The following is a 56243-nucleotide window of genomic DNA, read 5'->3' as shown; positions in this document are numbered from 1 at the left end:
CTTCACGTCGATGTTCGCTGCCATCCTGTCCTGGGTCTTCCTCAAGGAACGCCCCTCCAACGCCACGCTGGTGACCATGGCCGTCATGGTCCTGGGCGTCGGACTGATCGTCCATGACGGTTTGAAAAGCGGCAATTTCTTCGGCGATGCGATGGCGGTCTGTTCCGCCTTGATGCTCGCCTCCGCCATCACCGTCAGCCGCGCCAGCGGCAAGGACATGGGGTTGGTGCCATTGGCAACCGCGATCTTCCCCGCCATCATCGGCTACCTGCTGTCGCCCGCCGAGGGCCTTGCGATCGCCAATCCCGGCTGGATCATCTTCGACGGCCTGATCATGATCCCACTCGCCTTCTTCTGCCTTGCCACCGGCCCGCGTTACCTGTCGGCTCCGGAAGTCGGCATGTTCTACCTGCTCGAAACCATCCTCGCGCCCCTATGGATCTGGATCGTCTTCATGGAAGTCCCGACCTCGCAGACGCTGGTCGGCGGCGCGGTGCTGATCCTAGCGCTGGTCGGGCATTCGGTCTGGCAGATGCGGAAAAAATCGGCCGTAGATGCGTCAAACGAGTTTCCGTTTACGGGGTAAGGCAAGAAAGTGACATTCAACTCAGTACACGAACATATGGAAAGATTTCTTGGAACAATTTCCGAGGGATGGTCCGATGATGTGACTGGGAAATTCACAAAAGTTCTGCGTTTTGACGATCAGCCCGAAAACGGCATATCGACCTACGCAACCCTCGGCTTGAGCGAAGACGAACTCGATCTTAGAAACGGGAGGACAGTCAGGCAGGAGCTGCTTCTCTCAGTCCATGCGTCTTTGCCAAACAACGAGATTGCCAGCTTTCTGCATTGTTGTGCGGAACGACTAAAAGAACGAGGGCGGGCAGCCTTGCGCGGCGAGGTTATAGATTTCCGATGTCCGCTGGTAGACGGCGCGACGGTCAGCGCTGTCTATGCAACAAATCCTACGCCGTTTGATGACGGCCTTGCGGAATTTTCAAATGTCAGCCCACCGGTCATTTTTGCATTGCTCGTTCCGATCACAGCAAAAGAGGTTTCGTTGATCGGCATCCACGGTTGGAACTGGTTTGAGAATAGTCTCGAAGCTCAGAATCCCGACATCTGGGATTTCAAACGAGATCAGGAAATCACCGAATAACCATTCATCAGTCACTGCCATCTTGGGCATGATGATCAAAGCCGCGCGTTATCGCCGGTTGTTGGCAACCGGGGCAAGTGCCATACTTCATGTATCGACATCGGAGCTTCGACATGAAAGTCAAAGTGCGGAAACTTGGGAATGCGGAAGGCGTCGTCATTCCAAAGAAAATACTGGCGCGACGTGGTTTGAAAGCGGACAACAAAATTGCTTTCTCCGTTACGGACGACAGGCTAAATTTTCATCCAGCCGGGACCGACATCGAAGACCAAATGGAAGTTGCCTGCCAAGGGATGGACAAGTACAAAGTGGCGCTCAGCAAACTTGCTGCCTCATAGCGCGATCACCCCGTAAACTTGCCGGTCCTCGGGAAGCCCTTCGGCACGGCCCTGCCCGCTGTTGCGCGGTCGCCCATCCATTCGAGCAATTCGTCCTTGCTCTTGGTAAAGCTGCGGCCGGCGCTATCGGCCCAGTTGAGGCCGTCGGCGATGGCAAAGCAGCGCATGTCGGAGACACCGCCATCCTTGTAGCGTTGCATGCGGACGCCCTTGCCACGGCCCATTTCCGGGATCTGCACCAATGGGAAGACCAGCATCTTGCGGTTTTCGCCAACGATGGCGACGTGGTCGCCCTTGACCGGGATGATCAGCTTGGCTTCGTCCGGCATGGCAACATTCATGATCTGCTTGCCCTTGCGGGTATTGGCAGCCATGTCGCCTTCCAGCACCACAAAACCGTTGCCGGCAGCCGACGAGATCAGCAGTTTTCGGGCGGGATCGTGGACGAAGGCGGTCAGCACATCCTGGTCGTTTTCCATGTCGACGATGATGCGCAGCGGCTCACCATGGCCGCGTCCGCCCGGCAGCTTGTCGCCACCCAGCGTATAGGCCTTGCCGCCGGTAGTCACGACGAGGATGCGATCGGTGGTCGAGGCCGGGAACGACAGTTTGAGGCCGTCGCCCTCCTTGAACTGAAGCGTCGAGACATCAGAGATGTGGCCCTTCAGCGCGCGGATCCAGCCTTTTTCAGAGATGACGACCGTGATCGGTTCCTTCTCGATCATCGCCTGCTGGATCGCTTCCAGATCGGCTTCCGGTGCATTGGAGAACAACGTGCGGCGGCGGCCGATCTCGGTGGCCTTGGCGAATTTCTTCTTCACCTCGCCAATTTCCCAGGCAACGGTCTGCCACTGCTTTTCGTCGGACGCGAGCAGTGTCTCGATTTCCGCCTTCTCCTTCGAAAGACCTTCGAATTCGGTGCGGATTTCGAACTCTTCCAGCTTGCGCAAAGAGCGCAGCCGCATGTTGAGGATCGATTCGGCTTGCAGGTCGGTGAGCGTGAAACGCTCCATCAAGGCAGGCTTGGGCTCATCCTCCTCGCGGATGATGCGGATCACCTCGTCGAGATTGAGATAGGCAATAAGATAACCGCCCAGAATTTCCAGGCGGCGGTCGATGGCGGCCAGCCGGAAGCGCGAGCGGCGCTGCAGCACGTCGCGGCGATGGTCGAGCCATTCCAGCAGGACCTCGTTCAGCGCCATCACCTTGGGAACGCGGCCCATGGAGAGCACGTTCATGTTGAGCGGAATACGGTTTTCCAGTTCCGACAGCTTGAACAGCGATTCCATCAAAATGGTCGGGTCGACCGAGCGGCTCTTCGGCACCAGCACAAGCCGGACATCCTCGGCCGACTCATCGCGCACGTCTTCGAGCAGTGGCAGCTTGCGGGCAAGCAGAAGCTCGGCGATCTTTTCGATCAGCCGGGATTTCTGCACCTGGAACGGAATTTCGGTGACGATGATCTGGTAGCCGCCACGGCCGGTATCTTCGACTTCCCACTTGGCGCGGACGCGAAAGCCGCCACGGCCGGTCTTGTAGGCCTCGATGATGCTCTCGCGGCTATCGATGATGATGCCGCCGGTCGGAAGGTCAGGACCTTCGATGCCACCGCGCTCCGGATTGTTCGGATCGAGCATCAGGTCTTCTACGGTCGCACCCGGATTCTTGATCAGGTGCAGTGCCGCATCGCAGAGTTCGTGGGCATTGTGCGGCGGGATCGACGTCGCCATGCCGACGGCAATGCCGGAGGCGCCGTTTGCCAGAAGATTCGGGAAGGCGCCAGGCATGACGACCGGTTCCTGATCTTCCTCGTTATAGGTCGGGCGAAAATCCACCGCGTCCTGGTCGATGCCCTCAAGCAGAAGGCTCGCCACATCGGTCATGCGGGCTTCGGTGTAGCGGTAGGCGGCCGCACTATCGCCGTCGATATTGCCAAAGTTGCCCTGGCCGTCGACGATCGGGTAACGCTGCGAGAAATCCTGCGCCAGCCGCACCAGCGCATCATAGACCGACTGGTCGCCATGCGGGTGGAACTTACCGATGACGTCACCGACGATACGGGCGCATTTCTTGAACGACGAATTGGAGCGCAGCCCCATTTCGCTCATGGCGTGGATGATGCGGCGATGGACCGGCTTCAGGCCGTCGCGCACGTCAGGCAAAGCCCGGTGCATGATGGTCGACAGCGCATAGGCAAGGTATCGCTCTTCCAGCGCCGCCTTGAGGTCAACCGGCACAATGTGATCGTCTCCGCCCGACGGCGGCAAAAGGCTCTGTCCCATGATTTCTTGCTACCGCAACAAACCCTGAACGGCAAGGATTGCAGGGCATTGCGCTGTGGAGAACCCCGCGTGGCGCCGCCGATGAACAACGTCAGTGCACATTGTCGGAACCCTTCATCCGACCTCAGGCACAGTGACAGCTGCCGCAATCATCGACAAAGGCTTTCAAAACGATTCCTCAACCACGCCAAATTTTGGGGGCATTTGAAAATTTGAGGGCCCGTTTGGGGCTTACCCCCCCTAAGCAAGGGCCTCTCGTTACGGGAAACGGCGGTCCTATGGACAATTTTCATCTTAAAATTGAATAGCCGCGCGAAACATCGCCTGCCAGATCAATTCGAATATATTTCCGCCTTAATCCGTATTAGAAATGCCTTCGAAATTAGAGCTTTACAACGAGGAACCACTCCATGATGCCTACCCGCAACCTTCGTCTGATGCTGGCGAGCGCCGCTTTTATTGGCCTTTCCGGTCCGGCTTTCGCGCTCGACGGCGCGGATCTCGTCACCAAGCTGAACGCCGCCTATGCCCTCAACGGCGCAACCGTTGCCTATGAGAAGGTCGCTGTCGACGGCACGACCGTGACGCTCACCGGCGTCAGCGTCAAATCAACGGCTGCCCCCGGCAAAGACTTCAAAATCGGCGACGTAACGCTTGAGGGCGTCGAGGAAACCGACGGCGGCGGCTACTATGCCGAAACCGTCACACTGCCGGATGTCGACGTCAAGCAAGACGAAACCGCGATTACCGCCAAGGACATCTCGATCGGCGGCCTGAGCATCCCCGGCAACCCGGCAGGCGGCACGATCAACGATATCGTCCTTTATGAAACTGCCGCGTCTGGCCCGGTGACCGTCACCGACAAGGGCAAGCAGGTGTTTTCGATGGACGAATCGGAAGCCAACCTGACGAAGCAGGAAAGCGACGCCGGTTTCGATTTTGATATGACCTTCTCGGGCATCAAGGCTGATCTCTCCGGCGTCGAGGACGCCAAGTCGAAGGATGCGATCGAAAAGCTCGGCCTGACAAACCTTGCCGGCGAGATGACGATGAAGGGCAGCTGGGAAGTGGCCACTGGCAATGTCTCCCTGGAAGAATATGCCTTCGACTTCGCCAATGTCGGCCGCCTTGCGGTCGCCTTCGACCTTTCCGGCTACACGCTGGACTTCATGAAGTCCGTGCAGGAAGCCATGAAGGCAGTGGAAACCAACCCGAACAAGGAAGAAGCCAATCAGGCCATGGGCCTGTCGATGATGGGCCTGATCCAGCAGCTGACGTTCAACAGCGCCTCGATCCGCTTCGACGACGCAACGATCACCAAGCGCGTTCTCGACTATATCGGCTCGCAGCAGGGCACCACGGGCGATCAGCTGGCGCAGTCGCTGAAGGGCATGGTCCCGTTGATGATGGCACAGCTGAACGTGCCGGAACTGCAGAACCAGGTCTCAAGCGCCGTCAACACCTATCTTGATGCACCGAAGAGCCTGACGATCTCGGCCGAACCGGCTAACCCGGTTCCGTTCCCGATGATCATCGGCGCCGCCATGGGCGCTCCGAACACGGTACCGGGCGTGCTTGGCGTCAAGGTCACCGCGAACGACTGATCCGGCAACAGCGGATATCTAACCATACGAAAGCCCCGGCTGTTTTAAAAACAGCCGGGGCATTTCTTTTATATTCCGATTGTTCGGGTCTTCATGCGGCCTTGGCTGTGCCGGACCAATCGACCTTGCGGGTCGAAAACATCGTCGTGGCAATGGTGACGAAGGAGATCAGGGCTCCGGCCAACAGCGCATATTCGTCCTCCCGCAGGATCAGGTACATCACGGTATAGGAAGCAACCAGCACGAAGGCGAGCACGGCACCTCGGCGCATGCTGCCTGTGACGGAGCCGACATAGGCGGAAATCAATCCAGCCGTGGCAAGCGACGCCATCACGTAGGCGATTTCGAAGCCAGTGTGCTCAGCGAGCGCCAGAAGCAGGATGTAGAAGACCACCAGCGCAAGTCCGGTGAGCACATACTGGATCCAATGGACCTTGCGGGCGCTTTTCAGCTCGATGATGAAGACCGCGAGAAACACCACCGAGAAAAAGCCGATCGAATATTTCAGCGTCCGGGCGACGACCTGGTAGAACTTCACCGGCTCCACCATGTTGACCGTCATCAGGCTGTTCGACAGCGGCAGCACCGAACCGGAGACGACGCGATCGACGCCGCGGGCGAGATAAGGGATCGTCCATTTGGCAGTAAATCCCTTGGCGTCAATCGATTTCTCCTCCGGCAAAAACAGACCTTCGAAGCCCGGATGCGGCCAGTTCGCCTCAGCGGAAAACCGCGTCGTCTGCCCCGCCGGTGCAATGGCGAAGCTGCCGGAACCATTGAGCGAGAGATCGACCGCAAACCTGAAGCCATTTTCGACAAGCGAACGTCCTACAGGCCGATTGACCCCGGACCCGAGCCTGACGGGTGGACGATAGGATTCCAGCGACCCCGCCGTGACGGATGAAATGGACTTCATGCCGGGATCGAACGGCAAAAGCGGTCCGCCATCGATGCGTACGCCGGCGTCGGAGCGGATGCCGGTGATATCGGCGATGCTCATCACGAGTATCGCCCTATCGAGGTCCGGCTTGCCCTCTCTCTGTTTGAAATCGTCAATCATGCCCGGGGCGAACCGTCCGGCTATGGCGATCTTGGCATTGTAGACGGGCAGCGTATAAATCGACAGCTTGCGTTCTTCCGTCGCCAGTTTTGAATCCACGGCCAGCGTCTCGGGCATCAGCAGCGCCCATTCCGTGACGGTCTGCCAGACGATGCGGCCATCGACGGTTTGGTTGCGGTTGACCTCAAAGGGAACAGCCACATAGGGGCCGTTGAGGACCTGCGGCCCGCCCCATCCGTTGGCGATGCGTGCAGAGACCTCCTCGGCGCGTTTGCCCCGCTCTTCGACAAGCCCCCAGACCAGTAGCGTCGGGATCAGAAGCGCCATCGAGATGAAGCCGATCATGATGAATTTGACACCCGGCGACGACAGCACGGTTCGCACCGTCCCTGCCCCTCCAGATGTCCCGGAGAATAAAGCCTGCTGTGCGTCGCCGGAATTGCCTTCAGAACGTGCATCGGTCATGTCCAAACCCCCAGACGATGAAACCGGCTGGATATGTGCCGGCCCGCTATCGTTAAGAGTGCATTAAGGCCGATTACGCGCGGAATATCGCCGCTTTGGGGGCTCTTTTCAGGCAAATTGCGGATACGAAAAACCCGGCGATTTGCATCGCCGGGTTGATCAAATCCAGTATTGAAAGGGCTTGCCTTTAGTCTTTCTTCAGCGGCGGGATGACCCGCAGCGACAGCTCAAGCAACTGCTTCGGCATGGCCGGGGCCGGTGCGTTCATCAGGAGGTCCTGTGCCTGCTGGTTCATCGGGAACAGCGTGATCTCGCGCAGGTTCTTGGCGCCGAGCAACAGCATGACGACGCGGTCGATACCGAAGGCGCAGCCGCCATGCGGAGGCGCACCGTACTGGAAGGCGCGGTACATGCCGCCAAAACGCTCTTCAACGTCGGTCTGGCTGAGGCCGACCAGTTCAAACGCCTTGACCATCAATTCCGGCGACTGGTTACGGATCGAACCCGAAGCAATCTCAAAGCCGTTGCACACTGCGTCATACTGATAGGCCTTGATCGTCAACGGGTCCTGCGTCTGCAGCGCCTCTAGACCACCCTGCGGCATCGAGAACGGGTTGTGGGCGAAATCGACCTTCTTGTCTTCCTCGCTCCATTCGTAGAACGGGAAATCGATGATCCAGCACAGTTCGAACCGGTCACGGTCGATGAGGTTCAGGTCTTCGCCGGCCTTGGTGCGGGCTTCGCCTGCGAACTTGTAGAATTTGGCCGGATCGCCGGCGACGAAGAAGCAAGCATCGCCTGCGTCAAGACCAAGCTGGGTGCGCAGCGCTTCGGTGCGTTCCTCGCCGATGTTCTTGGCCAGCGGACCGGAGCCGGCAGTCGTGCCGTCTTCTTCCTTGCGCCAGAAAATGTAGCCGAGGCCCGGCTGGCCGGTCGACTGCGCCCAGGCATTCATGCGGTCGCAGAAGGCACGCGAACCACCAGTCTTGGCCGGGATCGCCCAGACCTCGACCTTCGGGTCGCGCTCGATCATGCCGGCAAAGACCTTGAAGCCGGAACCGGCGAAATGTTCGGTAACGGCCTGCATCTCGATCGGGTTGCGCAGGTCCGGCTTGTCGGAGCCGTATTTGCGGATCGCCTGATCATAAGGAATACGCGGCCATTCCTTGGTGACGGGCTTGCCCTCGGCAAACTGCTCGAACACGCCGGTCATGATTGGAGCCATCGTGTCCCAGACGTCTTCCTGGGTAACGAAGCTCATTTCCAGGTCGAGCTGGTAGAATTCGCCCGGCAGGCGGTCGGCGCGCGGGTCTTCGTCGCGGAAGCACGGGGCGATCTGGAAGTAGCGGTCGAAACCGGCGACCATCAGCAGTTGCTTGTACTGCTGCGGCGCCTGCGGCAAGGCGAAGAACGTACCAGGATGGATGCGGCTCGGCACGAGGAAGTCGCGCGCGCCTTCCGGCGACGAGGCCGTCAGGATCGGTGTCGAATATTCGGCAAAGCCGGCCGAGTTCATGCGCGAGCGCATATCGGAAATGATCTGGCTGCGCTTGACGATGTTCTTGTGCAGCGTTTCGCGTCGCAGATCGAGGAAGCGGTATTTTAGGCGGATATCTTCCGGATAGTCAGGCTCGCCGAACACCGGCAGTGGCAGTTCCTTGGAAGCGGAGAGCACTTCGATCTCCTGGGCGTAAAGCTCGATCTCGCCGGTTGCCATCTGCTTGTTGACGGTATCGTCCGAGCGCGCCTTAACGGTGCCGTCGATGCGAATGACCCATTCGCCACGCACCGTCTCGGCAGCCTTGAAGGCCGGTGAGTCGGGATCGACGACGATCTGCGTCATGCCATAGTGATCGCGAAGATCGATGAACAGCAGGCCGCCATGGTCGCGAACGCGGTGGACCCAGCCGGAGATGCGGACGGTCTGGCCGACATCGGCTTTGCGGAGAGCGGCACAAGTGTGGCTGCGGTAACGATGCATGATATTATCCTGGAACCAAGGGGCTGCGCGGCCACGCCAAAGCGCGCTGCGGCAGCGTCAAAATCGGGCGGAAAAGCGCATGGTGGGGCCGATTTGTCAAGGCCGCGACGTGCGCGCAGGCAATCAAAGACAACCATAGGACCGTGTTTACGGCACTGCGGAAGCCGCTCATTCATGCCGGATGCTGACGGGACTATCAATTATCGTGACTGTTTTTGCCGGATGGCTGCGTCTAAGACTGAGGCATGGCACGCCGACATGGAGTCGCGTCCGCCCGGATACTTTCCTCATGTCGCAGCTTCGCCCGCTTATCCCTCTCCTCATCACCGCCGGCATCCTGATCGGCGGCAACGGGCTGCAGGGGACCTATATTTCGCTGCGTGCCCTGCAGGAGGGCTTTTCGACCTCGCTAATCGGCCTTGTCGGCACCGGCTATAATATCGGCTTTGCCATCGGCTGTATCTATGTGACGCGCATCCTGCGCTCGATCGGCCATATAAGGACGTTTTCGGCGATGGCGGCGATTGCGTCGGCTGCCTCGCTGGCCATGGTGCTGTTGATCGATCCGTGGTTCTGGTTCCTGATGCGGCTGATAGCCGGCATCTGTTTTGCCAGCCTGTTTGCCACCGTCGAAAGCTGGCTGAATGCCCGGGTCAACAATTCCAACCGCGCCCGCACCCTGTCGATCTACCGCCTAGTCGATCTCGGTTCGGTAACGGCAGCGCAATATCTGATCCCCACCGTCGGTATCGAGGGGTTTCAGCTGTTTGCCATCGTCTCCATGGCGCTCACCTTGTCGCTGGTGCCGATCTCCTTTGCCGACCGCTCCAGTCCCGGGTTGCCGGAGGCAATCAAGTTCGACGTCAAGGCGCTGTGGAATATCTCGCCACTGGCCACGATCGGCTGTATCGTCGTCGGGCTGACCAATTCCACGTTCCGCTCGCTCGGGCCGATCTATGCCGAGGGCATCGGCCTGTCGATCACCGCCATTGCCACCTTCATGAGCGTCGGGATCATCGGCGGCGTGGTGCTGCAATATCCGCTCGGGCTTTATTCCGACCGGCTGGACCGGCGGCTGATCATCCTGTTTGCCACCTTCGGCTCTCTGCTTGCGGGGCTTTTCCTCGCCTTTTATGCTGGCAGCGACGAATGGCTGAATTTCATCGGTATCTTCATCTTCGGCGCCTTCGCCATGCCGCTCTATTCGCTGTGTTCTGCCCATGCCAACGATCATGCCGCCGAGGGGCAGCATGCGCTGGTTTCGGCCGGCATGCTGTTCTTCTGGTCGTGCGGCGCCATTATCGGGCCGCTGTTTGCCTCATTCATGCTGGATATTTTTGGGCCGCCAGCGCTGTTCATTTATACCGCTGCCGTGCTTGCCGCCTTCATGCTCTATACGCTGCAGCGGATGATGGCGCGCGGGGCCGTGCCCGCCGGGGAGCGCTCGATGCGGTTTCGCAATCTTTTGCGCACCTCCTCCTTCTTCAACAAGCTGGCGGCCCGGCCCGAGGACAAGAAGTAACGTTTGGGCGGCTGACTGCGGCAAGATGCGCGCAAATGGCAATTGATGAATGTCGCCTTCAAGTTTAAACGGGGGCATCTCAATGTCCGGAATCCTGCCCATGCCGATCATCAGCCGCCGTACACTTTTGAAGGGATCGGCTGCGGCCACAGCCTCCTTCGCCATCGGTGGTGGGCTTGCGGCGCGAAATGGCATTGCGGCCCCGGCGCCGCTGCTGCTCAACGCGCAGTTTACTGAAGCGGCACTGGCCACTCACGGCATCACCCCGAAAATCATGACCTATGGCACGAGCGAGGCGCCAGCTACAGGCATGCCGCCGGTGATCCGCATGAAAAAGGGGGAGCCGTTCGCCGCCCGGCTGATGAATGCGCTGGACGAGCCGACGACGGTCCATTGGCACGGCCTGCGCATCGTCAACGCCATGGATGGCGTGCCGGAGATGACCCAACCTTATGTCTATCCCGGCGATGGCTTCGATTATGCCTTCACGCCGCCGGATGCCGGCACCTTCTGGTATCATCCGCATTGCAACACGCTGACCCAGATGGGCCACGGGCTGACCGGCGTCATTGTCGTCGAAAATCCTGATGATCCTACATTTGATGCCGAGATCGTGCTCAACCTGCGCGACTGGCGGCTCGGCACTGGCGGCGCCTTCATTGCGCCGTTCAAACCGCGCGATGCCGCACGCGGCGGCACCTATGGCACGGTGCGCACCACCAACTGGAAGCAGGCACCGAGCTATGACGCGCCAGCCGGTGGTCTCGTGCGCATCCGTATCGCCGCCACCGACGTGACACGCATCTATTCGCTTGCCGCAGAAGGCGCCCCCACTGTCATCATCGCGCTCGACGGCAACCCGGTCCATGCCCCCACCCCGCTCGATCTTCTCGATGTCGGCCCCGGCCAGCGCGTCGAGTTGGTCGTGCGCATGCCTGACCAGGAAGGTGCTGAGGTCAACCTCGGCAATCTGCGTGGCTCAAACCCGTTTACGGTGGCAACACTGCGCGCCACCGGCACCTCGCTGAAACGCGATATCCGCGATGTGAAACCGTTGCCGGCCAATCCGATGGCCGAAGCCGACCTGTCGACCGCCGAACGCATCCCGCTCGAATTTACCGCGACAGCCGAACATGCGCCGGTTCCCAGCATCTGCGGCACTATCGGCTATACGTTCTGGGCGATCAACAAGGTGCCGTGGCAGGGGGATACGCCGGACCCGGGCGCGCCGGTTTCAGAGCTGAAACTGGGCAAAAGCTATGTGCTTCAGGTGAGGAACCGTACCCCGCATGCGCACCCCATCCATCTGCACGGCCTGAGCTTCCGCATCCTCAGTTCCAACAAGCGCACCATCCTGCCGCCACCGACCGATACGATCCTGCTCCTGCCGGACGAACAGGCAGAACTTGGTCTTGTCGCCGATAACCTCGGGGACTGGTTGCTCCATTGCCATATCATCGAGCACCAGAAGACAGGAATGTCCGGATATTTCCGCGTCGTTTGAGCTTTTTTCGTTGTGGCACCGGGCGTGACGGGATACATCGGGTGAGTTTTAACGGCCGCATTTCCGCCACAGTGATTGAAGTTTGATGATCGAGACAACCGCCGAACTTGCCGCCGCCTGCGAAACGCTGGCCAGCGGGGAATACCTGACGATCGATACGGAATTTCTCCGCGAGACGACTTTTTGGCCGCAGCTCTGCCTGATCCAGATGGCCGGGCCGGACATTGCCGTCATCGTTGATCCGATGGCCAAGGATATCGACCTTGCGCCGTTCTTCGAACTGATGGCCAATACGAATGTCGTCAAGGTGTTCCATGCGGCCCGCCAGGACATCGAAATCATCTACAATCTCGGCAAGCTGATCCCGCATCCGATCTTCGACACGCAGGTCGCTGCCATGGTCTGCGGCTTCGGCGACAGCGTCTCCTATGACCAGCTGGTCAGCCGGATCAAGAACGTCCATATCGACAAGTCCTCGCGCTTCACCGACTGGAGCCGCAGGCCGCTGTCTGAAAAGCAGCTCGACTATGCGCTGGCCGACGTCACCCATCTGCGCGATGTCTATCTGCACCTGAAGGCCGAGCTTGAGCGCGAAGGCCGCTCGCTGTGGCTGACCGAGGAAATGGCCATTCTCGAGGCCAAGGAAACCTACGACATCCATCCGGACGACGCCTGGCAGCGCCTGAAGATGCGGCTGAAGAAGCCGATCGAACTCGCCGTCCTGCAGAAGGTCGCCGCCTGGCGTGAGCGCGAGGCCCGCAACCGCAACGTTCCGCGCGGCCGCATCCTCAAGGACGATGGCCTCTACGAGATCGCCCAGCAGCAGCCGAAGGACGTGGAAGCGCTGTCGCGTCTGCGCACCATCTCGAAGGGCTGGGAACGTTCGGCAGCCGGCACTGCAATCCTCGAGGCAGTCAACGCAGCACTCGAATTGCCGAAGGCCGACATGCCAAAGCTGCCGCGCCAGAACCAGGCGCCGGAAGGTGCCCAGGCCGCAGGTGAAATGCTCAAGGTCCTGTTGAAGCTGATCGCCGAAAAACAGGGTGTCGCCGCCAAGATCATCGCCAACAGCGAAGATCTCGAGCGGATCGCCTCGGAAGGCCAAAACGCCGATGTCGGCGCCTTGAAAGGCTGGCGTCGCGAACTGTTCGGCGATACTGCCCTGAAGCTGATCAACGGCGAAGTCGCCCTGCGCTTCGTCGATCGCAAGATTGAAGCCGTTGAGCTTTGAACCAATCAGGGGTGCATCTTTGCACCCTTGGTGATCTTGTCAGCGATCTTCTTGTCGGCGTGAAGCGCAATGCCGACAATTTTTGCATCGCCCGGACCGAAGCGGGAAAACACCTCGCGGTTGGCCGCGTCATGGCCGGTCGCAAACATTTCTTCGATATAAAGCGACGTCTTGACCTCGCGCTCCAATGCCCGGCGATGGATGGCGGCAATGGTCTTTTCGTCGGCGGACAGCACGATGACCGGCTGGATGCTCAAGGGATTGTAGACGTTGCCATCCGCATCGCGGTAGACTTCGCCAATAATGCCGGGCTTTTCGGCAATGATGCCACTGGTCAGGAACGCGGTGACGTTCAGCTTTTGCCAGACGGCCAGGTCCTCGCGCAGCACGATTGCAAATTTGGTATCGAACATGAATGCCAACTCCACTCTAGGAAACAGAACGCTTGAAGCGTCTGGGCGACCCATAGCCCGCGCCGGTGAGGGCAATCTTGAACGTTCGTGCACATCGGCAGCGTCGGACAGCATCAAGGTCGCGCCGGTCTCGGGTGGCATCGAGCGAATCGAGGCGCATTTTCACGGCAATGCCTTCGAGCCGCATCGCCATGATACCTATGCCCTTGGCCTGACGCTGCAGGGCGTGCAAGCGTTCCGCTATCGCGGCATAGTCCGTTACAGCCAGCCGGGTGATATCATCGTGCTGCATCCCGACGAGGTCCATGATGGCGGTGCGGGAACGGACGAAGGCCTGCGCTACCGGATGATGTACCTGCCGCCGGAAATGCTGATTGATGCACTTGGAGAAAGACCGCGCGGCCTGCCTTTCGTTCCCTCGCCGGTTATCGCCGATAAGGCCTTTGCGGCCAACCTCTCGAACGTCATGCGCAACCTCGATGGAGCCATCGATGACCTGCAGCTGAATGATATGCTAACCGGCATTGCCGACGGGCTACTGCGGCATTCCGATGGCCATGGCAAAACCCCCGTGAAGGCATCCGACCAGATTGCCGTGCGTAAGGCCTGTGACTTCCTGCAGGCCCATTCCGATCGCCAGGTGAATAGCGCCGAGCTTGAAAACATCAGCGGCCTCGACCGCTTCACGCTCGCCCGGCATTTCCGCGTGAGCCTTGGCACCAGCCCGCACCGCTATCTCGTCATGCGCCGGCTTGAGCGGGCGCGCAGCATGATCGGCAGCGGCCGGAGCCTCGTCGATATCGCGCTCGAAAACGGCTTTTCCGACCAGGCGCATTTCACCCGGCATTTCAAGAAAGCCCATGGCATGACGCCGGGCCGCTGGGCGAGCCTTTGTTCCAGAACGTAACGGCATCACAGACCGTTACACAAAATACCTTGACCCGCAGGCATCGGAAGAAACAATGCCGTTGAACCACCAAGGTGGGCGGAGCTGATTCATGAGAGAAATATCCCCAACGGAGAATTGGCTGCTGATCACGCTCGGCATGGCGCTGAGCGGCGTGATTTATGGCCTGATCGCCTTCCCAGACCAACCGGTCATCATCGGCGCGGTCTTTGCCGTGTTCATGGGGGTTCCGATGATTGCCTTCGAGCGCCGGATCCTCCTCCGTCCGTTGTACCGGCGGATCGAGCGGCTTCCGACCTTCGCCTATATCCTCGTGGCATTGGTGATCTACGAAATACTGATGAGCGTCGGTTACGCGGCGGCCGGACTTCTGATGTGGACGCTGCGATTTGTCGAGCCGAAATCGCTGACGGACATTCTCGTCATGCCGTTTCACGTCTTCCTCTATGCGCTTGCCGTCTGCGCGCTGATCGTCTTCATCCTGCGCGTGCGCGATCTGCTGGGCCGTGATGTCTTCACCAGCATGCTGATCAGCCGTTACCGCCGGCCGGTAAAGGAGGAGCGCGTCTTCCTGTTCATCGACCTTGCCGATTCGACATCCTTTGCCGAAAAACATGGCGACCTGCGCGCGCAGGAATTTCTCAAAGCCTTGTTTGCCGCCTTCGCCGAGCCGGTCCGGCGCCATAAGGGGGCGATCGATGATTATGTCGGCGACGCCGCCATCGTCACCTGGCCGCTCAAAAGGGGTGTCAAATTTGCCCGCTGCGTTCGCTGCATCTTCGATATCCTGGATGACATCGACGCCAATGCCGAGACCTGGCGCAAGAATTTCGGCCACGTGCCCCGGCTACGCGCAGCCCTTCACGGTGGCTTCATCATCACTGCGGAAATCGGCGTCGATCATCACAAGATCGCGTATTTCGGCGACACGGTGAATACCACGGCGCGGCTGGAATCCCTGTGTAAGTCGCTGGGCAGGCAGGTGCTGATCTCGACCGAACTTGCCCAGCGTATCAAGCTGCCGGACACGATCGCCATCGAAGATCTGGGCACCCATGCCGTCAAGGGACGTGGCCAGACGCTCGGCGTCATGGCCCTGGCCGAGCAAGCCAAGGCAGCCCTTCTCGCCCCCATCGAACTGCGGATTCCCGCCGAGTAGGCGGCCTCCGTTGCCACCGTCACCAAAGCTTCATCTAGCCGTCAAGTCGTTGACATCATTGCCCTGCTAAGCGGACATCCCGACCAACCGCCCAATGGGGACATGATGAAAAACGCTCTTCTCGCTTCCGTCGCTTTCAGCCTTTTGATGACAACGGCTGCTCTTGCCGAAGACACGGTCTTCCCGGCCAAGCTTGCCGCCCACGCCATCCTGCCGGCCAACACGATCATCGCGGCCCCTGCTGACGCCGCCGACTACCTGAAGACCTCCGGCAAATTCACAACTGCGGATCGCAAGCGTGCTGAGGCGCTCGGCACCGTTCCCGGCAAGGACGGCGTGCGCGTGACCGGCCTGTCGCTGCCCTTCGACGGCCAGCCGATGCAGGGTTTTTCCGGCATCAAGACGATGGCGGACGGCACCTTCTGGAGCCTGTCGGACAACGGTTTCGGCTCGAAGCTGAACTCGTCCGACGCCATGCTGATGCTGCACAACATCAAGATCGACTGGGATTCCGGCAAGGTCGAGGCACTGAAGACACTCTTCCTGTCCGATCCCGACAAGAAGGCCCCCTTCCCGATCGTCATGGAAGGTGCATCGACGCGCTACCTGACGGGTGCTGATTTCGACGTCGAATCGATCCAGCCGGTTGCGGATGGTTTCTGGGTTGGCGAGGAATTCGGCCCCTACATCCTGAAGTTCGACCTCGACGGCAAGCTGACCGACGTCATCGCCACCACGGTTAACGACAAGCCGGTGATGTCGCCCGACAACCCGACACTGGCCGTTCAGGCTGATCCGTCGAAGCCGGCGCCAGCTCTCAACATCAAGCGCTCCGGTGGCTATGAAGGCCTTGCCCTGTCAAAGGACGGCAACAAGCTTTACGGTTTGCTCGAAGGCCCGCTCTGGACCGATGCGAAAACCGTCGAACAGGCCGAAGGCCGCCCGGCGCTGCGCATCATCGAACTCGATGTCGCCTCGAAGGCCTGGACCGGCCGCAGCTGGCTCTATCCGCTGGCCGAAGGTGGCGAAGCGATCGGCGATTTCAATATGCTGGACGATAAGACTGCTCTGGTGATCGAGCGCGACAATGGTGCAGGCACCGTCGACAAAGCCTGCGCCGATCCGAAGGCACCGGCAGCCGATTGCTTTGCCGTCGGTTCCAAGGTCAAGCGCATCTACAAGATCGAGATGACCGATGAAAACGCCGGCGAGGCCGTGCGCAAGATCGGCTATATCGACCTCCTGAAGATCGCCGATCCTGACAACAAGAAGCGCCAGGGCGGCGGCGATGGTTTTTATGACATGCCGTTCGTCACCATCGAAAATGTTGACCGCGTCGATGACACCCACATCATCGTCGGCAACGACAACAACCTGCCCTTCTCGGCCGGCCGCTCGCTCGACAAGGCCGACGACAACGAGTTCGTCCTGCTCGAAGTCGGCGAGTTCCTGAACGCCAAGTAAGCGCCATCGCGACCGGCAGACGGGGCCGGAAAAAGAACCGGCCCCGTTACGCTGGGCGGTTTAAAGGCCGGGTAAATCAAAGGGCCGAATCCTGTACAATACAGGACCCGGCCCTTTAGAATTACTCGTCGTTGATTGTTAAAAGATCAGATATCGACCGATACCCGCTCTCGCCTCCGACACGCTCTTATAGGCGTGCAGGTAACCCTCCTCATATTTGACCGGCGCCAGAGCCGCTCCAGAAACACGCTGTTCGGCTTCTAGGGACGGTCGATCCAGCTATAGCCGAACGTATACGTATCGCCGTCGTTGCCAGCATAGTAGGGAACGGCCAGAAAATGCGCTTTGGCATCGGCGCTGATGCCATTTTGCGCCAGCAGTTCGATAATCCGTGGCGGAAGGGTTTTGCGATCCGTGTCCTCTCCAGACCAGACCACAAGAATAGGCCCAGCCGGGAGCAGAACGGGGGACTGCTCAATCGGAAAACTCGGAAGTAACACCGGCGTTTCCGGCAGGTTGATTTTAAGATTTCCGGCAAGGATGCGATCATCCACCACCACGGCGGCCGGCTTGGTGTCGTGGGTGGCCAGAACCGTCTGGACAAAATCCCGATACGGGGTGTGGCCAAAGGAATAACGGCCGATTTTTGGGGCCACCAACACGCTCACGAAAAGCATGACGATGGTCCCCACCGCGAGAAAAGCGACAATGCCGAGGAACCGCGGCAATCGCGGCGTCGCATTAACGCCCGCCGCATCTATCTTGGTGGCCAGATACAACGGCAAAAGCACGGCGAAAAGAACCAGCCACTTTTCACGAATATGCGTCGCTGCCATTGCAACCACGATCAGTGCAACGATCCCCAAACAAACGGCAAGCATCCTGCCGGTGATGCGCGTCCACTGGCTGCTGGCGCGGACAATTTTGCCCAGGTCACCGTAGAACACCAAGCCGAACACAGCAGCCGGAACTGCAATGCTCTTGATCACGGTCAGGCCCAGCTTCAGCAATCCCTGCAGAGCATGCGGCAAGACGGTGTTTTCGGCCCCTTCCTTCATTTCACCGATCGTGACGCCGGTCGCAGCAGCAAGGTTGTTCAAAACCCAAAACGCATGCGGAGCAGCAATCAGCGCTGCTATCGCCAATGCGGGGATCATTCGCCAGTTGAAAAGACGATTGCGCAGCCCCGCTTCCGGCAGGACAGCGATAATCGCAGCCACCGGGACGACGACGAAATTGTATTTCGAGATGACACCCAGCCCAACGGCAACACCGGTGATGAGATAGGACGTCAGACGGGGGGTTTTGAGTGTTTGCAAAAAGCCGTAGAGAAACAGCGACACGGCGAAAAGCGCTGCAACCGTGTGGGAAAGGTCACGCTGCATCAGCAGAAAGATCGGTGGGAGCGTCAGCACGCCCAGCATGGCGATCATGGAAAGGGCGCGATCAGCGATGATCGTGCGCGCGGCAAGCCCGTAAAAGACAATGGCAAGAAACAGCAGACCGTTTTTCACGATCGCCAGGGTCGCGACAGAAATCCCGAACAGACCGGCGACGCCATATTGCAGCCAGTTGTAAAAAGGTGGTTGCGCTCCATAACCGGCGAAAAAATACTGCGACAGAAAGGCCTGTTCGGATTCGTCGATCTCCAAGGACTCTTGACGAAAAATCCTCAACGTAATGCTGAGCAGGCAATACCCCGCCATCAGATAGAAAACGATCTCGGGTCTGCGGGCCAATAGCTTCATGCGTCTGTCTCTCAACACATTCTCGGCGGGTCAGGCGCAGATATAACAAGTCGGGGACGGATTGCCACCCGCGCGCTCCTTTCCTCCACGACTTAAGGCTGAAAGCAAGGCTGCCATTGGGCTTGCTGCCGGCCTTTGCGAAAATCCGGGCTTGAAGGCTGAATGCGGACGATGATCTTATCCCGTCCTGGCCACCGGGAGGCCGCATTTTTGGCTGAAGCAATCGGGATCGGAGCGATAATCCCCGGTTGTTGCGCACCATCAAAAGGGATAAACCCTAAAAAAATGCAACGTGCGACGGCTTAAGACTACCCTAGAAACGTTAGAATCGGAAAAATGATGACGGAAAGTGCTCACGTATATATCGGTTTCGACAGCAAGGAAGTGGTTGCTTATCATGTTCTTAGCCAGAGCATCCTGGAGAAGAGCTCCATCCCGGTTTCGTTTACACCGATCGTTCTGGACAATCTCGGCAAGGTTTTCACCCGCGAACGCAATGCGCTGCAAACAACCGAGTTTTCGTTCTCACGTTTCCTGGTTCCCTATCTGAGCAACTACGAAGGATGGTCGCTGTTTGCCGATTGCGACATGCTGATGCGCACCGACATCGCAAAGCTTTGGGAACTGCGGGATGACCGCTACGCGGCAATGTGCGTCAAGCACGACTATGTCCCCAAAGTGGAAACGAAATTCCTCGGACAGGTACAGACGAAATACGAAAAGAAAAACTGGTCGAGCGTCATCCTGTTCAACAACGCCAAATGCAGGAAGCTTGATCCTGACTATGTCAACACGGCGACTGGCCTTGAACTGCACCAGTTCAAATGGCTGGAATCCGAAGAGCTGATCGGCGAACTGCCGCCCACCTGGAATTGGCTGGTCAACGAATACGAACACAATGAAGCTGCCAACCTCGTCCATTTCACCGACGGCGGCCCGTATTTCGACGAATATAAAAATGACGATTACGCCCAGGAATGGTTCGATGCCCGCGAACGCGTTCTTTACGTCAAGCAACGCTGACCTTACGGTCGCTGCGCGACACGAAACTCATAAGGCGCTGTCAAAGCGCCTTATGACCGCCTGAAGGAGCCCTTCCGGCACCAGTCAGAGCCAAGTCAATTGGTCTTTTGCCGGGAAAACGTATCGCTATAGCCAAAACCAAGTGTTTTGAGCGCCGATACCGGCGAGTAGTTCACCATCTCGATACCCTGCTCCAAGGCGAATTCCCTGGCCATTTCGAGGTGGCTCAGAATTCTCTCCTGGCCTTTGCGAACTCCCGAATAGGCCTGTTCGCCTTTTTCATAAAATCGAGCCTCATCGGCGTTGGATATGTCGACCCCCAGGTATCCGATCGTCTTCGGCCTGAAGGACAGCGCAAATTGCGTTGCCGAGATAACAACGGAGCCGCCTTGAAAAACGCCCGCGTCCGGCATTGTCGAGAGCCCGGCCGTCCCGTCTGCACTCAACCTGACATGGGACAACATGCTCAAGTCCGCGCTACCCTGGCGCGCGCGGCCATAGGGTTTGCGGATGTCGTCGATCAGCGTGACGGGCCTGCCTTGAAGCCAGCGCCGGTCACGTTCGCAGATTGCTCGGATCACGCTGACGGAAAAAAGACACGGGCAATCTGCCGGTATCCGCTCAAAAAGGTCGAAATGGCTCCACACGAACCTTTCATCTTCTATCGCAACGGCCAATGGCTTGCCGATATGATCGGGCACGAGATGCAGCGCACCGTTCAACAGGACGCAGGAATTTGGCTCCGCGCGCGTCACATCGCAATCCTCGATCGAAGGTCCGGACCCGACAATGTAAATGGTGTTTCCTGTCATCTGGACCGCCTGAGCGCTGCAGATCAAATCGCCCACGCGCTGGCCGCGATAGTAAATGGCCCCGCGCGCCTGCGGCGTCGCGGCGACGAGCCTCAGCCCAGGAAACCAGTCCTGCACATGCGCCCGGGACTTCCCGGCGACGAGACGGACCGCAAGCTTGATCAACGACCGGGACAAAGGGCGGTTTGAGCGCATGTCTTCCTACAATCCGCCTGGAGCTCGAAATGATCCCGAAAGGCCCAATCTGTCGCCTCTGCTCGATGCTCCTCTGGGTCTAGCGACGATGGCAATCACGGTCATGCCGCACCAGTCCACAGGGGAATGCCCATCTCTTCGGAAACAGCCGGGTCCGCCGTATACAACGGGCGTTTTTCCGCCAACAGCTTTGCCACGATGCTCTTGTCCATCTGCACGTGCGCACGCACCAATCCGGCCTGATTATAGGCGTGACCTGCCGAATTGGGATTGATGCCGGTGAGGATCACGGCGGGCGCACCATTGTGAAGCGCAAACAATACCGCATTCATTCCGTTCGAGCATTTCGATTCGGTCTCGAGTTCGAGCGACTGAACGCCCGCAACGCGATCCATCAGTGCCATTCGCTCATACCGGTCAACGATCTGCAGGCTGTCATATTTGTAATCGAACGCGGACAATCCCTTCTCCAGACGCGGCCGGTCATCCTTGCGCCACAGGAAGACATACAAGGCACCGGTGCGCTGTCCAGACAGCACCCGCCGGACCTCGACAGCGTTGGTGTTTGTCCCTTCGATCTGGTTGAACTGAAGGAAGGTGATATCCGGCGCTGCCATGCCCCAGGCCTTGATGACCGATTGAGAGCCGTTGATGGTGATGACGGAAAAATCCGGGCCCCATCCTGCAGGCTTGTGCGACACCGGTGCAGAGCCAACGATGACGACCGGCCGCGTGAACCGTGCCGGGGCTGCAGGCGGTGACGGACGGGTCAAGCGGTACTTGATGTTCCGGTACAATCGCTTGCGCGTATCCGCTATCCATGACGCCATATGATTTCTCTCACCACGTTTCGTGCCGTCTTCCGTTCGACGGCCTGTTAAGACTGCTTTTCGCCCGCACGCTTCTTCAGGAAGCGCGGCTTCAATCGCCGGAGAAAGAGGTCAACTGAGCGCAATACATTTGTGAGCGAGATCAGTTTGTCAACTTGCGCATCCGTTTCGTTCAGGCGCCGGGAAACAACGTCCGCAACGGTTGATGAAATCTCCGCCGCAGTCAATTCCGGAAACCGCGACGCCAGTTGCGCATAGCTGTTCACGGCGATCCCGTCATGCATCGACAGCTTTCCGACCCTTGCGAAAAGGCGCAGAAAGACCTGCTCGAATGTCCAGTCATGGACGGAAACGACCCGCCATTTCTCGCTGCGTTTGGCGGAAAAGCCGGCAAGGACGACCTGGGCGGGAAGCTTCTGATCGACCAGCCACAAACTCATTGCAAAGCCCGTCGTCGGGACTTTTTCAGAAGGATAGAAGTCGGCGCAGAAGCCGGTCAGATCCAGATGACCGGTCGGGTTATTCAGATAGTCCGCCTGGGTGTTCAGCTTTTCCGACGTGTGCAGCCGCACATTCATGATTCCGAGGAAACGCTCCGGCGCCAGCAGTTTCACCACGTCAGCCACTTCGCCGCGGTAAACGATGTTCGCGCCTTTCGGCTGCGCGCGCGAGATCAGCAACGCATGCCCGGCAAAGGGTTTGCCCAGCACCTTGTAGACCTTGTTGAAGAACACGAAGAGCGCCGTGTCGGGATAGTCCCTCTGCAGTGCAGCCATATCGATCGCCTCGCTGTTGGCGATCAGAACGATATGGGAAAAGGCGGAAAAAATGGCCCGCCAGTCTTCGTTGCTCTTCACGTTCGCCGTCGCGCCGGGATGAGGCAAATTCATACGTCTTTACTCCTGATCTCTGGTTCGACCTTGTTTGGGGGCGCCGCTGTCTCCCCTCTCTATAAGCGGTGGGCTTGCCAAAGCAAGGCAAGCTGCGGCTCAGTCAATCCTGACCGATCGCGGCAGCGCTCGACCGGACTAGCAAGCGGAACCGGACTGGCAAGCGGACGTGCAGTGCTTTATATGCAACGCAAATCTTACCGGAGCGACCGCGCATATGTTTGGATGGAAGGCGAAACGACATCTGACGAGGGAACTGGAGATTACGCCGCCCTCCCCTGAGAAAAATCGCCACGGCATCGCTATTGTCGCCTGTGTGAAGAATGAAGAGACCTACATTGAAGAATGGGTGCGGTTTCACAGGGCGGTCGGGATACGGCATTTTCACATCTACGACGACGGATCGACCGACGCGACGCTGCAGGTGCTTCACGACGTCCTGTCGCCGGCGGAACTGACGGTTGTTCCCTGGAAAATGCGCATGATGGATAGCGGCAGCGCCGAAATTCTCAACGGTCAGAACATTGCCTTCGCCCATTCGATATTGAATTTCGGTGGCAGATACGCGTGGATGGCCTTCATCGATGTCGATGAGTTCCTTCTCCCTCGGCAAGGCCGGACGCTTGAGGAGGCATTGCAGGGTGCGGGCGGTTTTCCCAATATTTCGTTGCCATGGCATATGTTTGGTCACAGCGGCCATCTCACCCGGCCGCCACAGCCTGTTTGCCTGAGCTACACCATGCGTGTGTCCGATCCGATGAGACAGAATCTCGATGCCAGCAATTTCAAATGCATCGTTGATCCTGCCGAGGTGACGGGCGTCAGTGTCCACCACTTCAAGACCAGGAGCCACGGCGACATCACCGCCAACGATGCGGGCGAGACATTCTCCAGGCGCAAGAGAAAGACGAGCGAATTCTATTCCTCGAAATTCATTCAGCTCAATCATTATTATGCGCGCTCGCAGCAGGAACTGCGGGAAAAAGTCGATCGTGGCTGGTCTTTCGACGGCTCGTCGGAAAAGTACAAGCGGAAGGTTTTATCGACGATCCAGTATATCGAGGACAACGTTATCGAAGACCGCCAGATGGTGGATTTCGTCAACGAAAATGCGATCGCTTTGCACGGCTAGAAGCCAAACGCCTCCTTAATAGGCCCTTCGGAGATTAAAGCTATGTTGACCGTGGCGGAATGTCATTCCCGCCAGTGATCGGCGACCCACGGGGTCGGGCGGATATAGTGGCGCAGATAACGGAACGGTGCCTTCTTCCGGCGTTGCTTCTTGTCAAACACTGACAGCACGTGTTGCAGCGGCGTCGTCACCAAGCCCTTTTCGCCGTATCTCCCCTCGATCGCATGCTGCGGATGCAGGCCGCGCGGGAAAATCACGACGCGCGCATCCTTGGGCAGGCGCGGCGCCAGAAAATAGTTCAAGGGAAACGGCCAGCGGCAATCCTGGCGGAAGTGGAGGACCCATCGGCGGGGGAAAAAGCTGACGCCCCCCGGTGCGTTGCGGCTGACGAACCGTTGCTCGTAGCGATACGTATCTGCGACACCTTGCGGATCTGCACGAAATTTCTCCAGCAGCGGCAGAAGCTTTCCGACGGGAAACCGGAACAGCGATGTCTGCCCCAGGCGTTCCAACGGCGTGGTCTGGTTTTTCGCCATCACAATGTCGTCAGCATCGCCAATTTCGAAGAATTCATCGAGCGACGAAACGATCACCAGATCGAGGTCGAGAAACAGAACCGGCCCCTTGAGACTGCCGAGTGTCTGGCTCCAGAGCCTGGCCTTGGGCCAGATACCGCGTGTGTTCACCGGCATGACAACATCGAGCGGCGGCAGGTCTTCACAGAGGATTTCCGGGTTAAGCCCGACGCGGCTGTCCGTGAAGCAGGTAAACGTGAAGGGTGGCGTGATATTGCGCTTCACCATCGCGAACAGGCGATTGATGAACGGTGCACCGTATTTCGTGCCCCAACTGATGCAGATGACCTGTTTGACGCCGCCGCTGGCTTCTAAAACTCGTGAGGTCATCTTTCGCACATTCCTTTTTGCCCGTTCTCACGTGTCTGTCGCACGCATGAGGGAGGCCGCGTTTGTTGGAGCCTTTCCCCTCTAATAGACAATCGGCGACATAAAACAAACCGCTTAGCGGCCAGCCCCCGCGATATATCAGAGTTGGTTTGGGAAAATGGCACAGCGGTAATTATTGGAGTTTCTGCACGGCTTTGCCTGACATGCGAAAACGGCAAAGACCATGACGTGAGCGCCGCTTGGGAACCAACCTGCACAGCGGAAGGCCGCTCCATGAGCGAAAACATATACAGGCGGCATTTGCAATTGCAACGCGAATATTATTCGAACCGGAATGCAATCCTCTTGCCCGTCAGCTTGGCAAGTTGCTGCAGGCGGCCGTCGAGGCGTTCGCCGGCAAATTCCGAATAGGCGGATGGAACGATAAACTCGAGATCGAAGTCCGGCGACGCCGATGGGCGGATATCGAGGTTGCGCACGACACCGGGCATAGAGGCCGACAGCAGATAGACCACTCTCAACAGACCACCCAGCAGCTTGGCCAATTCCCGCATGCGCGGGGTGGTGATGGTGGCCAGCGGCTCGGTGGCGCCGTCATCGTTCAGGCCTTCGTAACGGTAATAGTTGGCAAGGGCGATATAGGCGCGGCCGGCATGGGTGATGCCGGAAAAGGTGCTGTGGGCGATGATGTTGAGCGCCTGCAGGCCGCGATAATCCGGATGGGCGCGCCAGCTGATATCGGCGAGCAGGCAGGCCGCCTGTCGGTAGCGCCCCTCTTCCTCGGTCTCAGCGATGCCGAAATGCGGTACCATCTTGCCGCTCCAGTCGGCAAGCTCGCGGGCATGCTCGGGCGAGCGGGCCCGCAGGATGGCGATTTCGCGCGCGGCGGCCAGCAGCGGATCGTGGGCGCGCACCGTGTCCGACAACAGCGAATAGAGATAACCTTCGCGCACGCCGAGCGCCGAGAACGAAATCATCGACGGCTTCATCTGGGCGATGACTTCCTGCAGGGCAACGGCGCCGAACGGCAGCAGAGAGCGGCGGCTCTTGGAGATATGCGCGTAGGCCGGCGATTTGACATCTTTCGGCTCGATCACTTCCGGCAGGAAGGCCATCGCCTCCTCGAAGGAGATTTCATAGCCCTGCATCATGTGCAGCGGATAGTCGCGCAGTTCCATATGCAGCTTGGCGATCGAGCGCCAGGTGCCGCCGACCGCGTAGAACGTGCGGCCGCCGGCGTTCTGCAGAACTTGTGCGCCCTTCAGGTAGCGGCGCACATGGGCGCGGGCCTTGACGACCGATCCTTCGGCATGTTCCGACAGGCGGATACCGCCGAGCGGCAGGGTGATGCCCTTGCCGACCTTGGGGCCGACGACATCGACAAGCTCCAGCGAACCACCACCGAAGTCACCGACGACCCCATCGGGATCGTGATAGCCACTGATGATGCCGAGCGCGGAGAAATAGGCTTCCTCCTCGCCGGTCAGCACGCGAACTTTCTGGCCGAGGATGATTTCTGCACGGCGGATGAAATCCGGACCGTTCGAGGCGTCGCGCGCAGCGGCCGTCGCCAGCACGAAAACCGTGGAAGCGCGCGCCTGCGTCGACAATGCCCGGAACCGGTGCAGCGCCTTCAGCGCCCGCTCGACGCTTTCGGCGTCCATCCGGCCGGTCGCATCGATACCCTTGCCGAGGCCGCACATGACCTTTTCATTGAACAGAATGGCCGGAGACCGGCTCAGCCCCTCATAGATCACCAGTCGAATCGAGTTCGACCCAATGTCCACGACGGAGACCGGGGCAATACCAGGCAAACGCCCCTGGGCTTCAGACTCTACCATGCAATTCCAGTTTTATCTTCTGCGGCCGCTATCCCAGCCGGCAATAACCTTCGGCGTGCTGGATTTCAAGGCCTCTCCCCGCCCGGACAGGCTGGGATTGGTCATGAAGTAGACCTGCGCATTGAACGGTTCGGAATCCTTGGCGACTTCCATGCGCCGTGACGTTCCGTCAGGAAGAATCTCGTAGCTCTGCTGGTTATCGATGAGATTACCCAGCATGATCTGCGACAGAACCTGTTCATGCACAGTCCGGTTGATGAGAGGCACAAGGGTCTCCACCCGCCGGTCCAGATTGCGCGGCATCATGTCCGCCGATCCGATATAGACGAGCGCGTGCTCTGAGGGAAGCCCATGGCCGTTGCCGAAACAGAAGATGCGGGAATGCTCGAGGAAGCGCCCGACAATCGATTTGACGCGGATCTTGTCGGATAGTCCGGGAACCTGCGGCCGCAGGCAGCAGATGCCGCGCACCACCAGGTCGATCTGCACCCCGGCGCGGCTGGCGCGGTAAAGCGCATCGATGATTTCCGGATCGACCAGTGAATTCATCTTCATCCAGATCGACGCCGGACGGCCGGCCTCGGCATGGACGATCTCCTCGCCGATATGCTGCAGGATGCGCGGACGCAGCGTGTGCGGCGAAATCGCCAGCTTCATGCCCGCTTCCGGTTCGCCGTAGCCGGTGATGAAATTGAAGATATTGGCCATGTCATGGGCAATCTTCGGATTGCAGGTGAAGAACGACAGGTCGGTATAGATCTTCGCCGTCACCGGGTGATAGTTGCCGGTGCCCAGATGACAGTAGGTACGAAGCTTGCCTTCTTCGCGGCGCACCACCATCGACATCTTGGCATGGGTCTTCAGTTCGATGAAGCCGAACACCACCTGCACGCCGGCACGCTCCAGATCGCGCGCCCAGCGGATATTGGCCTCTTCGTCAAAGCGCGCTTTGAGCTCCACCAGCGCGGTCACCGACTTTCCGGCTTCGGCTGCGTCAATGAGCGCACGGACGATCGGGCTGTCATTGGAGGTGCGATAGAGCGTCTGCTTTATCGCCAGAACGTCAGGATCGCGCGCAGCCTGGAGCAGAAACTGCACCACCACGTCGAAGCTTTCGTAGGGGTGGTGGACGACCATGTCCTTTTCGCGGATGGCGGCGAGACAGTCTCCGGCATGTTCGCGGACGCGCTCGGGAAATCGCGCATTGTACGGCTCGAAGCGCAAATCCTCGCGCGGCGCCTTGGTGATCTCCGAGAGCGTATTGAGGGCGAGGAGGCCCGGCAGGACCGCGACGCGGTTTTCCGGAACGCCGAGTTCGCCGACGACGAACTGGCGCAGCTCAAACGGCATTTCCGAATCGATCTCGATGCGAATGACCGAACCGCGCCGGCGCCGCTTCAGGGCCGTCTCATAGAACTGTACGAGATCTTCAGCTTCTTCCTCGACCTCGATATCGCTGTCGCGAATGATGCGGAAGGTGCCGGAGCCCTTGACTTCATAGCCCGGAAACAGCCGTTCGATGAACAGGCCGACGACATCCTCCAGCGTGATGTAGCGGATCACCGATTTTGCGTCGGGCAGCCGGATGAACCGGTCCAGCGCCACCGGCAGGCGCAACAGCGCCGTCATCGGCTCGCGACCGCGCGTGCTGGTGAGCTGCAGGCCCATGGTGAAGCCAAGGTTCGGGATAAACGGGAATGGATGGGCGGGATCGATCGAAAGCGGCGTCAAGACCGGAAAGATCGACTGCTCGAACTCGGTGGCAAGCCATCCGCGATCCTGCACCGACAGCGAGATCGGCCGGACGATCAGAATATCTTCCTTGGCGAGATATTGCTGCAATACGGCCAGCGACGCCTGCTGCTCCATCTGCAGATTGTCGATTTCCTTGAGGATATCCTGCAGCTGCTCGACCGGCGTCTTGCCGTCCGGGCTGCGCACGACGACGCCCTGGCGAACCTGTCCTTCGAGACCGGCAACGCGGACCATGAAGAATTCATCGAGATTGGCCGCCGAGATCGACAGGAAGCGGACACGCTCCAGCAGCGGATGGGCGGTATTGAGGGTTTCCTCGAGAACGCGGCGGTTGAACTGCAACCAGGAAAACTCGCGGTTGATGAAGCGCTCGGGGCTGGTCAGAAGATCGATTTCGTCGGCCACCGGCGCGTTTGCTGTCGTTGCAGATGTCACAGTGTCCATTATCCTCAACCCGCCTTTTTGCTTTTCTCGAAGCAGCTAGCTCAGTTTGACGACCTAACTATGACAGTCAATCGATTTCGCGTGTCTTTCCAAGGGTGTTGAGCACTTCCAGCGCCAGCGCCCGGTTGATGCGGGTGCCGCGTGCCAGCGCCAGATGATCCAGCCTTTCGACGATCGTCTGGGCAGATTCCAGCGACCGCTCCATGCGGGCGGCGATATAGCCGATCAGCCGGTCATCGACGGCAAGCTGGCGGTCGGCCAGAAGCTTGACCAGAACCTGTGCCAGCAATTCGTCATCCGGCTCGCCGATCTCGACGACAGTCGCTGCCTTCAGGCGCGAACGCAGATCCGGCAGGTCGACCGGCCAGGACATCGGCCAGAGCCGGCTGGTGATCAACAGGCTGGTGCCATTCTCGCGCACGCTGTTGATGACATGGAACAGGGCACGATCATCAAAACCCTGCCGGTCGGCATCCTCGAAAAGCACCGGGCCCGCCGCTGCGATCTCGGCCGCGTTGCTATCAGCTGCCGGGTGAATAGACAGGGCAGCGCTGTTTTCCCGCCAGATCGCTGCCAGATGCGATTTGCCCGAACCGACAGGCCCGGCCAGGATCACCACCGGCGACGGCCAGCGCGGCCAGCTGTCGATGATCGTCACGGCAGCCTTCAGGCGTTCGGACACGAGCAGATCGTCACGACCCGTCTGCGGTTCGTGCTCGAAAACGAGCGGCAATTGTTCGAACTTGCGGACCATACGCTGTTACTCTGGAAGCTTGGGGCTTTGGCGGTCTGGCTCGATCGTCAGGATATGACGATGACCGTGGTAGAGCGCACTGTCGAGATAACGGCCAATGCCGAAGCGAACCAGCACGCCGATAGCGGCGGCGCACGGGACTGCCACCAGCAGGCCGACAAAGCCGAACAGCGCGCCGAAGGCAAGCAGCGCAAACATCAGCCAGACCGGATGCAGGCCGACGCTCTTGCCGACCAGCCGAGGTTGAAGGATGTTGCCCTCGAGGAACTGCCCGGCAAAGAAGATCGCCGCGATGATGATGATATTGAAGTACTCCGGCCAGAACTGGACCAGAGCAACGCCCAGGGCAAGGACGAGCCCAACCATCGAGCCGACATAGGGGATGAAACTGATCATGCCGGCGAACAGGCCAATCAGCAGGCCGAAATTCAACCCGGCGAAGGTCAGCGAAATTCCGTAGAACAGGCCGAGAATGATGCAGAGCGAGCCCTGCCCGCGCACGAAGCCGGCAATCGTCGCGTTCATGTCGCGGGAGATCTGGCGCACAGTCGCAACATGGTCGCGCGGTATCCAGCTATCGACCCGCTCGACCATCCGGTCCCAATCGAGCAGCAAATAGAATGCGACGACCGGGGTGATCACGAACAACGAGATGATATCGAGCAACGCCACGCCCGAATTCCACAATTGCTGGAATAGCGTGCCGAGGAAGCCTGCACCCTGCTCGAGCAGCTTGGCGGAGTTCTGCTTGATCGTGTCCATCTGCCCGGAAATCCAGTCCGGCAGCCAGGCGGCATCCGGGCTGGTCAGGAATTCCTGCAGCTTCGACACGTAACCAGGCATCTTCTGGATGAATTCGGACGCCTGGGTAAACACGATCGGAATGATCACCACCAGCGACAAGGCGAAGACGACGACGAAGCCGATCAGGATGACGACGGTCGCCATCAATCGGCTGAGGCCAATGCGCTCAAGCCGGTCGGCGACGGGATCGAGAAAATAGGCAAGCGCCATGCCGGCAATGAACGGCAGGAGAATGGTGGAGAACACCATCAGGAAGGCAATGAATGCGGCAAGGAAAAGCAGCCAGAAAATGATCTGGCGCTGCAGCCCGCTGCCGCTCAATTTGTTGACCATGCCGCTGTCCCGATGTCTTGCCGCCCGCGCCTCGATGCGCCGCTTCTATGGTTTGAGATAGGATGTGCCACCGACGATGGTCAAGCCTGTGGTGCAAAAGGGCTGGCAATGGCCGGCAAAACAACAAAAAAGCGGGAGTAACGGGGCCAATATGCTTGCACTTGCGGCACCACCATGCCAATCGCAATCCAAATATGACGAGCCGGCGGAGATCAAGCCATGAGCGAGCCAGGAAAGAACGGTCTGACCTACAGCGATGCAGGTGTGGATATCGATGCCGGAAACCTTTTGGTGGAAAAGATCAAGCCTCATGTGCGCTCGACGCGCCGCCCAGGCGCCGACGGCGAGATCGGCGGCTTCGGCGGCCTGTTCGACCTGAAGGCGGCCGGTTTCAAGGATCCGGTTCTGGTTGCCGCCAATGACGGCGTCGGCACCAAGCTGAAGATCGCCATCGAGGCCAGCAAGCATGACACGGTTGGCATCGACCTCGTCGCCATGTGCGTCAACGACCTCGTCGTCCAGGGCGCTGAGCCGCTGTTCTTCCTCGACTACTTTGCCACCGGCAAGCTTGATCCCGACCAGGGTGCTGCCATCGTCGGCGGTATTGCCGCCGGTTGCCGCGAGGCAGGCTGCGCGCTGATCGGTGGCGAGACCGCCGAAATGCCGGGCATGTATGCCGGCGGCGATTATGATCTCGCAGGCTTTGCCGTGGGTGCCGCCGAACGCGGCCAGCTGCTTCCCGCCGGCGATATCGCCGAAGGCGACGTCATTCTGGGTCTCGCCTCCTCCGGCGTCCATTCCAACGGCTATTCGCTGGTGCGCAAGATCGTTTCGCTGTCGGGCCTTGCCTGGGACGCCCCTGCGCCGTTCGGCGAAGGTACGCTGGCTGATGTTCTCATGACCCCGACACGCATCTATGTGAAGCCGCTGTTGAAGGCCATCCGCGAGACCGGAAAGCTGAAGGCGCTCGCGCACATCACCGGCGGCGGTTTTCCCGAAAACATTCCACGGGTGCTGCCGAAGCATCTCGCCGCCGAGATCGACCTTGCTGCCATCAAGGCACCGGCCGTCTTCTCCTGGCTTGCCAAGACCGGCGGTGTCGCTGCCAACGAGATGCTGCGCACCTTCAACTGCGGCGTCGGCATGATTGTCGTGGTTGCCGCAGAGGATGCCGATCAGGTGACGTCGGTTCTGAAGGCCGAAGGCGAGACCGTCTTTGAGCTCGGCCGCATGGTCGCCCGCGACGAAGGCGCTGCCGGAACGATCTACAAGGGCACGCTCACTCTATGATCGAGACGGTGAAAGCGGCCCGCAAGCGGGTCGTGGTATTCATTTCCGGCGGCGGCTCCAACATGCTGGCGCTGGTCAAGGCTGCCTCCGAGCCGGATTACCCCGCTGACATCATCGCCGTCATCTCCGACAAGGCAGATGCTGGCGGCCTGGCGAAAGCCGCGGCCCTCGGCATCGCCACTTTCTCGTTCGTGCGCAAGGACTATGATAGCAAGGACGCCCACGAAGCGGCGATCCTTTCGACACTGAAAACCCTGTCGCCCGACATCATCTGCCTGGCCGGTTATATGCGGCTGCTGACCGCCACCTTCATCAACGCCTACGATGGCCGGATCATCAATATCCACCCTTCCCTGCTGCCGCTCTTTCCCGGCCTGCACACCCACCAGCGCGCCATCGATGCCGGCATGACCGAGGCCGGCTGCACCGTGCATTTCGTCACCGAAGGCATGGACGAAGGCCCGGTGATCCTCCAGGCAAAGGTGCCGGCATTGCCGGGCGATACGGCAGACGATCTTTCAGCACGGGTGCTGGTTGAGGAACACAAGTCCTATCCGGCAGCGCTGCGGCTTGTGGCCGACGGCAAGGTGCGGATGGATGGTAGTAAGGCGGTATCAGCCGACAGTTGAGTTAGCGCCGTCTGCGGCTTGCAACTTGGCCCTCATGCAGCACTTGCATCTGCCGGCTTCAATTTTTCGACTTCAATTTTTCCCTATTCAGCATCGCCCATTGCAACAGCATGATCGTCTTGCCATCGCATATTTCGCCCGTGTAGATCATCGCCATGGCGTCGGCGAGCGGGATTTCCAGAACCTCGATATCCTCGTCCTCGTGGGCAGCACCGCCTCCGTCTTCGGCGCGCACAGTCACGTCGATGATCGCGGCAAAGAAGTGGACCGTCTCCGTCACGGCGCCGGGCGACATGAAGGCCTGGAAGACGGGACGGACGTCCGTCACCAGATAGCCGGTTTCCTCCATCACCTCGCGCTTGATCGCCTCGGCCGGATGATCGCCGTCGAGCAGCCCGGCCGGCGTTTCCAGAAGCCAGCCCGAATGGCCGTTGAGATAGGCCGGGATGCGGAACTGGCGCACCAGGACGACGCTGTCGCGCTTGGGATCATAGAGCAAGATGGTGGCGCCGTTGCCGCGATCATAGACTTCCCGCTTCAGCGTCTTGGTGATGCCGTTCGAGCCGGTATAATTGAAGGTGACATTGCGCAGGTGGTACCAGTTTTTCGATAGGGTCTCATCCTTGAGGATCTCGACCTTGGCATTTTCGAACTTCGTCATCGGCTGCTAATCCTTGCGCATCCATACGCGGTTGTCGTGAAAGGCCGCTCCCCCATAGGGTGCCGCCGCATCGGCGCCGGTGAGCACGTTGATGCCCTCGCCGTCCAGATGCGCATCGTTCGGCCAAAGTCCCTCGGCAATGACGACGCCACGCCGGGCACCGCCGCCGAGCTTGACGTGCAGCCGGATCTCGCCGCGATCATTGCCGATGCGGACGACCTCGCCGTCGGCAATGCCAAGAGCCTCTGCATCTTCCGCGTGGATCATCGCTTCCGGCCGGACTTCCTTCTGCAGCGACGATGGCGTTTCCGCAAACGTCGAATTGAGGAACGACCGGGCCGGCGATGTCGCCAGGCGGAACGGATGCGTTGGGGTTGCCACCTCGATCAGGTCGACATGGTCGGGAAACTCCGGCAACTGCGCGTGCGGACCAAAGACGCCGAGCGCCTTTGGCGGACGGTTTGGTGCGGGCGTGCCGGTCCAGTCTGCTTTGAAGCGGAATTTTCCGTCCGGATGGCCGAAACCATCGACGAAATGCGCGGTGTCGAAATCTGGCTGGACGTCCAGCCATTTCTCGCGCTTCAGCGCGTCATAGCCGATGCCGTAATTGACCAGGATATGGTCGATATGGTCGCGCTCGCTCAAACCAAACCCGGGTCTATCGGCGACGCCGAGCCGTTTTGCCAGTTCCTCGATGACGAACAGATTGGTGCGCACGGTCGATGGCGGCTCGACCACCTTGGGGCCGAGCAGGATGTGCTGGTGGCCGCCGCCGCGATAGAGATCGTCATGCTCGAGAAACATGGTGGCGGGCAAAACGATATCGGCAACCTTGGCCGTGTCGGTCATGAACTGCTCGTGCACGGCGACGAAAAGATCATCGCGCAGAAAACCGCGCTTCACCAGCCGCTGTTCCGGCGCGACATTGACCGGATTGGTGTTCTGGATCAGCATCGCCGTCACCGGACCGCGCTGGCGCAGCGCTTCCGCATCGCCAGTCAGCACCCGGCCGACCTGCGACTGGTCGAGCATGCGGATATCCGGATCGAGCATCGCAGATCCGACCAGCTCGCGCTTGTCGAAGCGGAAAATATCGTTGTTGGTATGGAAGGCGCCGCCGCCTTCATGCTGCCAGGAGCCAAGCACGGTCGGTACCGAGGCTGCGGCATGGATGGCGACCGCGCCGTTGCGCTGGCGGGTAAAACCGTAGCCGAGCCGGAAATAGGTTTTGGGCGTGGTGCCGACCAGCTTGCCGAACGCTTCAATCTCCTCCACCGGTAACCCGGCGATGGCCGAGGCCCATTCTGGCGTGCGGGTCCTCAGATGGTTCTCAAGACCCGCCGGATCATCGGCGTATTTTGCGAGGTAAGCCCGGTCGGCATAACCATCGCGAAAGGCGATGTGCATGACGGCACAGGCCAGCGCCGCGTCGGTTCCGGGCTTCAGCACCAGCCCCATATCGGCCTGCTTGATGGTTGGATTGTCGTAGATGTCGATGACGACGATCTTGGCGCCACGCTCCTTGCGGGCCTTGATCGCGTGAGTCATGACGTTGACCTGGGTCGAGACCGCATTGGTGCCCCAGATGACGACGCAATCGGATTTGGCCATCTCGCGCGGATCGGGGCCGCGCAGCGAACCGGTCGCCATCGCCAGCCCTGTCCAGGCGAGGTTGGTGCAGATCGAGCCGAAGAAGCCGGAGTACTTTTTGGCGTGACGCAGCCGGTCGATCGAATCGCGCTGCACCTGCCCCATCGTCCCGGCGTAGAAATACGGCCAGATCGCTTCCGAACCGTATTGCTGCTCGGCCTTGATGAAGGCGCCGGCAATCTCGTCGAGCGCGTCCTCCCAGGACAGCTGCTGCCAGCTCCCCTCGCCCTTGGCGCCCTTGCGGCGCTGCGGCACCATCAGGCGGCCGGGATGGTAGATACGCTCGGAATAGCGCGCAACCTTGGCGCAGATGACGCCGGCGGTGTAAGTATTGGCGCTGGCGCCGCGCACCCGGCCGATCCGGCCTTCGGGCGTGATGTCGACCTCCAGCGCGCACGCCGAGGGACAGTCGTGCGGACAGACAGTGTAGCCGACGGACTTTTCTGGTTTTATAGGGGTCGCAACGTTCATGGCTTTTCTATATTGCATCGCGAAAGGGTGTCACAGTCCCCTTCGCCATACATTCCAACATTTCACGGGACGATAAGGGACGCGAATGAATTACCGTCACATCTACCACGCCGGAAACTTCGCCGATGTCCTGAAGCACGCCGTGCTCGCCCGGCTGATCGTCTACATGGCGCAGAAGGAAAAAGCGTTCCGGGTGCTCGATACCCATGCCGGTATCGGGCTTTATGACCTGTCGAGCGAGGAAGCGCAGAAGACCGGCGAATGGGTCGATGGTATCGGCCGCATTCTCGACGCCGACATTCCGGCCAAGGCGAAAGCGATCCTCGAGCCTTACCTCACGGCCGTGCGCGATCTCAATCCGGATCGAGGTCCGGATGGCGGCCTGACGCTCTATCCGGGATCTCCAAAACTGACCCGCATGCTGATGCGGCCGCAGGACCGGCTGTCGGCGATGGAACTGCATCCCGACGACTACGAGACACTGCACCGGCTGTTCGACGGTGATTTTCAGAGCCGTATCACCGAACTCGATGGCTGGCTGGCGCTCGGCGCTCATCTGCCGCCGAAGGAAAAGCGCGGCATCGTGCTGGTCGATCCGCCGTTCGAAATCGCTGGCGAATACGAGCGGTTGGCGGACGGCCTGCACAAAGCCTACCGGCGGTTTTCCGGCGGCACCTTCTGCCTGTGGTATCCGCTCAAGCAGGGCGCGCCGATTGCCGAATTCCATGCCGCCCTTCAGGCACTGGAAATCCCGAAAATGCTGTGCGCCGAACTCTCGGTCCGCAGCGACCGCGACACGACCGGGCTTTCCGGCTCCGGCCTGATCATCGTCAACCCGCCGTTTACGCTGAAGAGCGAACTCGACATCCTTCTGCCCTTCCTCAAGGACCGGCTGAAACAGGATCGCCATGCCTCTGCCCGCGCCTTCTGGCTGCGCGGTGAGGACGTACCTGAACGGGATTGAACAAGTGCGCGGTCGAACGGGGCTTGACGGTCAACCTGCAAGAGACGCACTCTGCGGATGGCCGGGGGAGAGGATCATGACAGGACTGTTTGTGCGCACCGTTGTTGTCTCGCTCACCGCAATGGCATGCGTCGCCATGCCGGTAAAGGCGTCCGACCATCTCAACTATGGCATGGCGCGCGTCACGGATGCCTGCCGGAGCCCGGAAGTGCTTGGGTTCATTACGTCCGGCTTCGGTGCTCGAGCCGCCGGCTATCTGAAAATGGACATAGCCATCGCCGAAATCCGCGACATGCGGCAGAAACGCATTGTCCTGCGCGACAAGACCCGTCCGGTTCAGCGCGAATATTGCCACGCCACCGCCATCACCACCGATGGTGAGAAACGCGCGCTGTGGTATCTGATCGAGCGTGGCTTCGGCTTTGCCGGTATCGGCTCGAACATCGAGTTCTGCCTGAGCGGCCTCGATCCCTGGTCTGTCTACGGTGCGCAATGCGCGTCGTTGCGGTGACAGGCGTCATGTCTTGTGCCCGCCATCTGATCCTTGCCCTTGCCGGTCTTCTGGCGCTTGCAGCGTGCAGCGGCGAGGAAAAGAACCCGCAGGCCGGGAAAGACGCGCCCACGTCCAACACCACGGCCGCCAACACGCCGATCATCGGCAACCCGGCCACCGGAACACGTCCGAAAGCCCAAGCGGTTCCGCTGGGCAGCGGGTTCGACTTCTACGTCCTGTCGCTGTCGTGGTCGCCGAGCTGGTGCCTGGACAACGATCCGGCGGGACGATCGATGCAATGCGATCCGGACAACAATCACGGCTTCATCGTCCATGGGCTCTGGCCCCAGAACGAACAGGGATATCCCGAATTCTGCCGCACACGCGAATCCGATCGTGTGCCGGACACGCTCGGCCGAACCCTGTTCGATATCATGCCGTCGATGGGGCTGATCGGCCATGAATGGCGCAAGCATGGCTCCTGCTCGGGACTGAGCCAGAAGGATTATTTTGCGGTCCTGCGCACCGCCCGCGAAAAAGTCGTGATACCGCCGTCCCTGCAATCGGTCGGATCGGACCAGAGGACAAATGCCACGCAAATAGAAACGACCCTGACATCGGCCAATCCGGGTCTTCGCTCCGATGCGCTCGCTGTCACCTGCGCCTCCGGCCGCATCGAGGAAGTCCGCATCTGCTTCAACAAGGATCTGAGCTTCCGCGCCTGCGGCGAGATCGATCGCGGCGGCTGCAAGGTGAAAAACCTCCAGCTTCCGGCCACACCCTAAAACACCTAAACACACCGACCATCCAGCGAAAGAAAGCTCTGATGAAGATCTTCTATTCCCCCACCTCCCCCTATTCCAACAAGGTACGCATGGCCGCACGCTACGCCGGTCTTGCGACTGAAAACGTCTTGACCGACACCAACGGCAATCCGCAGGACCTGATCGCCAGCAACCCCTTTGGCAAGATCCCGACGCTGGTGACCGACGAGGGAAAGGCGATATACGACAGCCGCGTGATCATGAATGTCATCGACCGCGAGACCAAGGGCAAGCTCTATCCGCGCAACGCTGCCAAGCGCACCGACGTGGAAATACTGGAAGCCCTGTGCGACGGCATCTGCGACTGCCTGCTGGCAATCGTCTACGAAAAGCGCTTCCATCCGCCGGAAAAGGTCCATCAACCCTGGATCGACAGGCAGTGGGAAAAGGCCGGCCGTGGTCTCGACCTCCTCAACGCCAACCTGCCGAAGACCGGTGCCAAGCTGCATGCCGGTCACTTCGCGCTGGCAGCGCTGCTGCGTTATCTCGAAGTGCGTTTCGCCGGCGAATGGCAGAAGGGCCGCCCGAAGCTGAAGAACTGGCCGCAGAAATTCGAAAAATTCTTCCCAGACTACGCCCAGTTCAAGGTCTGATCAGACTGTCATCAGGAGCGCGGCGTTCGCGAAATGGAGCAATATCAATGGCTGATATCATCCTGGAAACGCCGCGCCTCCGATTGGTGACATGGGAGGCGGACGACGCCGGGATCATCGAGGCGCTGCATTCCTCCATCGAGACGACACGATATCTGTCTGGCGCGGCACCGTGGAGCCGGGAGCGCGCGCAGGAGCGTCTGCAGAACTGGCTTAATGAAGCCAAGCGCGACGGCACCACCAAATACAAGCTTCTCGCTCGCGAGAACGGCGCCTTCGTTGGCCGGGCGGGATTTTCCTTGCTCGGCCAGACCTACGAACTCGGCTATTCACTCGGTCACGAGGCCTGGGGCAAAGGGTATGCGACCGAGATTGCCGGGGCCTTGGCCCACTGGTTCTTCGAAAAGGGTTTTTCGGATAGATTCATCGCCTTCACACATCCGGACAACACTGCATCGAAACGCGTCCTGACCAAGATTGGCATGCTGCCATGCGCGGCCGTCATCATCGATGACATTCTCTGCCCCACCTTCGAAATGCGACGGCAGCACCAAGCTTGAAACGCAAAAAAGGCCGGATCGCTCCGGCCTTTTGTCATCTGCAGTCTGATGGATCAGAACTTTACGCCCATACCGACGCGGACGCTGTGTTCGTCGTAACCCGACGAAACCTTGCCGCCGCGCAGGCTGAAGTCCTTCGAACCGTAGTCGGAGTAGCGGTATTCGACACGCGCCGTGATGTTGTCGGTCACGAAGGCTTCTGCACCCGCACCGGCTGTCCAGCCGAGCAGCGTGTTGGAGTCCGACGTACCGCCCTGCGAGGCCTTGACGTTGCTTGCAGCAACACCGGCCGTACCGTAAACGAGAACCGGGTTCAGATCGACACCGACGCGAGCGCGCAGCGAGCCGTTTGTGCGCTGCTTCAAGCCGACACGGCCATTGCTGCTGTCGTTGTCGCCGTAGTTGACGTCGGCTTCACCGCCGTAAACGATCTGGCCGCTCTGCATGTTGTAACCACCGTAGAGACCGCCGCCGAAGCCTGCAGCTGTACCGTCGCCATTGCCGTTAAACTTGCCGTGGCCCCAGTTGGCGGTACCACCGACATAGGCGCCCGACCAGTTCTTCACAGCCGGTTCGTTGTATTCAGCAGCCGGAGCAGCCGGAACTTCGTCGATCGCGTCGGCGGCCTGTACGGCGGAGAAAGCGATCAGGGATACGGCAGACGCCATAAGAGTGGTGATGAGAGTACGCATTAAAGTCTCCTTTACGGCCGATGTTCCGGACCCTCGCGGTCCCAAACTGATACATCGGGAAATTTCTAATTAACCCCGCCCGGTTGATGGAGAATTTGACAATCAAATGCGGATTCTCAAGAGCTAAATTGTGAAATTTTAGAGGCAGAAGCATGGCTACAATGCGATGTTGCTTCATGGCCACATGGTAATTATTAACCATGAAACAGTATTAACAAAATATATAATATAACATCTCGAAATAATTCAATTTACCGCTTTTGCATTAATTTTTCTGAAACGAATGCACCGGGCCGGTTTCGCAATAACGTCCCTCCTCCTATATCCTTGCCAAATGCAAAGATACGAATCGCACGACAGCAGAGAGAAGACGCCACTGAAAACAGCGCTGGTCACTGGCGGTGCAAAGCGTATTGGCAAGGCTATCGTCGAGGATCTTGCTGCAAACGGGTTTGCCGTGGCCATTCACGCCAACACATCGCTGGCGGAAGCGGAGGCACTTGCAGCGACGATACGCGCCAATGGCGGCATAGCGTCAGCGATCGTGGCGGATCTTGCCGACACCGCCTCGACGCAAACGCTGATGCAGAAAGCCGCCGCCGCACTTGGGCCGATCGGCCTTCTCGTCAACAATGCCTCGCTGTTCAAGAAAGACAGCCTCGGTGATTTCGACGAGACGATCTGGGACCGGCACTTTGCCCTGCACGTCAAAGCCCCGTCGCTGCTTGCCCGTGATTTCGCCGCGCAATTGCCAGACGGGAATTCCGGGCTGATCATAAACATCATCGATCAGCGTGTCTGGGCTCCCAATCCGAGATTTTATTCCTATATGTTATCGAAGTCGGCTCTTTTGACGGCGACAAAAACGATGGCACAGGCCTTGGCACCGGCAATCCGCGTCAATGGCATCGGCCCCGGTCCGACGCTGCCGAACGAGCGGCAGAACACCAGGGATTTTGAGAGACAGATCGAGGCACTGATCCTGAGGCGTGGACCGCAGCTTGACGAATTCGGCCGGGCGATCCGGTTCCTATTCGAGACGCCGTCGATCACCGGGCAGATGATCGCCCTTGACGGCGGCCAGCATCTGGCCTGGGAAACGCCGGATATTTTGGAGATTGTGGAATGAACGGGCGCGTGCCCAATGACGGCGGCATTCTTTATGATGAAAATGCCGGCGACGACGAAGACCTGATCGAGGTAACGGACACGGCTGCGCCGGCGCCAATTCTTGATTGGGCCGAGACCAGCGCCATTCCCGACGGTTTGCGCGGTGCTGAACTGATCCAGGCCTTCGTCAAGCTGCTGCCCAACAGTCCCGGTGTCTACCGCATGTTCAACGAGGCGGGCGACGTGCTGTATGTCGGCAAAGCGCGCAGCCTGAAGAAGCGCGTCAGCAATTATGCGCAAGGGCGGCTGCATTCCAACCGTCTGACCAAGATGGTGCGCGAAACCGCTAACATGGAATTCGTCACGACGCGCACCGAGATCGAGGCGCTGCTGCTCGAAGCCAATTTGATCAAGCGGTTGCGGCCGCGCTTCAATGTGCTGTTGCGCGACGACAAGTCGTTTCCCTACATCCTGGTGACGGGGGATAGCCGGGCACCGGCGCTGTACAAACATCGCGGCGCCCGCAGCCGCAAAGGCGATTTCTTCGGCCCCTTCGCCTCGGCCGGCGCCGTTGGCCGAACCATCAATTCGCTGCAGCGCGCCTTTCTGCTTCGCACCTGCACCGACAGCGTCTTTGAAAGCCGCACCCGCCCCTGCCTGCTGCACCAGATCAAGCGCTGTGCCGCCCCCTGCACCCATGAGGTCAGCGACGCCGACTATGCCGAACTGGTGGCCGAGGCGAAGGATTTTCTCTCCGGCAAGAGCCAGGCGGTAAAGGCGACGATTTCGGCGGCGATGAGCGAGGCCTCCGAAAACCTCGATTTCGAGCGGGCAGCGCTTTACCGCGACCGGCTGGCAGCGCTGTCGCATGTCCAGAGCCATCAGGGCATCAATCCGTCCGGGGTTGAGGAAGCCGATGTCTTTGCCATCCATCACGAGGGCGGCGTCTCCTGCATCCAGGTGTTTTTCTTCCGCACCGGCCAGAACTGGGGTAACCGTGCCTATTTCCCCAAGGCCGACCCGACCCTGACATCAGCCGAAGTTCTCAGCGCCTTCCTGGCGCAGTTCTACGACGACAAGCCCTGTCCCCGGCAGCTCCTGCTCTGCGAGACGGTCGAGGAGCAGCAGCTTCTCGGCGAGGCGTTCAGCGAAAAATCCGGTTACAAGGTCGCCATTTTTGTGCCGCAGCGTGGCGAAAAGAAAGATCTGGTCGATCACGCCGTTGCCAATGCCCGCGAGGCGCATGGCCGCAAGCTGGCGGAAACGGCATCGCAATCACGCCTGCTCGAAGGTTTTGCCACGACGTTCAAGCTCGAGCGCACGCCGCGCCGCATCGAGATCTACGACAATTCCCACATCATGGGCACCAATGCCGTCGGCGGCATGGTGGTGGCGGGGCCGGAAGGGTTCGTCAAAGGTCAGTATCGCAAGTTCAATATCAAATCGACCGACATCACCCCGGGCGACGACTTCGGCATGATGAAGGAAGTGATGACGCGGCGGTTTTCACGGCTTTTGAAGGAAGAGGGCAAACCCGATCGCAGTGTGGAGACCAATGAGGATACCGCCTTCCCGGCCTGGCCGGACGTGATCCTGATCGACGGCGGCCAGGGCCAGATGACTGCGGTGCGCGCCATTCTCAAGGAACTGGATATCGAGGATTGCGTGGTCGCTATCGGCGTCGCCAAGGGTGTCGACCGCGAGGCCGGCCGCGAGCGCTTCTTCCCGCCGGCCGGCAGCCGCGACGGTTTTTCGCTGCCGCCGCGCGATCCCGTGCTCTATTTCATCCAGCGCATGCGCGACGAGGCACACCGCTTTGCCATCGGCTCGCACCGGGCGCGGCGCAAGAAGGAAATGATCAAGAACCCGCTCGACGAGATCGGCGGCATCGGCCCGACGCGCAAACGCGCGCTGCTCCACCATTTTGGCACCGCCAAGGCCGTGTCGCGCGCCGGGATCAATGACCTGATCGCCGTCGAGGGCATTTCCGAAGCGGTGGCACGGTTGGTCTACGATCATTTCCATGAGGACGGCACAAAGTAGCAATGGCGGCAGGCATCACTGCCCGCCGCCATTGCCATTCAGTTCAGGTGCGACCGGCGACTAGGCCTTTGCGGCTTCATCGATGAAGGCTGCGACTTCGACCGGCATCGAGGCCAGGGAGGCGTGGCTTGCCTTCAGCGTGATCACTTTTTTCGCACCGAGCCGGCCCGACATCCAGCGCTGGTTGTCTGGATGGATCATGTGGTCTTCGCTGGAAATCTGGTACCAGCTGCTCTTGTTCTTCCATGCCGGATTGCTGATCTCGTTGCCGAAGGTGCTGGCAAGCGGCGCCTTCTGGGTGATGCCCATGACAAGTCCTTCGCTGGCGGTCAGATCCTGGCAGAAGCTCTCGTGGTACTTCTCCGGCTTGACCCAGAGATAACCATCGCTGTCCGGCGCCAGATTGGCGGCTGCGGCCGGCGGATTTTTGCCGGTGATGCCACCTGGGCTCTCGCCGGCGTCCGGCGCAAATGCAGCGATATAGACAAGCCCTGTGACATTCGGCTGATTGCCCGCCTGGGTAATGACGGCGCCGCCGTAGGAATGGCCAACAAGCAGAACAGGCCCGTCCACCTGCGCAATCATCTTGCGGGTGCGCTCAGCATCATCTGCCAGCGATGTCAGCGGCATCTCGACCGCCTTGATGGATGTATGCCCCAAACGGGTCAGTTCAACGATGACCTTGCTCCAGTGGGCAGCGCCACCCCAAAAGCCGTGAACGAGAAGAATTGTCGGAACTTGTGTCATAAGGCTATCTCCAAAACATGGATTAGAAACAACTCAAAAAGAACGGGTTATCATCCCATTCCCGCACTCAAAAAATAGTAATCTTGTGACCGGATTGTGGCGTTACAATCATGGCGACAGCCGCCCCAAACCGGAGAGCATACGGGTCAGTTCTGCCTGGCGCCGTGTACCGGTCTTGAGGAAAATTCGCTTCAGATAGGTGCGCACCGTTTCGAGCTTGAGACCGAGTTTGAGCGCCACAGTTTCGAGGTTTGCACCGGACGCAAGTTCGCGCGCCACCCGCGCCTCGCCGGGTGTCAAATCGAACAACCCGCTGAGGACACGCATATCCGGCGGCCCGGCCGCTCCAACCGGCGTGGCAATCAACACGGCAAGGCCTGCGGAAAAAATATCCCGCGCATGTCTTCGAACCGGCATCAGATGCAGGATCAAAGGCGGCGTGTTTTCTTCCGCTGCCAGCGGAATGGATTGCACAGTGGACGCCCCCACAACACTCAATTGCTCCAATGCGGCCAGAACCAGTGCGTTCGCTGCGGGGTTTTTCAGGGAAATCCTGTTGGCAGCGCCGGTGCGGATGCGCGGCGCAAGCGCCTCCATGTCCTCGTTCACGGCAAGAACCCGGTTGTCATCACTCAGCACGGCGGCCGGAAGCCCAATCAGGGATAACGCCGATGTTATATTCTCCGCCTGCCGAAAGATCATCCGCGACGCGATCAGCGTGGCGCGGGCGAGATCACCCTTCAGACTGTTGGCGCGATCCAGAGCCGCTTGCGAGAAAGGTCCGTCGCTGCTGCGGCCGATCATGTCGAAGATTAACGTGTGCCCCGAAGGCTCGACCAACACCGCCCCCATGCTCCAGCCGAGCCCAACCGGCCGCAGAAATGTGTTGTAGACAGGATCAGCTGCAATCTCTTCAGCCGTCATCAGATCGACGTCACGGGCAAAAGCCATCGGCGATAACTGCATGGAGCGTTCGGGCCGCGGGTTCGGCAATTTCAAATCGCTCGTCGCATACCGTTCCATTTGTTCGGCAATGTTCGGCGAACACACCCATCGCATCGCGGAATCTGTGCCCATGGTCAAGATGCCGGCAGAATAGCCGCTGACCTCTTCAGCCAGACTGGCGCAGACGTCGGGCCAAAGCTCCGGGATAACCGCAGCTTCATAGATTCGATCGATCAGCGTCATGGCATCGGACATTATTTGCTCTTTGTTGGAGCATTTATTCGATACTGCCTTAAGGATAGCGGTTTTGCCAAGCGCAATGCGTTCATCCCCCCAAAAATGAGGGGTTTAGTTCACCCTGCGTTCAGACGAATTCCGCCATAATTCGGGCCGATCTCTAATGACTGGTTGACGCCGCTGTCACAAAGTCTTTCATCTGTCGTCAAAGAACTCGCAGAGAACCCGAATCGATGTCCACCACGCCTGCCGCTTACAACATCCCCAATCTCCTGACGTATGCCCGTATTCTGGCCGTGCCGTTGATCGTCCTGTGTTTCTTTATCGAAGGCAGGCTGCAGAGTTCGGACTTCGCCCGCTGGACGGCGCTGGGGCTGTTTGCCGTCGCCTCGATCACCGATTTCTTTGATGGCTATCTGGCGCGCATCTGGAAGCAGACATCCAATATCGGCCGCATGCTCGATCCGATTGCCGACAAGCTGCTGGTGGCTTCCGTCCTGCTGCTTGTTGCCGCCGATGGCACGATTGCCGGCTGGTCGATCTGGGCTGCAATCATCATTCTCTGCCGCGAAATCCTCGTTTCTGGCCTGCGCGAATATCTCGCAGCCCTGAAAGTCAGCGTGCCGGTGACCCGCATCGCCAAGTGGAAGACGACCATCCAGATGGTCGCGATTGCGTTCCTTTTGGCCGGCCCTGCCGGCGACAAGGTGCTACCCTACACAACCGAAATGGGCATCGGCCTACTCTGGCTTGCCGCCGCCATCACGCTCTACACCGGCTACGACTATTTTCGCGCTGGTCTGAAGCACATGGTCGACTGATGGCGAGCGTCAATCTCGTCTATTTCGCCTGGGTGCGCGAACGGATCGGCAGGAGCGAAGAAACGCTGGAGCTTCCGGACAGCGTCGTGACGGCAGGCGATCTGCTTGCCCATCTGAAGACGCTCGGCGAGGAATACGAGACGGCGCTGGAACATGAGAATGTCATCCGCGTCGCCATCAACCAGGAGCATGTCGACCACGACGAAACAATCGCCGGCGCGCGCGAGATTGCGCTCTTCCCGCCGATGACCGGGGGCTGAGGCCGTGACTGCCGCTCCCGTCACGGTTCGTGTTCAGCGGGCCGATTTCGATCTGGCCGCCGAGGTACGGGCACTCTCGGCCGGCCGCCACGATATCGGTGCCGTGGTGACGTTCTCGGGCCTTTGCCGCGACGAAGCCGGCACGCTGAGCGCCCTTGAGCTCGAGCATTATCCCGGCATGGCGGAAGCCGAAATCACCCGCATCTGCGACGAGGCCATCACCCGCTTCGGCCTTCAGGCCGCCACCGCCATCCATCGCTACGGCAGGATCCTGCCCGGCGAAAACATCGTGCTCGTCGTCACCGCCTCGCCGCACCGGCAGGCGGCCTTCGACGGCGCCAATTTCATCATGGATTTCCTCAAAACCGCGGCGCCCTTCTGGAAGAAGGAACATGGCACTGACGGCAATGCGGGCGGCTGGGTCAGCGCCAAGGACGAAGACGACAGCGCCCGGGATCGCTGGTCGAAGGATTGATCAGGACAACCGATCAGGGTTGAAATTGCTGCTTGCGCGTCAGCACCAGCAGTAGGACCAGGAACGAGAAGATCGCAAAATCCCGCCACAGCATCGGCCCATAGGCGCTCCATAGCGTTTCGCTCAGTCCCATCGCCGCCGCGCCGACTGCCGCCAGCACAGGCGCCGTCTGGCCGCCGATCGCGGCAATGAACAGCACCTTGACGCCGAACACCACGCCGGCGCCGAAATCCATCGTGCCGTAATAGGCGGTCGCCAGAATACCGGCGATCGCCGCCAGAAACGCCGAGAACCCGTAGGCGGCAATGAACACTCGCCTGCCATCCACACCGCACAATGCCGCCGCACCCGCATCCTCGGAGACGGCGCGCCAGGCGCGGCCCCAGGCCGAGCGCACCAGAAACAGTTGCCCGGCCCCGACGATCGCCAGCATCAAAGCCGTGTTCAGAAGCTGTACTACCGTCAGCGTCACCGGAAATCGCGGATCGGACCAGAGCGTCACCGGCGTATTGAGAAACGGCGGTAGCCAGAGGCTGCGCGTATCCGCTGCGATCCGCGACAGTTCCATCAGCACCAGCGCAATGCCGAGCGAAACGACCACGACCGTGTTGGCCGAGGTTGCCACCAGCCTGTGCATGATCGAACGGCCGATCAACAGACCAGCGCCCAGCGTATAGACCAGCGCCGACACTGCACCGACCGCCAGCGCCGCGGGCAGCACCAGCCATAGGCGGTTCCAGGCAAAATCGGAAAACAGCAGAAAAATCTGCCCGGCAAAACCGAACAGCGCACCGTAGGTCAGATCCGCCCGCCGGGTGACGGAAAAGGCAATGGAATAGCCGAAGGCGAGCAGCGCGTAGAGGGCTGCGATAGGCAGGGCACTGGCAAGCTGCTGCAGAAAATAGGCCATGACACATCCGCTGATGACAAAATCATTATAACTGGTAAAATACGTTTTACCAGTTAGGATATTGCATGACGTTTTCCTGGACCCAGCATCGTTTCTCCGGTGGCGCACTCGCTCTCGATGTCGCCAATTCGGTGATCCTGCGCTTCGACGCCGAGCGGCGGATCGACCGCTATGCCGATCCCGTTGCCGTGCGCGACTTTGCTACGGCGGCAAACCGTTTCTCAGCCGAAAAAGAACTGTTCGGCATGCTGGAACCGGTGACGCCCGAAAACCACGACGCGTTTCTGAATTTGCGCGAAGCAACCGACCGGCATTTTCGTGCCGGGGTGCTCGGCGCCTCTACGGGAGAAGACCTGGCCGACCTGCTCGACGCAGCCTCCGTCATCATCCGCAGGCATAAGGCAAAAACCGCACGCACGCCGCTCGATGCCGCCACGGCGCGTTCGGCACTGACGCTGGCGACATTCAACGAGCCGGAACGGCTGAAAATCTGCCCCAATTGCCAATGGCTGTTTCTCGATCGCAGCCGCAACCGCAGCCGCACCTGGTGCGACATGACGGTCTGCGGCAACCGCGTGAAGGCGAACCGCCATTACCAGCGCCAGAAGAAGGAGTTGACCGCATGACCAGAAAGCGCCTCGCCGCAGCCCTTCTCGCAGCCCTCACCGTTCTTTCTGCCTGTCAGCGCGAGACCGGTCCGGATCCGCTCCAACTCACGGGCAAGATGTTCGTCTTCAACTACCGCCTCGCTTTTGCCACCTACATGATCACGTTGACCAAGACCGAACAGGTCCCGGATGGCAGCACCGTTGTCGCCACATTCGAGGACCCATCGGGCGGTCCGCCCCTGACGCTCGACCGCAGACTGTTTCCAAAGCTTGAAAAGGTGGTTCTCGAAAGCCCCGACGTCACCTGCGTGAAAAAGCTAAAACCCTATGCGGTGACGATCGAAGTGAAAGGTCCTGACGGTACCATCCTGCAGACGCTGAAGACCTCGGTCATCTCCAATCTCGACCAGGACATCATGCCGGCGGAAGCACTGGTGGTCGGCCCGGCCTACGACAAGAACCCGGACGTCTTCAAGAACGGCAAGGCACCGGCGCATTTCCAGACGGCGAAGTGCCCGGTCTGATCCGCTATAACGCAAAAAAGCCGGAGCGTTTCCGCCCCGGCTTTTCTTGAGTCTTTTCAATTTCTTCGGGCCAAAACCCTCAGAGTTTGATTCAGCCGACGACTTCCGTGTCGGAGAACCAGTACTTGATTTCCTGGGCAGCGGTTTCCGGAGCGTCCGAACCGTGAACCGAATTTTCGCCGATCGACAGGGCGTGGGTCTTGCGGATCGTGCCTTCGTCGGCGTTGGCCGGGTTGGTTGCACCCATGATTTCGCGATTCTTCAGGATGGCGCCTTCGCCTTCGAGAACCTGAACGATGGTCGGGCCGGACGTCATGCCTTCAACCAGTTCGCCGAAGAACGGGCGTTCCTTGTGAACGGCGTAAAAACCTTCGGCTTCGCGCGTGCTCATCCAGACGCGCTTGGAAGCGACGACGCGCAGACCTGCGTCTTCGAGCATCTTGGTGATGGCGCCCGTCAGGTTACGCTTGGTTGCGTCCGGCTTGATCATCGAAAATGTGCGTTCAATCGCCATTGTCTCAATTCCCTTTGCTTACATAAATCGGGGGGTTTTCCGCGAATTTTGCGGTTCAATAGCCGCCAATTCCGTGCAAAACAAGGGGGAGCGCAGAAGTTTCACGCCGCTGTCACGGAGCGCCCGGCACCATCATGGAGATCGAGGCAGCGCTCGAACCACTCGATCACCGGATCACCCGGCTCGAGAATGCGCTTCGTCGAGACGATACGCGCCCATTGCAGCGGCCCGAAGACGATATAGTCGGCAAACAATGGCGTCTCGCCCCCGATGAACGGCTGCTTCTTCAGCATCGTGCGCAACGGCTCGAGCTTTGCCGCGAAGGACTTCTGTTCCTCTATCCCGGTTTCCGCCACCGCCTCGAGGCTCATGCCGAAGCGGGCTTCGCGGGCGGTGCGGAAATAGGCCTGATCGACCGGCTCCAGGCTGTCGTGAATGTCCATGAGTATGATGCGCACAAGCGATGTGTGCAGTGTCATCAGCGACCAGCTCTCGATGAACCGTGCCATCGCCTTGCCGCCTTCGCCGCCAAACAAGGATGGACGATCCGGATAGGTCTTCTCCAGATAAAGCGCGATCTCAAAACTGTCACTGATCAGTTGCTCGCCGTCGCGCAGCAAGGGTACGATCTTGGTTGCCGCGTTCTCGATCACCGGGATCTGGGTGAAGCCCACCGGCATGGTCTGGTGATCCAGCCCCTTATGGGCGAGCGACAGGACCGTCTTCCATGCATGCGGCGAAAACGGTCGGCTCCGGTCTGCACCGCAGAGCGTATAGAGAGTACGGGTCATGTCGTCTCCTTCAAGGGCATTGCAACCAAAAGCATGGCAACGTGGGCATTCGAAACCAGAGCCCGCCAACAATCAAATCAGTAAATTTCATGGATCGCATCACCCACCGCGATGCGATTTGGCGCTAGACTGCGCAAAACCCTGGGGAATACCGCAATGCTTAATCACTACCGAATGTTTGCCGATTACAATCTCTGGGCCAACCGGCTCGTCTATGAGGCGGCTGCCAAGCTCGACGATGCGCAATACCGCGAAAACAAGGGCGCCTTCTTTGGCTCGCTGCACGCGACGCTCAATCATGTGCTCGCCGCCGACCGGATCTGGATGAAGCGTTTTACCGGCACCGGCGAAGCACCGAAAACGCTCGACGGCATTCTGTTCGATAATTTCACCGAGCTCTCGGCGGCTCGAACCGCAGAGGACGCGCGCATTGTCGCCTTTGTCGCCAGCCTCACCGAACAGGCTCTCGCCGGCCGCTTTACCTATACGCCGGTCAGCAACCCTATCCCCGTCACCCAGCGTCTCGCCCCGCCGCTCGCCCACTTCTTCAACCACCAGACCCACCATCGCGGCCAGTGTCATATGACGCTGACGGCGCTGGGGAGCCCGAGCCTTGCCTTGGACATGAGCTATTTTCTGCGCGCGCCGGAATTCCGGCATTATGCGGATTGACTCAACCACCGGAAATCATTTGGTTCTTCGTGACAAGTCACATCCCTGTCACAAGGTTTGAGCAAGACAGCCGCGTCATAGTCCCTGCATATTTTAAGAATGGAGGAGGACGGCATTATGGAATGGTATCCCATCGAAGCGCTTGAGGCCGGCAAGCTTGCCGTCCTGCATTTTGAAAACCAGGACGAACAGCGCTGGGTCGGATATATCCATGGCGACGGCATCTGCCATTGGCCGGAAAATGTTTCGGGACGCCGCCCCGATGGCTGGCAGGATCTGTCCGCCCTGTTCTCGGCGCTGCCCGATAGCGCAAAGCAGATTGTCTCGGCATCGTTCTGACACCTGCCCGGTTATGCGGCCGCGCCTGCGGCGGGCCGCAAAGCCAGATATTCCCACAGAGCAACGATGAACAGCACTACGGTGGCGGTGATCTGGATCACATAATTGCTGCTGAACGGCACCAGCACCGCAGTTACCGCGAGCAGAACCAGCCCGGCGAGATGTGACACCGGGATTTTGCCGGCGACTGCCATCTTCACCCAGACATTGCCGGCGAGAAACAGCATCGGACCACCGATCATCGCCAGCGCGTTTTTCAGCGAACTACCTTCCTGCGCATGCGACAGGCTGAAATCCTCGCCGACCGCCGTCAGGATGATGCCGGCGATGATCGGCAGATGGCCGTAGGTGAACAGATTGTGGGCGACGCTCTCAGGCCGTGAGGTGTTTTCCGCCTTGTCGGCCGCATCTGCTTGTCCATGATGGAAATAGATCCACCACATGAAACCGGTGCTGAGGAATGCGGCGCAGAACACAGCAAAGGTGGTGTTCGAATTCATATGATCGGCAGCATTCTTGCCGGTGGTCAGGATGGTTTCGCCCAGGCAGATGATGACGAAGAGGGCGCAGCGCTCGGCCATGTGCTCACCCGAGACATCCAGCGTTTCCGGCGGTGATTTTCCAAGGCCCGGCACGGCGTAGCGAACGGCAGGCGAGGCATAATCAATGATCAAGGCTAGGCTCCACAAGGCGATCCGGCCTTCCAGCTCTATTAGCGCACCCGCCAGCCAGAAGACTGCGGAGGCCAGCGACCAGAGCGTGATCCGCACAAAGGTTGTGAAAGAGGCGTTGTCGACACCGCGATAGGCATAGAGCGTGAACAGCGAGCGGCCGACCTGCATGGCGCAGTAGATCAGCGCGAACATCAGCCCGTGCTCGCCGAACGCCTCCGGTAGAGCGAGTGCCAGAAGCACCCCGCCGAACATCAGGCAGAACAGCATCAGCCGGACGGCTTCCTTGCCGGTATGCAGCAGGTTGGTCACCCAGGTGGTGTTGATCCACACCCACCAGATTGCCAGGACGAGCAGTGCGGATTCGAACGCCGCCGTTGGCCCGAAATCGGAAGCGAGCGTGTGCGACAGCTGCACGAGCGCGAAAACGAAGACCAGATCGAAGAACAGCTCCGGAAAGCTGGCACTGGTTTGATCGGGCTCTTCGGTGCGCAGCCAGTTCGAGCGGTTAGACGGCATGAGGCTCTCCGTGTTCGACGTTGACGCCGATGTATTCGCCGCTGCTTCTCACCCGATCATCCCAGCACATGATATTTTTCCGCCTGATTTCGCGGGTGATATAGAGCGCTGCCTGCAGCGGGCAACGGCGCAGTTCAACGCGGTCCGGCAGTTGTGCCAGGGGTAAACGCTCGCGCCTTTGACAGTCTTTTAATCCCGATGCGTTATCAGCTGTCTCTTGCAACCGCCGCACATCAAGCGGTTTTGTAAGGGATACGCGATGACCGACAAGCCCCAGAGCGATGGCAATCAGGCGCAGAACGCCGCGATCCTGCTGAAGGTCGCCCAGACCATGGCCAAGCTTGGCGTTGCCGCCTTCCCGCGCAATTACGAACTGTTCTACGAGGCCCTGTCCGGCAGCCATCCGCAATTGACCCGCGACGTGGCGGCGCTTGGCGCCCACCCCCAGCAAAACCAGATCGAGCAGATTGGTATCAAACATCACCTCTCCGGCTTCGCCGCGATCGAGGCCGACACGATCCGCGCCGATACCGCCCGCTCGATCTCCGCCGTCAGCCATGCGCTGAAGGACAGCATTGCCAAGAAGGAAGTCTTTGCCGCGATGCTGCGCGGTTTCATCACCCGGCTGGAAACCGATCCGGTCGCCGGCATGTCCGATTTCGCTGATGATGCCGCCCGCCTGCGCGATGCGGTCGCGGTGTTCGAGCGCGAGGAAAAAGCCTTTGCCGCTGCGATGAACGAGACGGTCACCCAACTCGGCGGCATCGACAGCGATATCGAAACGATGCGCAAGGCCGCCACCCGCGATCCCGTTACCGGCTTGCCGAACCGCATCGCCTTCTCGGCCAAGCTCACGGCACTTTACGACGACGGCAAGGCCGTCGGCCCGGCAGCGCTGGCGCTGGTCACCGTCGAGGGCCTGCGCGACATGGGCGAGCGCCATGGTGCAACGACTGTCGAAAAGGCGCTGAAGAAGCTGGCGCCGGAATTCCGCAAGTCTGTCAAGAAGAACGATTTCGTCGCCCGCATCGGCACCGACGAGTTCGCCTTCATCTTCCACGATGTCTCGGCCGACAATGCCGAGGCGATTGCGCAGCGCATCTGCATGTCCGTCGAAGGCGTCCAGGTGGCCTTGCCGAACCGGGCGTTCACGACACAGGCACTGTCGCTATCCACCGGCATCGCCATGGCGTTTACCGCATCCGGCGGGGTCGATCTGTTCACCCAGGCCGAGCTTGCGCTTCGGGCCGTGCGCAGCGGCGGCAAGCCGGGAACTTTGGTGTTTTCCGCCGCAATCGGCGGCCGGACGAAAAAAACCTACTCTCCGCACGCCGCCTGACCCTGTTGCACTGCGGCAAACCCTTGCCTTCTGGGCCGAGTTCGGCCAAAACGCCGCCATGATCACGCTCAATAATCTTTCGGCCCGCATTGTCGGACGCCTTCTCATCGACCAGGCCAGCGTTGCGCTTCCGGCCGGCATCAAGGCTGGCCTCGTCGGCAAGAACGGCGCCGGCAAGTCGACCCTGTTCAAAATCATCACCGGCGATATGGAAGCCGAGACCGGTTCGGTCTCGATCCCGAAGAACGCCCGCATCGGACAGGTGGCGCAGGAAGCCCCCGGCACCGAGGAGCCGCTGATCGAGATCGTGCTCAAGGCCGACAAGGAGCGCGAGGCGCTTCTGGCCGAAGCCGAGACCGCCACCGACCCGCACCGCATTGCCGATATCCATATGCGGCTTGCCGATATCCAGGCCCATTCGGCCGAATCGCGCGCCGCCAGCATCCTCGCCGGCCTCGGTTTCGATGCCGCCGCGCAGTTGCGCCCGGCCTCGTCCTTCTCCGGCGGCTGGCGCATGCGCGTGGCTTTGGCGGCCGTGCTGTTTTCCGAGCCGGATCTTCTGCTGCTTGACGAGCCGACCAACTATCTCGACTTGGAAGGCACGCTGTGGCTTGAGGATTACATCAGCAAGTATCCGCACACGGTCATCATCATCAGCCATGACCGCGATCTGCTGAACACCGCCGTCAACGCCATCGTCCATCTCGACCAGCAGAAGTTGACCTTCTATCGCGGTTCCTACGATCAGTTCGAGCGCCAGCGCGCCGAGGCGATGGAATTGCAGACCAAGGCCAAGGTCAAGAACGATGCGGCCCGCAAGCACCTGCAGGCGTTCATCGATCGCTTCAAGGCCAAGGCCTCCAAAGCCCGCCAGGCGCAGTCGCGCGTCAAGGCGCTGGAGCGCATGGGCACGGTCTCGTCGGTCATCGAGGATCACGTCCAGGGCTTCAAGTTCCCCGATCCGGAGAAGGAAGCCGCATCGCCGATCATCGCGCTGGAAAACGGCACCGTCGGCTATACGCCGGGCAAGCCAATCCTGCAGCACATGTCGCTGCGCATCGATACCGACGACCGCATCGCGCTGCTCGGTTCCAACGGTAACGGCAAGTCCACCTTTGCCAAGCTGATCTCCGGCCGCCTGCCCGCCACCGGCGGCTCGGTCCAGACGGCACCCGGCCTGAAGATCGGTTTCTTCGCCCAGCACCAGCTGGACGACCTGATCCCCGAACACGATGCCGTCGAGCATGTGCGCCAGCGCATGCCCGGTGCCACCGAAGGCAAGGTTCGCGCCCGCGTCGCCCAGATGGGTCTTGCGACCGCCAAGATGAGCACGCCCGCCAAGGACCTCTCCGGTGGTGAAAAGGCTCGCCTTTTGATGGGCCTTGCCGCCTTCGATGCGCCGAACTTGTTGATCCTCGATGAGCCGACCAACCATCTGGATATCGACAGCCGCAACGCGCTGATCCAGGCGCTGAACGAATATACCGGCGCCGTCATCCTGATCTCGCACGATCGCCACCTGATTGAGGCGACGGCCGACCGGCTGTGGCTGGTCAAGGACGGTACCGTCTCCAACTATGACGGCGACCTTGAGGACTACCGCGCAACCATCGTCCAGAGTTCCAAGGGCAAGGGCGGCAAAAACAAGGGCAACGGCGGCGAGGAGCAGCTGAGCAAGGCCGAGCAGCGCAAGGCCAATGCCGACAAGCGCGCAACCTTCGCGCCGCTGAAGAAAAAGATCAACGATGTCGAATCCTTGACGGCAAAACTGCACAAACAGATTCAAGGCCTCGACAAGGAGCTTGAAGACCAGGACCTCTACGACAAGTTCCCGGAAAAGGCAGCCGCCAAGGTCAAGGAACGCGCCGAAGTCGTCGCCAAGCTCGCCAAGGCCGAGGAACATTGGATGACATTGTCCGACGAATACGAACAGGCAATGGCAAGCTGATCGCTTGTAACGTCGCTGACCGGACGTGTTCTACGACCGGTCAGCGCAATCGCCTTTGCTTGCGCAAAGTTGAATTGCCGTGGTGGACTCAGGACGGTTGCGGCTCCCCGGCCACCGTTTCCTCCGTGCCGAACATGCCGCGCGGGGAAAGCGGGATCGTCAGAACCGACAGCATCGCGACGATGTAGAAGACGGACAACAGATCGATCCGCTCGGAAAACAATCCGACAAGGATCGGACCGGCGATCGTCGCGAGCGACAGCGCGACGAACACAGCTCCCGTCCCTGCCGAAGGCCGTTCGCGGAACAGCGAAATCCCCCAGACCAAAAACCCGTTTCCCGGTGCGATCGACGACACACCGAACAGGATGGCGGAGATCAGAACGACGGTCTGATGTCCGGGCGCCATTGCCAGCAAGGCATAGGAGAGGCCGCAGACCGGCAGGCTCACGGCCAAAAGCCCCCGGACGCCAAACCTGCTGACGGCTCTGCCGGTAAACATCGCCGGCAGACCGGCGAGGCCGAGAAGCACCCAGAACAGCCGGTCAGCCGGAAACACCAAGCCTCCAGTCGAGAGGATCAGATCGACGGCGAAGGTCAGATAGGTGCTGAACAGCAATCCGTAGACGAACAGCGACAAATAGAGCGGCATGCACTCAGCCCGCAGAAACAGCCCGGGGCGAAGTGGCAGTTTCGGTTTCGCGTGCGCCTGGGCAAGCCGCCGGTCCGGAAGCAGCCACGCGTTCCAGAGCGTGACGGCCAGACCGATGCCGGCCATGGCGATCCACGCCTGCTGCCAGGACGACTGCAGCCAATAGGCAGCCAGACCGGTGAGAATGAGACCGGGGGCTGCCCCTGCGTTTACGGCGGCGATCGCACGGCCTTTCCAGCGCGCCGATAACCAGGCTTCGATGGCTTCGAACATCGCCGGTGACAGGATGCCGCCGCCAGCGCCGGCAAGAATGATGCCACCGGCGGCAACGGGAAAACTTGCCGCCAGTCCGGCGATGAGAAGACCCGATGTCGTGACGAGCCCTGCCAGCACGATCAATGTGCGCGGGCGGAAATAGATGGCAACTCCCGAGGCGATCACCGTCGCCAGCAGATAGACCGCCGTGTTGAGGCTGGCGATCATGGCGAGATCGAAAGTGCTGAGATTAAAGTCCTGCCGGATGGACGGCAGGAACAGGCCATAGGCATAGCGCCCCATGCCATAGGTGACGCTGGCCATCGCCACGCAGGCGGCTGTAAACGCCAAGGAAAAACCATCTGAGCTGCGTGCCTGCATGCTGACCTCTGTCAAAGAAAATTTGAAATTTTGCCGGGCGTATGGCTGTTCGCCCTTGACCAGCTATTGGCCATTGCGCGCAGGTGCGGAAGCAAAT

The 56243-nt window shown here is 59.8% G+C and carries 54 protein-coding genes and 1 pseudogene (1 of these 55 cut by a window edge); 31 read left to right on the top strand and 24 right to left on the bottom strand.

Going from position 1 to position 56243, the window contains the following annotated elements:
• The 3 genes from ACQY8Q_RS20165 to ACQY8Q_RS20155 form a co-directional block, all read left to right on the top strand.
• A protein-coding gene (locus ACQY8Q_RS20165) for a DMT family transporter (protein WP_428428194.1) crosses the window boundary here: on the top strand, positions 1-586 show its 3' portion. 320 nt of this gene lie to the left of the window's left edge; only the last 586 of its 906 coding nucleotides appear in the window; its start codon lies off the left edge, out of view; it ends in the stop codon at positions 584-586.
• Positions 587-622: 36 nt separating this feature from the next.
• Positions 623-1162 (top strand): suppressor of fused domain protein, encoded by a 540-nt coding sequence (locus ACQY8Q_RS20160; RefSeq protein ID WP_428428193.1) that lies wholly within the window; start codon positions 623-625, stop codon positions 1160-1162.
• Between the two features lie 113 nt (positions 1163-1275).
• Positions 1276-1500, top strand: a complete 225-nt coding sequence (locus tag ACQY8Q_RS20155; protein WP_428428192.1) for an AbrB/MazE/SpoVT family DNA-binding domain-containing protein — start codon at positions 1276-1278, stop codon at positions 1498-1500.
• Between the two features lie 5 nt (positions 1501-1505).
• Here ACQY8Q_RS20155 and parC read toward each other — a convergent pair whose 3' ends face one another.
• Positions 1506-3782: a DNA topoisomerase IV subunit A gene (parC, locus tag ACQY8Q_RS20150; RefSeq protein WP_428428191.1), complete on the bottom strand. Its 2277-nt coding sequence runs from the start codon at positions 3780-3782 to the stop codon at positions 1506-1508.
• 410 nt (positions 3783-4192) lie between these two features.
• On the opposite strand from parC, the gene ACQY8Q_RS20145 reads away from it, so the two are divergent.
• A complete protein-coding gene (locus ACQY8Q_RS20145; RefSeq protein WP_428428190.1) occupies positions 4193-5386 on the top strand; it encodes a hypothetical protein in 1194 nt (397 codons plus the stop codon).
• Positions 5387-5477: 91 nt separating this feature from the next.
• Here ACQY8Q_RS20145 and creD read toward each other — a convergent pair whose 3' ends face one another.
• Both creD and aspS read right to left on the bottom strand, forming a co-directional pair.
• Positions 5478-6911 carry a cell envelope integrity protein CreD gene (gene creD, locus ACQY8Q_RS20140; RefSeq protein ID WP_428428189.1) on the bottom strand — a complete coding sequence of 478 codons (1434 nt, stop codon included), beginning with the start codon at positions 6909-6911 and terminating at the stop codon, positions 5478-5480.
• Between the two features lie 187 nt (positions 6912-7098).
• Positions 7099-8892 carry an aspartate--tRNA ligase gene (aspS, locus tag ACQY8Q_RS20135; RefSeq protein WP_428428188.1) on the bottom strand — a complete coding sequence of 598 codons (1794 nt, stop codon included), beginning with the start codon at positions 8890-8892 and terminating at the stop codon, positions 7099-7101.
• Positions 8893-9181: 289 nt separating this feature from the next.
• Here aspS and ACQY8Q_RS20130 point away from each other — a divergent pair, with 289 nt between their 5' ends.
• The 3 genes from ACQY8Q_RS20130 to rnd all read left to right on the top strand — a co-directional run bounded on the left by ACQY8Q_RS20130 (position 9182) and on the right by rnd (position 13149).
• Entirely contained in the window at positions 9182-10414 is a 1233-nt protein-coding gene (locus ACQY8Q_RS20130; RefSeq protein WP_428428187.1) for an MFS transporter, read from the top strand.
• Positions 10415-10514: 100 nt separating this feature from the next.
• Positions 10515-11918, top strand: coding sequence for a multicopper oxidase domain-containing protein (locus ACQY8Q_RS20125; RefSeq protein WP_428428186.1), 1404 nt, complete (start codon positions 10515-10517; stop codon positions 11916-11918).
• A gap of 85 nt (positions 11919-12003) precedes the next feature.
• Positions 12004-13149 (top strand): ribonuclease D, encoded by a 1146-nt coding sequence (gene rnd, locus ACQY8Q_RS20120; RefSeq protein ID WP_428428185.1) that lies wholly within the window; start codon positions 12004-12006, stop codon positions 13147-13149.
• A 5-nt stretch (positions 13150-13154) separates the two neighbouring features.
• On the opposite strand, the gene ACQY8Q_RS20115 is transcribed toward rnd, so the two are convergent.
• On the bottom strand, positions 13155-13562 hold the full coding sequence (locus tag ACQY8Q_RS20115; protein WP_428428184.1) for a DUF2000 family protein: 408 nt from the start codon (positions 13560-13562) through the stop codon (positions 13155-13157).
• On the opposite strand from ACQY8Q_RS20115, the gene ACQY8Q_RS20110 reads away from it, so the two are divergent.
• The 3 genes from ACQY8Q_RS20110 (at position 13561) to ACQY8Q_RS20100 (ending at position 17092) form a co-directional block, all read left to right on the top strand.
• The gene (locus ACQY8Q_RS20110; protein WP_428428183.1) at positions 13561-14469 is read left to right on the top strand and encodes an AraC family transcriptional regulator; all 909 of its coding nucleotides are present in this window, start codon (positions 13561-13563) and stop codon (positions 14467-14469) included. The two genes, ACQY8Q_RS20115 and ACQY8Q_RS20110, sit on opposite strands and share 2 nt — an antisense overlap.
• Before the next feature lie 91 nt (positions 14470-14560).
• Positions 14561-15628 carry an adenylate/guanylate cyclase domain-containing protein gene (locus ACQY8Q_RS20105; RefSeq protein WP_428428182.1) on the top strand — a complete coding sequence of 356 codons (1068 nt, stop codon included), beginning with the start codon at positions 14561-14563 and terminating at the stop codon, positions 15626-15628.
• Between the two features lie 105 nt (positions 15629-15733).
• A complete protein-coding gene (locus ACQY8Q_RS20100; protein WP_428428181.1) occupies positions 15734-17092 on the top strand; it encodes an esterase-like activity of phytase family protein in 1359 nt (452 codons plus the stop codon).
• Positions 17093-17233: 141 nt separating this feature from the next.
• On the opposite strand, the pseudogene ACQY8Q_RS20095 reads toward ACQY8Q_RS20100, so the two are convergent.
• Positions 17234-17346 (bottom strand): annotated as a pseudogene (locus ACQY8Q_RS20095) (IS3 family transposase); the annotation flags it as partial.
• A gap of 6 nt (positions 17347-17352) precedes the next feature.
• Positions 17353-18840 (bottom strand): ArnT family glycosyltransferase, encoded by a 1488-nt coding sequence (locus ACQY8Q_RS20090; RefSeq protein ID WP_428428180.1) that lies wholly within the window; start codon positions 18838-18840, stop codon positions 17353-17355.
• Between the two features lie 339 nt (positions 18841-19179).
• Between ACQY8Q_RS20090 and ACQY8Q_RS20085 the strand changes: the two genes are divergently transcribed.
• Positions 19180-19863 (top strand): glycosyltransferase, encoded by a 684-nt coding sequence (locus ACQY8Q_RS20085; protein ID WP_428428179.1) that lies wholly within the window; start codon positions 19180-19182, stop codon positions 19861-19863.
• 95 nt (positions 19864-19958) lie between these two features.
• Here the strand turns inward: ACQY8Q_RS20085 and ACQY8Q_RS20080 are convergent, their stop codons facing one another.
• The 3 genes from ACQY8Q_RS20080 to ACQY8Q_RS20070 form a co-directional block, all read right to left on the bottom strand.
• A complete protein-coding gene (locus ACQY8Q_RS20080; protein WP_428428178.1) occupies positions 19959-20870 on the bottom strand; it encodes a glycosyl transferase in 912 nt (303 codons plus the stop codon).
• A gap of 101 nt (positions 20871-20971) precedes the next feature.
• The gene (locus ACQY8Q_RS20075) at positions 20972-21700 is read right to left on the bottom strand and encodes a membrane-anchored protein (RefSeq protein ID WP_428428177.1); all 729 of its coding nucleotides are present in this window, start codon (positions 21698-21700) and stop codon (positions 20972-20974) included.
• 47 nt (positions 21701-21747) lie between these two features.
• The gene (locus tag ACQY8Q_RS20070) at positions 21748-22590 is read right to left on the bottom strand and encodes a 3-deoxy-manno-octulosonate cytidylyltransferase (protein WP_428428176.1); all 843 of its coding nucleotides are present in this window, start codon (positions 22588-22590) and stop codon (positions 21748-21750) included.
• A gap of 217 nt (positions 22591-22807) precedes the next feature.
• On the opposite strand from ACQY8Q_RS20070, the gene ACQY8Q_RS20065 reads away from it, so the two are divergent.
• Positions 22808-23722 (top strand): glycosyltransferase family 92 protein, encoded by a 915-nt coding sequence (locus ACQY8Q_RS20065; RefSeq protein ID WP_428428175.1) that lies wholly within the window; start codon positions 22808-22810, stop codon positions 23720-23722.
• Positions 23723-23784: 62 nt separating this feature from the next.
• Here ACQY8Q_RS20065 and ACQY8Q_RS20060 read toward each other — a convergent pair whose 3' ends face one another.
• The 5 genes from ACQY8Q_RS20060 to ACQY8Q_RS20040 all read right to left on the bottom strand — a co-directional run bounded on the left by ACQY8Q_RS20060 (position 23785) and on the right by ACQY8Q_RS20040 (position 30558).
• Positions 23785-24627 (bottom strand): glycosyl transferase, encoded by an 843-nt coding sequence (locus ACQY8Q_RS20060; protein WP_428428174.1) that lies wholly within the window; start codon positions 24625-24627, stop codon positions 23785-23787.
• A gap of 320 nt (positions 24628-24947) precedes the next feature.
• Complete coding sequence (gene ppx / locus ACQY8Q_RS20055; RefSeq protein ID WP_428428173.1) at positions 24948-26468, bottom strand: exopolyphosphatase; 1521 nt, start codon at positions 26466-26468, stop codon at positions 24948-24950.
• 12 nt (positions 26469-26480) lie between these two features.
• Positions 26481-28667: an RNA degradosome polyphosphate kinase gene (locus ACQY8Q_RS20050; protein ID WP_428428172.1), complete on the bottom strand. Its 2187-nt coding sequence runs from the start codon at positions 28665-28667 to the stop codon at positions 26481-26483.
• A 67-nt stretch (positions 28668-28734) separates the two neighbouring features.
• On the bottom strand, positions 28735-29421 hold the full coding sequence (gene hdaA / locus ACQY8Q_RS20045; protein ID WP_428428171.1) for a DnaA regulatory inactivator HdaA: 687 nt from the start codon (positions 29419-29421) through the stop codon (positions 28735-28737).
• Positions 29422-29427: 6 nt separating this feature from the next.
• Positions 29428-30558, bottom strand: coding sequence for an AI-2E family transporter (locus tag ACQY8Q_RS20040; RefSeq protein ID WP_428428170.1), 1131 nt, complete (start codon positions 30556-30558; stop codon positions 29428-29430).
• A gap of 219 nt (positions 30559-30777) precedes the next feature.
• Here ACQY8Q_RS20040 and purM point away from each other — a divergent pair, with 219 nt between their 5' ends.
• Both purM and purN read left to right on the top strand, forming a co-directional pair.
• Positions 30778-31848, top strand: coding sequence for a phosphoribosylformylglycinamidine cyclo-ligase (gene purM, locus ACQY8Q_RS20035; protein ID WP_428428169.1), 1071 nt, complete (start codon positions 30778-30780; stop codon positions 31846-31848).
• A gap of 8 nt (positions 31849-31856) precedes the next feature.
• The gene (purN, locus tag ACQY8Q_RS20030; RefSeq protein WP_428429830.1) at positions 31857-32477 is read left to right on the top strand and encodes a phosphoribosylglycinamide formyltransferase; all 621 of its coding nucleotides are present in this window, start codon (positions 31857-31859) and stop codon (positions 32475-32477) included.
• 58 nt (positions 32478-32535) lie between these two features.
• Here purN and ACQY8Q_RS20025 read toward each other — a convergent pair whose 3' ends face one another.
• Positions 32536-33138, bottom strand: a complete 603-nt coding sequence (locus ACQY8Q_RS20025) for an NUDIX domain-containing protein (protein WP_428428168.1) — start codon at positions 33136-33138, stop codon at positions 32536-32538.
• Between the two features lie 6 nt (positions 33139-33144).
• Positions 33145-35277, bottom strand: a complete 2133-nt coding sequence (locus ACQY8Q_RS20020) for a molybdopterin-containing oxidoreductase family protein (protein WP_428428167.1) — start codon at positions 35275-35277, stop codon at positions 33145-33147.
• A 67-nt stretch (positions 35278-35344) separates the two neighbouring features.
• On the opposite strand from ACQY8Q_RS20020, the gene ACQY8Q_RS20015 reads away from it, so the two are divergent.
• From ACQY8Q_RS20015 to ACQY8Q_RS19995, 5 genes are all read left to right on the top strand, one after another.
• Positions 35345-36223: a 23S rRNA (adenine(2030)-N(6))-methyltransferase RlmJ gene (locus tag ACQY8Q_RS20015; protein WP_428428166.1), complete on the top strand. Its 879-nt coding sequence runs from the start codon at positions 35345-35347 to the stop codon at positions 36221-36223.
• 76 nt (positions 36224-36299) lie between these two features.
• The gene (locus ACQY8Q_RS20010; protein WP_428428165.1) at positions 36300-36734 is read left to right on the top strand and encodes a hypothetical protein; all 435 of its coding nucleotides are present in this window, start codon (positions 36300-36302) and stop codon (positions 36732-36734) included.
• Between the two features lie 8 nt (positions 36735-36742).
• Entirely contained in the window at positions 36743-37501 is a 759-nt protein-coding gene (locus ACQY8Q_RS20005) for a ribonuclease T2 family protein (RefSeq protein ID WP_428428164.1), read from the top strand.
• Between the two features lie 41 nt (positions 37502-37542).
• The gene (locus ACQY8Q_RS20000) at positions 37543-38133 is read left to right on the top strand and encodes a glutathione S-transferase (protein WP_428428163.1); all 591 of its coding nucleotides are present in this window, start codon (positions 37543-37545) and stop codon (positions 38131-38133) included.
• A gap of 47 nt (positions 38134-38180) precedes the next feature.
• Positions 38181-38693 (top strand): GNAT family N-acetyltransferase, encoded by a 513-nt coding sequence (locus ACQY8Q_RS19995; RefSeq protein ID WP_428428162.1) that lies wholly within the window; start codon positions 38181-38183, stop codon positions 38691-38693.
• A 53-nt stretch (positions 38694-38746) separates the two neighbouring features.
• On the opposite strand, the gene ACQY8Q_RS19990 is transcribed toward ACQY8Q_RS19995, so the two are convergent.
• Entirely contained in the window at positions 38747-39385 is a 639-nt protein-coding gene (locus ACQY8Q_RS19990; RefSeq protein WP_428428161.1) for an outer membrane protein, read from the bottom strand.
• A gap of 334 nt (positions 39386-39719) precedes the next feature.
• On the opposite strand from ACQY8Q_RS19990, the gene ACQY8Q_RS19985 reads away from it, so the two are divergent.
• Together ACQY8Q_RS19985 and uvrC are read left to right on the top strand one after the other, a co-directional pair.
• On the top strand, positions 39720-40514 hold the full coding sequence (locus tag ACQY8Q_RS19985; RefSeq protein WP_428428160.1) for an SDR family oxidoreductase: 795 nt from the start codon (positions 39720-39722) through the stop codon (positions 40512-40514).
• Complete coding sequence (gene uvrC / locus ACQY8Q_RS19980) at positions 40511-42538, top strand: excinuclease ABC subunit UvrC (protein WP_428428159.1); 2028 nt, start codon at positions 40511-40513, stop codon at positions 42536-42538. Before ACQY8Q_RS19985 ends, uvrC begins: the two co-directional genes overlap by 4 nt.
• A 60-nt stretch (positions 42539-42598) precedes the next feature.
• Here the strand turns inward: uvrC and ACQY8Q_RS19975 are convergent, their stop codons facing one another.
• Together ACQY8Q_RS19975 and ACQY8Q_RS19970 are read right to left on the bottom strand one after the other, a co-directional pair.
• Positions 42599-43285: an alpha/beta hydrolase gene (locus tag ACQY8Q_RS19975; protein ID WP_428428158.1), complete on the bottom strand. Its 687-nt coding sequence runs from the start codon at positions 43283-43285 to the stop codon at positions 42599-42601.
• A 108-nt stretch (positions 43286-43393) separates the two neighbouring features.
• The gene (locus ACQY8Q_RS19970) at positions 43394-44485 is read right to left on the bottom strand and encodes a helix-turn-helix transcriptional regulator (RefSeq protein ID WP_428428157.1); all 1092 of its coding nucleotides are present in this window, start codon (positions 44483-44485) and stop codon (positions 43394-43396) included.
• A 215-nt stretch (positions 44486-44700) separates the two neighbouring features.
• Between ACQY8Q_RS19970 and pgsA the strand changes: the two genes are divergently transcribed.
• From pgsA to ACQY8Q_RS19955, 3 genes are read left to right on the top strand one after another with little or no spacing between them, the layout of a single operon-like run.
• The gene (gene pgsA / locus ACQY8Q_RS19965) at positions 44701-45288 is read left to right on the top strand and encodes a CDP-diacylglycerol--glycerol-3-phosphate 3-phosphatidyltransferase (protein WP_113245309.1); all 588 of its coding nucleotides are present in this window, start codon (positions 44701-44703) and stop codon (positions 45286-45288) included.
• The gene (gene moaD, locus ACQY8Q_RS19960) at positions 45288-45548 is read left to right on the top strand and encodes a molybdopterin converting factor subunit 1 (RefSeq protein ID WP_428428156.1); all 261 of its coding nucleotides are present in this window, start codon (positions 45288-45290) and stop codon (positions 45546-45548) included. Before pgsA ends, moaD begins: the two co-directional genes overlap by 1 nt.
• Positions 45549-45552: 4 nt before the next feature.
• Positions 45553-46023, top strand: coding sequence for a molybdenum cofactor biosynthesis protein MoaE (locus tag ACQY8Q_RS19955; RefSeq protein ID WP_428428155.1), 471 nt, complete (start codon positions 45553-45555; stop codon positions 46021-46023).
• A 13-nt stretch (positions 46024-46036) separates the two neighbouring features.
• Here the strand turns inward: ACQY8Q_RS19955 and ACQY8Q_RS19950 are convergent, their stop codons facing one another.
• Positions 46037-46933, bottom strand: coding sequence for a branched-chain amino acid ABC transporter permease (locus tag ACQY8Q_RS19950; protein WP_428428154.1), 897 nt, complete (start codon positions 46931-46933; stop codon positions 46037-46039).
• Between the two features lie 65 nt (positions 46934-46998).
• On the opposite strand from ACQY8Q_RS19950, the gene ACQY8Q_RS19945 reads away from it, so the two are divergent.
• Both ACQY8Q_RS19945 and ACQY8Q_RS19940 read left to right on the top strand, forming a co-directional pair.
• Entirely contained in the window at positions 46999-47559 is a 561-nt protein-coding gene (locus tag ACQY8Q_RS19945; protein WP_428428153.1) for a CGNR zinc finger domain-containing protein, read from the top strand.
• Positions 47556-48065: a hypothetical protein gene (locus tag ACQY8Q_RS19940; protein WP_428428152.1), complete on the top strand. Its 510-nt coding sequence runs from the start codon at positions 47556-47558 to the stop codon at positions 48063-48065. Before ACQY8Q_RS19945 ends, ACQY8Q_RS19940 begins: the two co-directional genes overlap by 4 nt.
• Positions 48066-48156: 91 nt before the next feature.
• Here ACQY8Q_RS19940 and ndk read toward each other — a convergent pair whose 3' ends face one another.
• Together ndk and ACQY8Q_RS19930 are read right to left on the bottom strand one after the other, a co-directional pair.
• Positions 48157-48579 carry a nucleoside-diphosphate kinase gene (gene ndk, locus ACQY8Q_RS19935; protein ID WP_318418394.1) on the bottom strand — a complete coding sequence of 141 codons (423 nt, stop codon included), beginning with the start codon at positions 48577-48579 and terminating at the stop codon, positions 48157-48159.
• Between the two features lie 101 nt (positions 48580-48680).
• The gene (locus ACQY8Q_RS19930) at positions 48681-49370 is read right to left on the bottom strand and encodes a glutathione S-transferase family protein (protein WP_428428151.1); all 690 of its coding nucleotides are present in this window, start codon (positions 49368-49370) and stop codon (positions 48681-48683) included.
• 156 nt (positions 49371-49526) lie between these two features.
• On the opposite strand from ACQY8Q_RS19930, the gene ACQY8Q_RS19925 reads away from it, so the two are divergent.
• On the top strand, positions 49527-50042 hold the full coding sequence (locus ACQY8Q_RS19925) for a DinB family protein (RefSeq protein WP_428428150.1): 516 nt from the start codon (positions 49527-49529) through the stop codon (positions 50040-50042).
• A 117-nt stretch (positions 50043-50159) separates the two neighbouring features.
• Positions 50160-50381 carry a hypothetical protein gene (locus ACQY8Q_RS19920; protein ID WP_113245359.1) on the top strand — a complete coding sequence of 74 codons (222 nt, stop codon included), beginning with the start codon at positions 50160-50162 and terminating at the stop codon, positions 50379-50381.
• A gap of 11 nt (positions 50382-50392) precedes the next feature.
• Here ACQY8Q_RS19920 and ACQY8Q_RS19915 read toward each other — a convergent pair whose 3' ends face one another.
• The gene (locus ACQY8Q_RS19915; RefSeq protein ID WP_428428149.1) at positions 50393-51571 is read right to left on the bottom strand and encodes a low temperature requirement protein A; all 1179 of its coding nucleotides are present in this window, start codon (positions 51569-51571) and stop codon (positions 50393-50395) included.
• A gap of 10 nt (positions 51572-51581) precedes the next feature.
• Here ACQY8Q_RS19915 and ACQY8Q_RS19910 point away from each other — a divergent pair, with 10 nt between their 5' ends.
• From ACQY8Q_RS19910 to ACQY8Q_RS19900, 3 genes are all read left to right on the top strand, one after another.
• Positions 51582-51737 (top strand): hypothetical protein, encoded by a 156-nt coding sequence (locus ACQY8Q_RS19910; RefSeq protein ID WP_428428148.1) that lies wholly within the window; start codon positions 51582-51584, stop codon positions 51735-51737.
• Positions 51738-51830: 93 nt separating this feature from the next.
• Positions 51831-52910, top strand: coding sequence for a GGDEF domain-containing protein (locus tag ACQY8Q_RS19905; protein ID WP_428428147.1), 1080 nt, complete (start codon positions 51831-51833; stop codon positions 52908-52910).
• Positions 52911-52968: 58 nt separating this feature from the next.
• Positions 52969-54858, top strand: a complete 1890-nt coding sequence (locus ACQY8Q_RS19900; RefSeq protein ID WP_428428146.1) for an ABC-F family ATP-binding cassette domain-containing protein — start codon at positions 52969-52971, stop codon at positions 54856-54858.
• A gap of 88 nt (positions 54859-54946) precedes the next feature.
• Here the strand turns inward: ACQY8Q_RS19900 and ACQY8Q_RS19895 are convergent, their stop codons facing one another.
• Positions 54947-56146, bottom strand: a complete 1200-nt coding sequence (locus tag ACQY8Q_RS19895; RefSeq protein ID WP_428428145.1) for an MFS transporter — start codon at positions 56144-56146, stop codon at positions 54947-54949.
• Between the last annotated feature and the right edge of the window lie 97 nt (positions 56147-56243).

The organism is Pararhizobium sp., assembly GCF_965279435.1.
GTDB lineage: Bacteria > Pseudomonadota > Alphaproteobacteria > Rhizobiales > Rhizobiaceae > Pararhizobium.
This window is presented reverse-complemented; position numbering and strand designations above follow the sequence as displayed.

Coding starts and splice junctions, on each gene's coding strand:
- ACQY8Q_RS19930 (WP_428428151.1), bottom strand. CDS start 49,370: ATGACCCGTACTCTCTATACGCTCTGCGGTGCAGACCGGAGCCGACCG.
- ACQY8Q_RS20100 (WP_428428181.1), top strand. CDS start 15,734: ATGAAAAACGCTCTTCTCGCTTCCGTCGCTTTCAGCCTTTTGATGACA.
- purM (WP_428428169.1), top strand. CDS start 30,778: ATGAGCGAGCCAGGAAAGAACGGTCTGACCTACAGCGATGCAGGTGTG.
- ACQY8Q_RS20105 (WP_428428182.1), top strand. CDS start 14,561: ATGAGAGAAATATCCCCAACGGAGAATTGGCTGCTGATCACGCTCGGC.
- ACQY8Q_RS19990 (WP_428428161.1), bottom strand. CDS start 39,385: ATGCGTACTCTCATCACCACTCTTATGGCGTCTGCCGTATCCCTGATC.
- ACQY8Q_RS19905 (WP_428428147.1), top strand. CDS start 51,831: ATGACCGACAAGCCCCAGAGCGATGGCAATCAGGCGCAGAACGCCGCG.
- ACQY8Q_RS20155 (WP_428428192.1), top strand. CDS start 1,276: ATGAAAGTCAAAGTGCGGAAACTTGGGAATGCGGAAGGCGTCGTCATT.
- ACQY8Q_RS20090 (WP_428428180.1), bottom strand. CDS start 18,840: ATGAAGCTATTGGCCCGCAGACCCGAGATCGTTTTCTATCTGATGGCG.
- rnd (WP_428428185.1), top strand. CDS start 12,004: ATGATCGAGACAACCGCCGAACTTGCCGCCGCCTGCGAAACGCTGGCC.
- ACQY8Q_RS20125 (WP_428428186.1), top strand. CDS start 10,515: ATGCCGATCATCAGCCGCCGTACACTTTTGAAGGGATCGGCTGCGGCC.
- ACQY8Q_RS20025 (WP_428428168.1), bottom strand. CDS start 33,138: ATGACGAAGTTCGAAAATGCCAAGGTCGAGATCCTCAAGGATGAGACC.
- ACQY8Q_RS20130 (WP_428428187.1), top strand. CDS start 9,182: ATGTCGCAGCTTCGCCCGCTTATCCCTCTCCTCATCACCGCCGGCATC.
- ACQY8Q_RS19975 (WP_428428158.1), bottom strand. CDS start 43,285: ATGACACAAGTTCCGACAATTCTTCTCGTTCACGGCTTTTGGGGTGGC.
- ACQY8Q_RS20060 (WP_428428174.1), bottom strand. CDS start 24,627: ATGACCTCACGAGTTTTAGAAGCCAGCGGCGGCGTCAAACAGGTCATC.
- ACQY8Q_RS19900 (WP_428428146.1), top strand. CDS start 52,969: ATGATCACGCTCAATAATCTTTCGGCCCGCATTGTCGGACGCCTTCTC.
- ACQY8Q_RS20070 (WP_428428176.1), bottom strand. CDS start 22,590: ATGAATTTGCCTCATCCCGGCGCGACGGCGAACGTGAAGAGCAACGAA.
- moaD (WP_428428156.1), top strand. CDS start 45,288: ATGGCGAGCGTCAATCTCGTCTATTTCGCCTGGGTGCGCGAACGGATC.
- ACQY8Q_RS19970 (WP_428428157.1), bottom strand. CDS start 44,485: ATGTCCGATGCCATGACGCTGATCGATCGAATCTATGAAGCTGCGGTT.
- ACQY8Q_RS20110 (WP_428428183.1), top strand. CDS start 13,561: ATGAATGCCAACTCCACTCTAGGAAACAGAACGCTTGAAGCGTCTGGG.
- ACQY8Q_RS19985 (WP_428428160.1), top strand. CDS start 39,720: ATGCAAAGATACGAATCGCACGACAGCAGAGAGAAGACGCCACTGAAA.
- ACQY8Q_RS20020 (WP_428428167.1), bottom strand. CDS start 35,277: ATGCAATATAGAAAAGCCATGAACGTTGCGACCCCTATAAAACCAGAA.
- ACQY8Q_RS20010 (WP_428428165.1), top strand. CDS start 36,300: ATGACAGGACTGTTTGTGCGCACCGTTGTTGTCTCGCTCACCGCAATG.
- ACQY8Q_RS20085 (WP_428428179.1), top strand. CDS start 19,180: ATGACGGAAAGTGCTCACGTATATATCGGTTTCGACAGCAAGGAAGTG.
- ACQY8Q_RS20015 (WP_428428166.1), top strand. CDS start 35,345: ATGAATTACCGTCACATCTACCACGCCGGAAACTTCGCCGATGTCCTG.
- ACQY8Q_RS19920 (WP_113245359.1), top strand. CDS start 50,160: ATGGAATGGTATCCCATCGAAGCGCTTGAGGCCGGCAAGCTTGCCGTC.
- uvrC (WP_428428159.1), top strand. CDS start 40,511: ATGAACGGGCGCGTGCCCAATGACGGCGGCATTCTTTATGATGAAAAT.
- ACQY8Q_RS20115 (WP_428428184.1), bottom strand. CDS start 13,562: ATGTTCGATACCAAATTTGCAATCGTGCTGCGCGAGGACCTGGCCGTC.
- ACQY8Q_RS20145 (WP_428428190.1), top strand. CDS start 4,193: ATGATGCCTACCCGCAACCTTCGTCTGATGCTGGCGAGCGCCGCTTTT.
- creD (WP_428428189.1), bottom strand. CDS start 6,911: ATGACCGATGCACGTTCTGAAGGCAATTCCGGCGACGCACAGCAGGCT.
- ACQY8Q_RS19925 (WP_428428150.1), top strand. CDS start 49,527: ATGCTTAATCACTACCGAATGTTTGCCGATTACAATCTCTGGGCCAAC.
- ACQY8Q_RS19915 (WP_428428149.1), bottom strand. CDS start 51,571: ATGCCGTCTAACCGCTCGAACTGGCTGCGCACCGAAGAGCCCGATCAA.
- ACQY8Q_RS20005 (WP_428428164.1), top strand. CDS start 36,743: ATGTCTTGTGCCCGCCATCTGATCCTTGCCCTTGCCGGTCTTCTGGCG.
- ACQY8Q_RS20065 (WP_428428175.1), top strand. CDS start 22,808: ATGTTTGGATGGAAGGCGAAACGACATCTGACGAGGGAACTGGAGATT.
- ACQY8Q_RS20040 (WP_428428170.1), bottom strand. CDS start 30,558: ATGGTCAACAAATTGAGCGGCAGCGGGCTGCAGCGCCAGATCATTTTC.
- ACQY8Q_RS20050 (WP_428428172.1), bottom strand. CDS start 28,667: ATGGACACTGTGACATCTGCAACGACAGCAAACGCGCCGGTGGCCGAC.
- ACQY8Q_RS20160 (WP_428428193.1), top strand. CDS start 623: ATGGAAAGATTTCTTGGAACAATTTCCGAGGGATGGTCCGATGATGTG.
- aspS (WP_428428188.1), bottom strand. CDS start 8,892: ATGCATCGTTACCGCAGCCACACTTGTGCCGCTCTCCGCAAAGCCGAT.
- pgsA (WP_113245309.1), top strand. CDS start 44,701: ATGTCCACCACGCCTGCCGCTTACAACATCCCCAATCTCCTGACGTAT.
- ACQY8Q_RS19895 (WP_428428145.1), bottom strand. CDS start 56,146: ATGCAGGCACGCAGCTCAGATGGTTTTTCCTTGGCGTTTACAGCCGCC.
- ACQY8Q_RS20075 (WP_428428177.1), bottom strand. CDS start 21,700: ATGGCGTCATGGATAGCGGATACGCGCAAGCGATTGTACCGGAACATC.
- hdaA (WP_428428171.1), bottom strand. CDS start 29,421: ATGGTCCGCAAGTTCGAACAATTGCCGCTCGTTTTCGAGCACGAACCG.
- ACQY8Q_RS19945 (WP_428428153.1), top strand. CDS start 46,999: ATGACGTTTTCCTGGACCCAGCATCGTTTCTCCGGTGGCGCACTCGCT.
- ndk (WP_318418394.1), bottom strand. CDS start 48,579: ATGGCGATTGAACGCACATTTTCGATGATCAAGCCGGACGCAACCAAG.
- parC (WP_428428191.1), bottom strand. CDS start 3,782: ATGGGACAGAGCCTTTTGCCGCCGTCGGGCGGAGACGATCACATTGTG.
- ACQY8Q_RS20000 (WP_428428163.1), top strand. CDS start 37,543: ATGAAGATCTTCTATTCCCCCACCTCCCCCTATTCCAACAAGGTACGC.
- ACQY8Q_RS19950 (WP_428428154.1), bottom strand. CDS start 46,933: ATGGCCTATTTTCTGCAGCAGCTTGCCAGTGCCCTGCCTATCGCAGCC.
- ppx (WP_428428173.1), bottom strand. CDS start 26,468: ATGGTAGAGTCTGAAGCCCAGGGGCGTTTGCCTGGTATTGCCCCGGTC.
- ACQY8Q_RS19995 (WP_428428162.1), top strand. CDS start 38,181: ATGGCTGATATCATCCTGGAAACGCCGCGCCTCCGATTGGTGACATGG.
- ACQY8Q_RS20080 (WP_428428178.1), bottom strand. CDS start 20,870: ATGCGCTCAAACCGCCCTTTGTCCCGGTCGTTGATCAAGCTTGCGGTC.
- ACQY8Q_RS19940 (WP_428428152.1), top strand. CDS start 47,556: ATGACCAGAAAGCGCCTCGCCGCAGCCCTTCTCGCAGCCCTCACCGTT.